Source organism: Collinsella aerofaciens (assembly GCF_040910325.1).
GTDB lineage: Bacteria > Actinomycetota > Coriobacteriia > Coriobacteriales > Coriobacteriaceae > Collinsella > Collinsella aerofaciens_BL.
Window position 1 is genome coordinate 116,814 of the sequence record NZ_JBDGAV010000001.1, and the last position, 57,671, is coordinate 174,484.

General features: G+C 60.7%; 45 protein-coding genes and 2 tRNA genes (1 of these 47 only partly in view). 37 read left to right on the plus strand and 10 right to left on the minus strand.

The window, feature by feature from the left end:
• From AB5Z25_RS00485 to AB5Z25_RS00515, 7 genes are all read left to right on the plus strand, one after another.
• Window positions 1–2,111: FAD-dependent oxidoreductase (locus AB5Z25_RS00485; RefSeq protein ID WP_368134514.1), on the plus strand; the 2,111-nt coding region annotated here is incomplete at its 5' end.
• A 96-nt stretch (window positions 2,112–2,207) separates the two neighbouring features.
• A complete protein-coding gene (locus AB5Z25_RS00490; protein WP_368134515.1) occupies window positions 2,208–2,636 on the plus strand; it encodes a hydrogenase maturation nickel metallochaperone HypA/HybF in 429 nt (142 codons plus the stop codon).
• 405 nt (window positions 2,637–3,041) lie between these two features.
• Window positions 3,042–4,031 carry a PTS sugar transporter subunit IIB gene (locus tag AB5Z25_RS00495; RefSeq protein WP_148332486.1) on the plus strand — a complete coding sequence of 330 codons (990 nt, stop codon included), beginning with the start codon at window positions 3,042–3,044 and terminating at the stop codon, window positions 4,029–4,031.
• An 18-nt stretch (window positions 4,032–4,049) separates the two neighbouring features.
• On the plus strand, window positions 4,050–4,868 hold the full coding sequence (locus AB5Z25_RS00500) for a PTS mannose/fructose/sorbose transporter subunit IIC (RefSeq protein WP_006235195.1): 819 nt from the start codon (window positions 4,050–4,052) through the stop codon (window positions 4,866–4,868).
• A gap of 16 nt (window positions 4,869–4,884) precedes the next feature.
• Window positions 4,885–5,805 carry a PTS system mannose/fructose/sorbose family transporter subunit IID gene (locus AB5Z25_RS00505; protein WP_055310058.1) on the plus strand — a complete coding sequence of 307 codons (921 nt, stop codon included), beginning with the start codon at window positions 4,885–4,887 and terminating at the stop codon, window positions 5,803–5,805.
• A 120-nt stretch (window positions 5,806–5,925) separates the two neighbouring features.
• Window positions 5,926–6,324 (plus strand): DUF956 family protein, encoded by a 399-nt coding sequence (locus AB5Z25_RS00510; RefSeq protein WP_006235193.1) that lies wholly within the window; start codon window positions 5,926–5,928, stop codon window positions 6,322–6,324.
• Between the two features lie 303 nt (window positions 6,325–6,627).
• Window positions 6,628–6,703: transfer RNA gene (locus AB5Z25_RS00515), tRNA-Arg, on the plus strand.
• Window positions 6,704–7,002: 299 nt separating this feature from the next.
• Here AB5Z25_RS00515 and pknB read toward each other — a convergent pair.
• The 7 genes from pknB to AB5Z25_RS00550 form a co-directional block, all read right to left on the minus strand.
• The gene (gene pknB, locus AB5Z25_RS00520; RefSeq protein WP_368134516.1) at window positions 7,003–8,964 is read right to left on the minus strand and encodes a Stk1 family PASTA domain-containing Ser/Thr kinase; all 1,962 of its coding nucleotides are present in this window, start codon (window positions 8,962–8,964) and stop codon (window positions 7,003–7,005) included.
• 132 nt (window positions 8,965–9,096) lie between these two features.
• Window positions 9,097–11,967, minus strand: a complete 2,871-nt coding sequence (locus AB5Z25_RS00525) for an FtsW/RodA/SpoVE family cell cycle protein (protein WP_368134517.1) — start codon at window positions 11,965–11,967, stop codon at window positions 9,097–9,099.
• A gap of 16 nt (window positions 11,968–11,983) precedes the next feature.
• Window positions 11,984–13,918, minus strand: coding sequence for a Stp1/IreP family PP2C-type Ser/Thr phosphatase (locus AB5Z25_RS00530; protein ID WP_368134518.1), 1,935 nt, complete (start codon window positions 13,916–13,918; stop codon window positions 11,984–11,986).
• Window positions 13,915–14,331 (minus strand): FHA domain-containing protein, encoded by a 417-nt coding sequence (locus AB5Z25_RS00535; RefSeq protein WP_006235180.1) that lies wholly within the window; start codon window positions 14,329–14,331, stop codon window positions 13,915–13,917. Before AB5Z25_RS00535 ends, AB5Z25_RS00530 begins: the two co-directional genes overlap by 4 nt.
• A 6-nt stretch (window positions 14,332–14,337) precedes the next feature.
• The gene (locus AB5Z25_RS00540; RefSeq protein WP_368134519.1) at window positions 14,338–15,351 is read right to left on the minus strand and encodes an FhaA domain-containing protein; all 1,014 of its coding nucleotides are present in this window, start codon (window positions 15,349–15,351) and stop codon (window positions 14,338–14,340) included.
• Window positions 15,348–17,201 (minus strand): serine/threonine-protein kinase, encoded by a 1,854-nt coding sequence (locus AB5Z25_RS00545; protein WP_368134520.1) that lies wholly within the window; start codon window positions 17,199–17,201, stop codon window positions 15,348–15,350. Before AB5Z25_RS00545 ends, AB5Z25_RS00540 begins: the two co-directional genes overlap by 4 nt.
• Before the next feature lie 144 nt (window positions 17,202–17,345).
• Window positions 17,346–18,062 (minus strand): hypothetical protein, encoded by a 717-nt coding sequence (locus AB5Z25_RS00550; RefSeq protein WP_022094225.1) that lies wholly within the window; start codon window positions 18,060–18,062, stop codon window positions 17,346–17,348.
• Between the two features lie 116 nt (window positions 18,063–18,178).
• Between AB5Z25_RS00550 and dnaX the strand changes: the two genes are divergently transcribed.
• On the plus strand, window positions 18,179–20,659 hold the full coding sequence (gene dnaX, locus AB5Z25_RS00555) for a DNA polymerase III subunit gamma/tau (protein ID WP_368134521.1): 2,481 nt from the start codon (window positions 18,179–18,181) through the stop codon (window positions 20,657–20,659).
• Between the two features lie 21 nt (window positions 20,660–20,680).
• Here dnaX and AB5Z25_RS00560 read toward each other — a convergent pair whose 3' ends face one another.
• The gene (locus AB5Z25_RS00560) at window positions 20,681–21,154 is read right to left on the minus strand and encodes a hypothetical protein (protein ID WP_006235175.1); all 474 of its coding nucleotides are present in this window, start codon (window positions 21,152–21,154) and stop codon (window positions 20,681–20,683) included.
• A gap of 339 nt (window positions 21,155–21,493) precedes the next feature.
• Between AB5Z25_RS00560 and AB5Z25_RS00565 the strand changes: the two genes are divergently transcribed.
• The 6 genes from AB5Z25_RS00565 (at window position 21,494) to nifJ (ending at window position 30,326) form a co-directional block, all read left to right on the plus strand.
• Window positions 21,494–21,814 (plus strand): YbaB/EbfC family nucleoid-associated protein, encoded by a 321-nt coding sequence (locus tag AB5Z25_RS00565; protein WP_006235174.1) that lies wholly within the window; start codon window positions 21,494–21,496, stop codon window positions 21,812–21,814.
• Window positions 21,815–21,827: 13 nt separating this feature from the next.
• Window positions 21,828–22,424: a recombination mediator RecR gene (gene recR / locus AB5Z25_RS00570; RefSeq protein WP_006235173.1), complete on the plus strand. Its 597-nt coding sequence runs from the start codon at window positions 21,828–21,830 to the stop codon at window positions 22,422–22,424.
• A gap of 245 nt (window positions 22,425–22,669) precedes the next feature.
• Window positions 22,670–23,503, plus strand: coding sequence for a hypothetical protein (locus AB5Z25_RS00575; protein ID WP_368134522.1), 834 nt, complete (start codon window positions 22,670–22,672; stop codon window positions 23,501–23,503).
• 48 nt (window positions 23,504–23,551) lie between these two features.
• Window positions 23,552–25,396: a serine/threonine protein kinase gene (locus tag AB5Z25_RS00580; protein ID WP_368134523.1), complete on the plus strand. Its 1,845-nt coding sequence runs from the start codon at window positions 23,552–23,554 to the stop codon at window positions 25,394–25,396.
• Window positions 25,397–25,399: 3 nt separating this feature from the next.
• Complete coding sequence (locus AB5Z25_RS00585; protein WP_022094220.1) at window positions 25,400–26,338, plus strand: FHA domain-containing protein; 939 nt, start codon at window positions 25,400–25,402, stop codon at window positions 26,336–26,338.
• 448 nt (window positions 26,339–26,786) lie between these two features.
• Window positions 26,787–30,326, plus strand: coding sequence for a pyruvate:ferredoxin (flavodoxin) oxidoreductase (gene nifJ / locus AB5Z25_RS00590; protein WP_138340895.1), 3,540 nt, complete (start codon window positions 26,787–26,789; stop codon window positions 30,324–30,326).
• A gap of 277 nt (window positions 30,327–30,603) precedes the next feature.
• On the opposite strand, the gene AB5Z25_RS00595 is transcribed toward nifJ, so the two are convergent.
• Window positions 30,604–31,965, minus strand: a complete 1,362-nt coding sequence (locus AB5Z25_RS00595) for an ATP-binding protein (protein WP_217750322.1) — start codon at window positions 31,963–31,965, stop codon at window positions 30,604–30,606.
• A 692-nt stretch (window positions 31,966–32,657) separates the two neighbouring features.
• Between AB5Z25_RS00595 and arcC the strand changes: the two genes are divergently transcribed.
• From arcC to AB5Z25_RS00625, 6 genes are all read left to right on the plus strand, one after another.
• A complete protein-coding gene (gene arcC, locus AB5Z25_RS00600) occupies window positions 32,658–33,620 on the plus strand; it encodes a carbamate kinase (protein WP_006235166.1) in 963 nt (320 codons plus the stop codon).
• Between the two features lie 355 nt (window positions 33,621–33,975).
• Complete coding sequence (locus AB5Z25_RS00605) at window positions 33,976–35,871, plus strand: BglG family transcription antiterminator (protein WP_368134524.1); 1,896 nt, start codon at window positions 33,976–33,978, stop codon at window positions 35,869–35,871.
• Between the two features lie 119 nt (window positions 35,872–35,990).
• Window positions 35,991–36,317: a PTS lactose/cellobiose transporter subunit IIA gene (locus tag AB5Z25_RS00610; protein WP_117757821.1), complete on the plus strand. Its 327-nt coding sequence runs from the start codon at window positions 35,991–35,993 to the stop codon at window positions 36,315–36,317.
• Window positions 36,318–36,363: 46 nt separating this feature from the next.
• Complete coding sequence (locus AB5Z25_RS00615; protein WP_117648560.1) at window positions 36,364–36,657, plus strand: PTS sugar transporter subunit IIB; 294 nt, start codon at window positions 36,364–36,366, stop codon at window positions 36,655–36,657.
• A gap of 9 nt (window positions 36,658–36,666) precedes the next feature.
• Window positions 36,667–38,016, plus strand: coding sequence for a PTS sugar transporter subunit IIC (locus AB5Z25_RS00620; RefSeq protein ID WP_195361524.1), 1,350 nt, complete (start codon window positions 36,667–36,669; stop codon window positions 38,014–38,016).
• A gap of 1 nt (window position 38,017) precedes the next feature.
• Complete coding sequence (locus AB5Z25_RS00625) at window positions 38,018–39,472, plus strand: family 1 glycosylhydrolase (RefSeq protein ID WP_117776360.1); 1,455 nt, start codon at window positions 38,018–38,020, stop codon at window positions 39,470–39,472.
• Window positions 39,473–39,925: 453 nt separating this feature from the next.
• Here AB5Z25_RS00625 and AB5Z25_RS00630 read toward each other — a convergent pair whose 3' ends face one another.
• Window positions 39,926–40,756, minus strand: a complete 831-nt coding sequence (locus AB5Z25_RS00630; protein WP_368134525.1) for a C39 family peptidase — start codon at window positions 40,754–40,756, stop codon at window positions 39,926–39,928.
• A gap of 564 nt (window positions 40,757–41,320) precedes the next feature.
• Between AB5Z25_RS00630 and AB5Z25_RS00635 the strand changes: the two genes are divergently transcribed.
• From AB5Z25_RS00635 to AB5Z25_RS00715, 17 genes are all read left to right on the plus strand, one after another.
• Entirely contained in the window at window positions 41,321–42,772 is a 1,452-nt protein-coding gene (locus AB5Z25_RS00635; protein ID WP_118080666.1) for an APC family permease, read from the plus strand.
• A gap of 132 nt (window positions 42,773–42,904) precedes the next feature.
• Window positions 42,905–44,182: a metal-dependent hydrolase family protein gene (locus AB5Z25_RS00640; protein WP_368134526.1), complete on the plus strand. Its 1,278-nt coding sequence runs from the start codon at window positions 42,905–42,907 to the stop codon at window positions 44,180–44,182.
• A gap of 117 nt (window positions 44,183–44,299) precedes the next feature.
• Window positions 44,300–45,685 carry a histidine kinase gene (locus AB5Z25_RS00645; RefSeq protein ID WP_368134527.1) on the plus strand — a complete coding sequence of 462 codons (1,386 nt, stop codon included), beginning with the start codon at window positions 44,300–44,302 and terminating at the stop codon, window positions 45,683–45,685.
• A 38-nt stretch (window positions 45,686–45,723) separates the two neighbouring features.
• Complete coding sequence (locus AB5Z25_RS00650; protein WP_368134528.1) at window positions 45,724–46,458, plus strand: LytR/AlgR family response regulator transcription factor; 735 nt, start codon at window positions 45,724–45,726, stop codon at window positions 46,456–46,458.
• A 91-nt stretch (window positions 46,459–46,549) separates the two neighbouring features.
• Window positions 46,550–47,494, plus strand: a complete 945-nt coding sequence (locus AB5Z25_RS00655; protein ID WP_368134529.1) for a zinc dependent phospholipase C family protein — start codon at window positions 46,550–46,552, stop codon at window positions 47,492–47,494.
• A 233-nt stretch (window positions 47,495–47,727) separates the two neighbouring features.
• On the plus strand, window positions 47,728–48,978 hold the full coding sequence (locus AB5Z25_RS00660; protein WP_368134530.1) for an MFS transporter: 1,251 nt from the start codon (window positions 47,728–47,730) through the stop codon (window positions 48,976–48,978).
• 182 nt (window positions 48,979–49,160) lie between these two features.
• Window positions 49,161–50,348, plus strand: a complete 1,188-nt coding sequence (locus AB5Z25_RS00665) for a glycosyltransferase (RefSeq protein WP_368134531.1) — start codon at window positions 49,161–49,163, stop codon at window positions 50,346–50,348.
• Entirely contained in the window at window positions 50,345–51,688 is a 1,344-nt protein-coding gene (locus AB5Z25_RS00670) for a histidine kinase (protein ID WP_368134532.1), read from the plus strand. Before AB5Z25_RS00665 ends, AB5Z25_RS00670 begins: the two co-directional genes overlap by 4 nt.
• Window positions 51,689–51,760: 72 nt before the next feature.
• Window positions 51,761–52,477 (plus strand): LytR/AlgR family response regulator transcription factor, encoded by a 717-nt coding sequence (locus AB5Z25_RS00675; RefSeq protein ID WP_368134533.1) that lies wholly within the window; start codon window positions 51,761–51,763, stop codon window positions 52,475–52,477.
• Between the two features lie 91 nt (window positions 52,478–52,568).
• On the plus strand, window positions 52,569–53,036 hold the full coding sequence (locus AB5Z25_RS00680) for a YfcE family phosphodiesterase (RefSeq protein ID WP_368134534.1): 468 nt from the start codon (window positions 52,569–52,571) through the stop codon (window positions 53,034–53,036).
• A 407-nt stretch (window positions 53,037–53,443) separates the two neighbouring features.
• Window positions 53,444–53,521, plus strand: a tRNA-Asp gene (locus AB5Z25_RS00685).
• Between the two features lie 343 nt (window positions 53,522–53,864).
• A complete protein-coding gene (locus AB5Z25_RS00690; RefSeq protein WP_368134535.1) occupies window positions 53,865–54,350 on the plus strand; it encodes an RrF2 family transcriptional regulator in 486 nt (161 codons plus the stop codon).
• A 21-nt stretch (window positions 54,351–54,371) separates the two neighbouring features.
• Window positions 54,372–55,277: an HhH-GPD family protein gene (locus tag AB5Z25_RS00695; protein WP_368134536.1), complete on the plus strand. Its 906-nt coding sequence runs from the start codon at window positions 54,372–54,374 to the stop codon at window positions 55,275–55,277.
• Between the two features lie 114 nt (window positions 55,278–55,391).
• Entirely contained in the window at window positions 55,392–55,931 is a 540-nt protein-coding gene (gene rbr, locus AB5Z25_RS00700; protein WP_215694836.1) for a rubrerythrin, read from the plus strand.
• A gap of 446 nt (window positions 55,932–56,377) precedes the next feature.
• Entirely contained in the window at window positions 56,378–56,800 is a 423-nt protein-coding gene (locus AB5Z25_RS00705; protein WP_349109775.1) for a hypothetical protein, read from the plus strand.
• A 160-nt stretch (window positions 56,801–56,960) separates the two neighbouring features.
• Window positions 56,961–57,455, plus strand: coding sequence for a DUF6036 family nucleotidyltransferase (locus tag AB5Z25_RS00710; protein WP_368134537.1), 495 nt, complete (start codon window positions 56,961–56,963; stop codon window positions 57,453–57,455).
• A protein-coding gene (locus AB5Z25_RS00715) for a hypothetical protein (RefSeq protein ID WP_368134538.1) crosses the window boundary here: on the plus strand, window positions 57,452–57,671 show its beginning. The gene runs 344 nt beyond the window's last position; only the first 220 of its 564 coding nucleotides appear in the window; its start codon is at window positions 57,452–57,454; the stop codon falls past the right edge of the window. The genes AB5Z25_RS00710 and AB5Z25_RS00715 overlap by 4 nt, the downstream gene beginning before the upstream one ends.

Below are 57,671 nucleotides of genomic sequence, written 5' to 3' on the forward strand. Positions count from 1 at the left end.
GCGCCGACGACCCCGCCGACTGGTGCATCGCCGTGGGCGATATGGCCGACTACGTGGTCGAGACCGACCGCGGCCACTATGTGACGCGCGAGGAGGTCTACGACATTTTGCGCCAGGCCGAGGACAACGGCTTTGTGCACCAGATCACCAATATCGACGGCGAGAACAAGATTTTTGCCATCTGCAACTGCAACGTCAACGTGTGTTATGCCCTGCGCACCTCGCAGCTGTTCAACACGCCTAACCTGTCGCGCTCGGCCTATGTCGCCAAGGTCGAGAAGGACAAGTGCGTGGCCTGCGGTCGCTGCGTCGAGGTGTGCCCGGCCGGCGCCGCCAAGCTCGGCCAGAAGCTCTGCAGCAAAAAGGCCGGCGGACGGGTGCCCGAGTATCCGCGCCAGGAGCTGCCCGATGCCACCAAGTGGGACCACACCAAGTGGTCGCCCAACTACCGCAACGATAACCGTATCGAGACGCACGAGTCCGGCACCGCGCCCTGCAAGACGGCTTGCCCCGCGCACGTTGCCGTTCAGGGCTATCTGAAGCTTGCGGCACAGGGGCGCTATGACGAGGCGCTGGCGCTCATCAAGCGCGAGAACCCGCTGCCCGCTATCTGCGGCCGCGTGTGCAACCGCCGCTGCGAGGATGCCTGCACCCGCGGCCGTGTGGACGCCGCCGTGGCTATCGACGAGGTCAAGAAGTTTATCGCCCAGCGCGATCTTGATGCCGCGACCCGCTATGTCCCGCCCGTGGTGACGCCGACACGCGCTGGCGGCTTCGATCAGAAGATCGCCATCATTGGTGCCGGCCCGGCCGGTCTGTCCTGCGCCTTCTATCTGGCCGAGAAGGGCTACAAGCCCGTCGTGTTCGAGAAGAACGAGCGCCCGGGCGGCATGCTCACCTACGGTATTCCCAGCTTTAAGCTGGAGAAGGACGTTATCGAGGCAGAGGTCGAGATCATTCGCCTGATGGGCGCCGAGTTCCGCTATGGCGTGGAGGTCGGTCGCGATGTGACGCTCGACGAGCTGCGCGCGCAGGGCTTTAAGGCCTTTTATGTTGCCATCGGCTGCCAGGGCGGCCGCCTCGCCGGTATTCCGGGCGAGGATGCCGAGGACGTGACCGTGGCCGTCGACTTTTTGCGCGAGGTCAACAGTGGCAAGATCGACGCGCTGCCCGGCCGCACCATCGTGGTGGGCGGCGGCAACGTGGCCATCGACGTCGCGCGCAACGCCTGCCGTCTGGGTTCCGAGCACGTTGAGATGTTCTGCCTGGAGAGCGAGGCCCAGATGCCCGCCAGCGAGGAGGAGCGTCGCGAGGCCGTTGAGGACGGCGCTCACATCAGCTGCGGCTGGGGCCCCAAGGAGGTTCACCTGGACGAGGCCGGTCGTGTGTGCGGTATCACCTTCAAGCGCTGCACGCGTGTCTTTGACGACGAGGGCCGGTTTGCGCCCGAGTACGACGAGAACGATCTGCGCCGTGTCGATGCCGACCGTGTCGTCATGTCGATTGGCCAGTCCATTGTGTGGGGCGACCTGCTGGCTGGCTCCAAGGTGGAGCTCGGCCGCGGCCAGGGTGCCCTTGCCGATCCCCAGACTTACCAGACCGCCGAACCCGACATCTTTGTGGGCGGCGACGTCTACACCGGCCCCAGCTTTGCCATCGACGCTATCGCCGCCGGTCACGAGGCCGCGGTGTCCATCCATCGCTTTGTGCAGCCGGGCTCCACGCTCACCATCGGCCGCAACCAGCGCCGCTACACCGCGCTCGACCGCGACGATGTCGTGATCGAGAGCTACGACAACGCGAGCCGCGAGGTTGCGCATGTGGACCGCGAACGCGAGAAGGCTGCACCGTTTAGCGAGTATGTTGAGACCTTTACCGAGGAGCAGGTGCGCGCCGAGACCGCCCGCTGCCTGGGCTGCGGCGCCTCGATCGTCGACCCCAACAAGTGCATCGGCTGCGGCCTGTGCACCACCAAGTGCGCGTTTGACGCTATCCATCTGTATCGCGACCGCCCCGAGTGCTCCACGATGGTCAAATACGAGCAAAAGCTTCCGAGCCTTGGCAAGTATGCTTTAAAGCGTGCAATCAAAATCAAGTTCGGTCGTAAATAGGTAACCATGGCGGGTAAGGGGACGGCGCAGGCTAGATTTTGCCGTCCCCTTGCTTTGAGTTTGCATCGCATCAACCGTTGTTGAAAGGTTTCTACCTTGCATGAATTGGGAATCGTTTACCACATCATTCGCGATGTCGAGAACGTGGCGCGCGCCAATGGCGTGAGTCGCGTTTCGAGCGTCACGCTGCTGCTGGGCGAGGTCTCGGGCGTCGTTCCCGACTTGCTGCTCGACGCTTGGCGCTGGGCAGCAGATAAAAAGCCTATCGCGCAGGGCGCGGAGCTTGTTGTGGAGCCCGTCGAGGCTGTGACGCATTGCGAGGCATGTGGCCGCGACTACGCGACGGTCGAGCACGGCAAGACCTGTCCCCATTGCGGTAGCGGCGAGACATACCTGCTGCAGGGCCAAGAGGTCATGATCAAACAGATCGAGACCCCCGAAGAGGATCCGGCAGACGCTGCTCCTGACGGCCTCTCCGACGCCCCCGATGCCGTCGACGCCGCCAACCCACTCCACATCGCCTAGGATTCCCTATAAGTTGCGGTGAAATAGTTCCTAAATCCAGCCTTCTGGCTCTTAAACAAGAACTATTCCACCGCAACTATTTTGAGTGGTTTCATAGACCATAAGTCACGAAAATAGTCAAGCCATGTCTGTTTAAACAAAATAGCGGCAGTACAAGCGCATTCGCGCTTGCCTAAAATCGATATTAATGAACAGCCTGCTTGTATCTGTAAAATGCATGGCTTGATGAGCGACGCCTTGTCGTGTAATGAGTCAAAAAGCAGTAACGTAATCAACTTGTAACAAACCTAGACGTTTAAACAAATAATCCAACCTTTTGCGGATTTAGCTATAATTCCACAAACCAAACAGCTATACTCCTTTCATGTCGTGTAGGAAATACGTAGACAAAAAGGAGGTTATGTGATGGTAAGTATTGTTCTTGCTAGCCACGGGGACTTGGCAGCTGGAATCAAGCAGACGGGCTCGATGGTCTTTGGCGATCAACCGTCTGTTGCCGTGGTCTCGCTCGAGCCGAGCATGGGCCCCGACGATTTCCGTGCCAAGGTCGAGGAAGCAGTCGCTTCCTTCGAGGACCAGGAGCAGGTGCTCTTCCTCGTTGATCTGTGGGGCGGCACGCCGTTCAACCAGATCAGCGGGCTCATCGAGGGCCACGATTCCTGGGCTATCGTCACCGGTGTCAACCTGCCTATGCTCATCGAGGCATATTCGCAGCGCTTTGACGCAAAGAACACTGCACATGCGATCGCAAAACATCTCGTGACTGAGGCTAAGGCTGGCGTGCGCGTCAAGCCCGAGTCTCTGGAGCCCGAGGAGAAGAAGCCGGCTGCGGCCGCCGCTGCTCCTGCAGGCGCCATCCCTCCGGGAACGGTCATCGGCGACGGGCACATCAAGATTGCCCATGTCCGTATCGACACCCGTCTGCTGCATGGTCAGGTGGCCACCACGTGGACCAAGCAGATCAACCCCAACCGCATCATCGTGGTTTCCGACGGCGTCGCTCACGACGAGCTCCGCAAGACCATGATCGAGCAGGCTGCCCCTCCGGGAGTCCATGCCAACGTCGTGCCTATCAAGAAGATGGCCGAGGTCGTCAAGGACACGCGTTTTGGTGACACCAAGGCCATGCTGCTCTTCGAGAACCCGCAGGATCTGCTCAAGGCCATCGAGGCCGGCGTCGACATCAAGGAAGTCAACATCGGTTCCATGGCTCACTCCAAGGGCAAGGTCGTCGTCACCAACGCCGTTGCTATGGGCGATGACGACGTCAAGACTCTCGAGGCCCTCAAGGCCAAGGGCGTCAAGTTCGAGGTCCGCAAGGTTCCTTCGGATTCCTCCGAGGATCTCGACGCCATGTTGAAGAAAGCTAAGGCCGAACTGGCCGCTCAAGCATAGTAAAGGAGGGTCCGATACATGTCTGCAATCACTATTCTGCTTGTTGCGATTGTCGCGTTGCTTGCCGGTATGGAAGGCATTCTGGATGAGTTCCAGTTCCATCAGCCGCTCGTGGCATGCACGCTTATCGGTCTCGTAACCGGTCACCTTCAGGAGGGCATCCTCCTGGGCGGTTCGCTCCAGATGATGGCCCTTGGCTGGGCTAACGTCGGCGCCGCTGTCGCGCCTGACGCCGCTCTGGCCTCGGTCGCTTCTTCGATCATCATGGTGCTCGCCCTCAACGGTGGCGCCACCGATTCGGCCAAGGCCGTTACCACCGCTATCGCCGTCGCCGTCCCGCTGTCGGTCGCTGGTCTGTTCCTGACCATGATCTGCCGTACCATTGCTACCGCTATCGCTCACGCCATGGACGGTTGCGCCGAGAAGGGCGACTTCTCCGGCATCGAGCGCTGGCAGTATGCTGCCATCCTCATGCAGGGCCTTCGTATCGCCATCCCGGCAGTGCTTCTGTGCGTCATCCCGGCCGAGGCCGTTACCAACGCGCTTAACGCTATGCCCGACTGGCTGTCCGGCGGCATGGCTGTCGGCGGCGGCATGGTCGCTTCCGTCGGTTACGCCATGGTCATCAACATGATGGCCACCAAGGAGACCTGGCCGTTCTTCGTCCTCGGCTTCGTCCTTGCTGCCATCCCTCAGCTCACGCTGATCGCCCTTGGTCTCATTGGCATCTCCCTTGCCCTCATCTACCTTGGCCTTAAGGATCTGGCCAAGCAGGGTGGCGGCATGGGCGGTGGCTCCGGCGACCCGCTCGGCGACATTCTGAACGATTACGAGTAGGAGGGGAGTGATACATATGGCAGAGAACAAGATTCAGCTCACCAAGGCTGACCGCAAGAAGGTTTGCTTCCGTCATCAGTTCCTTCAGGGCTCGTGGAACTACGAGCGTATGCAGAACGGCGGCTGGTGCTTCGCAATGATCCCTGCGATCAAGAAGCTCTACACCAGCAAGGATGACCAGATTGCCGCTCTTAAGCGCCACCTGGAGTTCTATAACACCCACCCCTATGTTTCCGCCCCCGTCATTGGCGTTACCCTCGCCCTCGAGGAGGAGCGCGCCAACGGTGCTCCGATCGATGATGTCGCCATCCAGGGCGTCAAGGTCGGTATGATGGGCCCGCTCGCCGGCGTCGGTGACCCCGTCTTCTGGTTCACCCTTCGCCCGATTCTGGGCGCTCTGGGCGCTTCCCTGGCCATGTCCGGCAGCATCGTCGGTCCGCTGCTGTTCTTCTTCGCGTGGAACATCATCCGTTACGCTTTCCTGTGGTACACGCAGGAGTTTGGCTACAAGGTCGGCTCCTCCATCGCCAAGGACCTCTCCGGTGGTCTGATGGGCAAGGTCACCGAGGGCGCTTCCATCCTGGGTATGTTCATCATCGGCGCCCTGGTCGAGCGCTGGGTGTCCATTTCCTTCACCCCGATCGTCTCCACGGTCAAGCAGTCTGCTGGCGCCTTTATCGACTGGGCTAGCCTGCCCTCCGGTTCCGAGGGTATCAAGGAAGCGCTGACGATGTACAACTCCGTCGGTGCTACCGCCCTTGATCAGATGAAGGTCACCACGCTTCAGGCCAACCTCGATCAGCTCATCCCCGGCCTTGCCGCCGTGTGCCTGACCCTGCTGGTCTGCAAGCTCCTCAAGAAGAAGGTCAGCCCGATCGTCATCATCCTGGCTCTCTTCGCCGTCGGCATCATCGGTCGCTTCTGCGGCTTCATGTAAGCACGCTTCGGCTTAAGACCGAGAGTTGCTAGGTAAGGGCTTTTGAGCCATTGAAACGGACCGCACCCGGTGGGTACACTGGATGCGGTCCGATTGTTTTTATTGGAGGGCGAGGCGCGTATGGCGCAATCTCAGAACAGCACGGTCGATCTGGCAACGCCGGCAACCTGCCTGATGGGGCTTACCAGCCACGGTAACGTGATGGTGGGCAATAAGGCGTTCGAGTATTACAACGAGCGCAATCCCGAGGATTATATTCAAATCCCGTGGGACGAGGTCGACTATATTGCCGCCGAGGTTTTACGCGGCACCAAGAAGATCACGCGTTTTGCCATCTTCACCAAGGACAACGGTCACTTTACGTTTTCGACGCGCGACGACAAAGAGACGCTTCGTGCTGTCCGCAAGTACGTCGACGAGGATAAGCTTGTGCGTTCGCCCGACTTTATCGATGTGACGGCCAAGGGCGCCAAGAGCATCCCCTCCGTTATCAAAAACCTCTTCCACAAAGGTAACTAGTCATTAAAGAGCGCCCCCCAAAGTGGGACGCAGTTTCCCATGGGGCTCGATTGGGAAAGTGCATCCCAGTTCGAGCGCCGATTCCGGGATGTAGTTTCCGGAACGGGGTCGTTTGGGAAACCGTGTCCCGTTTCGAGCCGAAATTCTGGGACACAGTTTCCAGCGAGGTCCCATTGGGAAAGTTTGACCCAGAATTTGCCTGGATAGTGGGACACACTTTCCGGAGGGCTGTTCCACCGCAACTTCGAAGAGTGGCTATACGCTGTATTACAACGGCGTAAATCTGCTACACTAGTACAACATGCCTCCGTAGCTCAGGGGATAGAGCACCGCTCTCCTAAAGCGGGTGTCGACGGTTCGAATCCGCCCGGGGGCACCAGAAGATTATGACGGCGTCGCGAGAGCGGCGCCGTTTCTGGTTTGTGGGGACCGCCGGCGGATTCGGACCGTCGACACCCGCGTCACCAATTTCCCGCGGGGGGAGTTTTCGAATCCGCCCGGGGGCACCAGAGGAATATCGAGCCCGGTACCGTTACGGTGCCGGGCTCTTTTGGTTTAAGGCATGCCGTAGTATTCGCTGCTTCAGATAAAGAAAGCGCCCGCTTGCTGGGGGAGCAAGCGGGCGCCTGTGAGCGAATATGTTTGCGGCGAAAGCCGCGATGAGCGGTGGGGTGGCGACTAGTTGGTCGTACCGGAATCGTCGCCCGTGCCCGAGCCCGAGCCCGAGCCCGAACCAGAAAGTGCGACCGTCAGCGTAATCGTGCTGTCGGTGGACTGCTTGCCAGTGGGGGAGACGCCCGTAACGGTGGCATCCTCGTTACCGCTTACGGGATTGCCGTTCTGGTCACAGAAGCCAATGTTATAGAAACCGGCGTTGTTGAGCGCGGTAACGGCGGCGGAGATGCTCTTGCCGTACAGGTTGCCCGGGATGGTGGCCTTGCCGGACTTCTTGGCAATGACGACGGTAATCGTGGCGCCGGGCTTCTGCTTGCCGCTGGGGTTCCAGCTGATCACGGTGCCCTCGGTAACCGAGTCGTTCTCCTGGTAGCTCACGTCGACGCCAAAGCCTGCCATATCGAGGGCGTTGCGCGCCTGGGCCTCGGTCATGTCGGTCAGGTCGGGGACGGACGTGGTATCCGGGCCGCTCGAGACCTTGTACGAGATGGTCGTGCCCTTCGCGACTTCCTTACCGGCTTCGGTGCCCTGCACAAAGACCTGGCCCTCATCGGCCTCGTTGGCCTGCTCGGAGGCGTTGCCCTTCAGGCCAACGCTTGCCAACGCGGCCTCGGCCTGGTCCTTGGTCAGGCCGACAAGCAGGGGAACCTCAACCTTCTCGGAGGGCTTGGGGCCCTTGGAGATTACCAGGTTCACCTTGGTGCCCTTGGTCTTCTTGGTGTTGCCGTTGGGCGTCTGCTCGGCGACCTTGCCCTCGTCGACATCGTCGTTGTAGCTTTGGTCGATGGTGCCGACCTCGAGGCCGGCTTCCTTGATCAGCTCGACGGCAGTCTGCTGGTCCTTGCCCAGCACATCGGGAACGGTGACCTGCTCGCCGCCAAAGAGTCCTGTGGCAAAGGCCACCACGATGCCGATGACGGCAACGGCTGCCACCACGGCGGCGATGATCTTGTTCTTGTTGGATTTGGGCTTTTCGACCTCGTAGGAGCCGGTGGAGCCCGAAACCGAGCTACGGGCGGTATTTTGGCCGCTCACGCCCGAGACGGGACGCACCATGGCGCGCGTCTGATCGGAAAGCTCGCGAGTCTTGGTGGCGCCCAACTCACCGGGGGCACCGATGATGCGCGTGGGCTCCGAGACGTTGACGGCACGGCCCGACAGGTAGCTGTTGAGCACCTGACGCAGCTCGTCGGCGGTCTGGAAGCGGTTTGCGGGGTCCTTCTCCATGCACTTGAGGATGATGCGCTCAAGGTCGGCGTCGACACCGGAGTTGATCTGGCTCGGCGGAATAGGCAGCTCGTTGACCTGCTTGAGTGCGACCGAGATAGCGTCGTCACCGTCAAAGGGGACGCGGCCGGTGGCGCACTCGTACATCACGACGCCCAGCGAGTAGATATCCGAGGTGGGGCCGAGGTCCTGACCGCGGGTCTGCTCGGGGCTGACGTAGTGGGCGGTTCCCAGCACGTTGTTGTCTTGCGTGAGGTGGCTGTTCTTGGCGCGCGCGATGCCAAAGTCCATCACCTTGATGTTGCCGTCGGGCAGCACCATGATGTTCTGCGGCTTAATGTCGCGGTGGATGATCTCGTGCTTGTGGGCGACCGAAAGCGCAGAGCTGATCTGCGAGCCGATCTGGGCGACCTTCTTGGGGTCGAGGGCGCCGTGGCTCTTGATGCCGCTCTTAAGGTCGGTGCCGCGCAGGTACTCCATGACGATGTAATAGGTGTCGCCGTCCTTGCCCCAATCGTAGACGCCCACGATATAGGGGGAGGAGAGACCGGCTGCTGCCTGGGCCTCCTGCTTAAAGCGTGCGGCGAAGGTTGCGTCGCCAGCATACTGCGGCAGCATGATCTTGACGGCTACCGTGCGGTCGAGAACCTGGTCCTGTGCACGGTAGACGGTCGCCATGCCGCCTGTTCCTACCTTATCCTTGAGGAGGTATCTTCCCCCGAGGACCCTCTGTTCCATTCCTGCTCCTAACATAACTATTCGCTCAACGATGTGTGTAGTACCTATGATGTGGCCGCTGGGGCCGTGTGGCGCGTTGCCGCTAACCCTTAGGCCGCGGCGCGCCTCGGGTGTCCGATTCGATCATGGGCATCACGCTCCCTGTGCGGCAAGCGCCGCGGTCAGGACGATACCGGCGATCTTGGCGGCCTCGACGTCATGCTTGTCGAAATCCTCCAAGGCCACCGAGATGGCGACCGTGGGTGAATCGTAAGGTGCAAAGCCAACGAACATCGAGTTGACGTTGGTGCCGCCGATCTCGGCCGAGCCGGTCTTGCCGGCGACCTTGACGCCGGGGATTTGGGCATCGGTGCCGGTGCCGGACTGGACGACGGCAAGCATGGCCTGCTTGACCTGGTCGGCCGTGGCGGAGCTGACGGCCTGACCAAGCGAGCGGGACTGCGTGGTCTTGACCACGGTTCCGTCCGGGGCGAGTACCTGGGCTACAAAGTACGGGTCCATGACCACGCCGCTGTTAGCGATGGCGGCGGCAATCACGGCGTTTTGCATGACGGTGGTCTGCGGGCCGGGCGTGTGGTCCATGCCGACAGGCTGGCCGGCGCCGGCCCAGGCGGTCTCCCACTCGGTCATGAGCGACGGGTCGGCCATGATGGAGGCCGCGGAGGTCAGGTCCTGGCCGAGCTTTTGGCCGTAGCCAAAGGCGTTGGCAAACTGCACGAGCGTGTTTGCGCCAACTTCGTTTGCCACCTGGCCAAAGACGACGTTGGAGGACACGGCAAAGGCCTGCTGCAGGCTGATGGTGCCGTAGCTCTCGTTGGCAGAGTTGGTGACCGGTGCGTTGCCGATATCCATGGAGCCGGGCGCCTGGTAGGTGCTGGTCAGGCTGGCGGTACCGGTCTCGAGTGCCGCGGAAAGCGTAACGACCTTAAACGTGGAGCCCGGCGTGTACAGCGCGTCCATGGCGCGATTGTACATGGAGCCGTCCTCGCCGCCGCCCGTCTGCAGCAGGGCATCGATGTTGGTGTTGTCGTAGGTGGGCGAGCTGGCACATGCGAGCACCGCGCCGGTACGCGGGTCGATGACCACTACAGCGCCCTTAAAGCCCTTGAGTGCCTGCTCGGCCGCCGTCTGGATACGCGAGTCGATGGTGAGCTTGGCGGTGTTGCCCGGCTGGGTCTGGCCCGCGAGCGACGCGATGGCGTTGTTCCAGCTGGAGTAGTCCTTAGAACCGGTGAGCGTGTCGTTCATGACGCTCTCGATGGCGGTGGTGCCATACTGCTGGCTCACGTAGCCAACCACGTGAGCTGCCAGGTTGCCGTTGGGGTAGGAGCGTACGTAGGTGCCGTCCTCCTGCTGCAGCGACTCGGCCAGCGTCACGCCGTCGGACGTGATGATGGAGCCGCGCTGGATGTACTTGGAGCGGGCGATGGTGTGGTTGTTGGTCGGCATGTCCTGATAGTCCTTGGCCTTAATGACCTGGACATAGGTGAGGTTGCCGATAAGGATGGCGAACAGCGCCGTAAAGGCGAGCACCGCGCGGGTTAGACGGTTGGCAAGAGCAACGCGGCCGAGCACACCGGATTCAGGCGTGTCGAGCAGGCGACGGCGCATGCGCGAGCCGACGGAATGGCTGCCGCTGCCGTAGGAAGACGAGGTGGCAAAGCGCGTGCCCGTCGGGGCGGCGGCAGATGCGACCTGATCATCGGTGATGGCGGCCATGGTGCCGGTGCCGGTAAGCTCGGCCTCGCGTCCGGTCGCCTCGTCACCGGCGCGCAGCAGGAGCGCGACGATGATAAAGCTCGCCAGCAGAGAGGAGCCGCCCTGGCTCATAAAGGGCAGGGTGACGCCGGTCAGCGGGATCAGGCGGGTTACGCCGCCAACGATCAAGAAGGCCTGGAAGCTGATGGCGGCCGTAAGGCCTGTGGCACTAAAGGCGGCGAGGTCGGATTTAGCGCGGGCAGCCGTGGTGAGGCCACGCACGGCAAAGAGCATAAACAGGATGAGCACGGCGCCGCCGCCCAAAAGGCCCATCTCCTCGCCGATAGCCGAGAAGATAAAGTCGGACTCGACGACAGGGATGTTGTTGGCCATGCCGTTGCCGATGCCAACACCGACCAGACCGCCATCGGCAAGCGAGAAGAGCGACTGGACGATCTGGTAGCCCTGGCCCTGGGCGTCCTTAAACGGATCGAGCCAAACCTGGAAACGCACCTGAACGTGAGACAGGAACTTGTAGGCGCCCACGGCTCCAACGGCTAAGAGCGCAAGGCCGATAACGACATACGAAAAGCGCCCCGTGGCAACGTAGAGCATCAGCAAGAAGATGGTGTAGAACAGCACGGCCGAACCCAGGTCGCGTTCGAAGACGACGACGAGCAGGCACACACCCCACACGGCAAACAGCGGCAGCAGCAGTCGCAGGCGAGGGATCTTAAAGCCCAGAATCTTGCGGTTGGAGATGGAGAGCAGCTCGCGGTTCTCGGCCAGGTAGCCGGCCAGGAACAGGACGATAAAGACCTTGGCGAACTCGCCGGGCTGGATGGTAAAGCCCGCGATGCGAATCCACAGCTTGGAGCCCGAGATCGTGGTGCCGATAAAGATAGGCAGCATCAGCAGAATGATGCCGATGATGCCAAAGGTGTACTTGTAGCGCATGACCACGTCGAGGTTTTTGACTAGTGCAAGCGTTCCCACCATGAGCGCCACCGAGACAAACAGGATGATGAGCTGTGAGATGGCGAGAGCGGGGGCGAGACGCGTCACGAACGTGATGCCGATGCCCGAAAGTATAAATACGATGGGCAGGATGGCGGGGTCGGCACCGGGCGCCAAGATGCGCACGGCAATGTGGGCCGCGGCAAAGGCGGCAAAGAGGCCGATCGGTACGGCGAGCGTCTCAAAGGAGATGGCAGCGCCCGCGGTGAGGACGTACATCGCATACAGCAGGATGACGGGGAACGCCGAGGCGATGAGCAAGAGCAGCTCGGTGTTGCGGCGACTCATAAGCGGCACTCCCTTTCTAATTCTTATCGGAGGCTTCGGCCTCGGCGGACTGTTCGGCGGTTTTCTCGGAATCTGATTCGGAGGCCGATCCCTGATTGGTGTTGTCGCGAATCGTTTGCGCGTCGATCACCTGGCGGGTCTGCTCCTCGTCGATCTGGTGGCGGTACTTGGATATCGTGTCCTGCGCATCGTCGACACTTGTTTGCGGAATGCCCGCCTTGAGGCGGTTTTGCGTGTCTTCGGGCAGGTCGGACAGCTTGATGCTGGTTTCGCTTTCGAGCCAGTGGAGCTTGAGTCCGAGTGGCTTCCCGGGCAGGCCGCGCCAGACGGCGACATTGCCCTGGTAGGTACCCAGGTAGTATGAGCCGGTGACACCCGTGTAGGCCCAGATGCCAGCTGCCAGCACAAAGACGAGGGCCAGGATGGCGGCGATAGTAACGTTGCGGCGACGCACGCGTTGCGCCTCGCGCATGACGCCATCGTCAACCAGGTCAACGACTACTACGGTCACGTTGTCGTGGCCGCCGGCGGCAAGCGCCGCGTCCACTAGGTTGTCGACGCAGATTTGCGCGGTTGAGGACTGCGTGGCGATGTTCTCGATATCGCTATCGGGAATCATGCTCGAGAGGCCGTCGGAGCACAGGATCAGGCGGTCGCCTTCCTCGATATGCAGAGTGAAGTGGTCGGCATACATGGCGGGGTCCGAGCCCAGTGCGCGGGTGATGACCGAACGGTTGGGGTGGACGCGAGCCTCGTCTGCCGTGATCTCGCCAGCGTCCACGAGCTCCTCCACGTAGGAGTGGTCGCGGGTCACGCGGATGAGCGTGCCCTCGTGGAGCAGGTAGGCGCGAGAGTCGCCCACGTGGGCGATGGCGAGCGTGTCGTTTTCGATATAGGCGCAGGTGGCTGTGCAGCCCATGCCGGGCTTGCCCAGGCCGTTCAGGGCCGCCTCGATTACGGCGGCGTTGGCTGCCTCGACGGCTGCGGCCAGGCGCGCTGCGTCGGCGGACTGCGGGGCCGTCTTGGCAATAGTCTCGACGGCGATGGAAGAGGCTACCTCGCCGGCGGCGTGACCGCCCATGCCGTCGCATACGCAAAAGAGCGGCGACTGCACCAGGTAGGAATCCTCATTGTGCGGGCGCACGCAGCCAACGTCGGAGCGGGCGCCCCACATGAGTTGCGTGGTGGTACCGGCATCATAGGTCGAGTCGGTCTCGATGCGCTCCTCGGTCAGGGGCTCAAAGCTCATGGTCGAGCCGGGGTCTTTGAGCTTGGCCTCAACGGCGGCAACGTCGATTTCGGCGGTGTCACCGGGAGAGACGGTGTCGGTCACGGCGTTTGATTCGGAATCGCCGGTGTCCGGGGAGCCGGGCTCCTCGGAAACGCGGGCGGTCGACTCGTCGTCTTGCGGGCTGACGTCTATAGGCTCGGGCGTCGCAAAGTGCGACGGCGCGGGCGTGTTTTGCGAATGGGTGGCGGGCTCGGCCGCGGTATCGGACTCGCTTGCGGGCGCAGGCTGCGGGGTCCTGGGTGCAGGGCCGTCCTCGGGGGATGGCCCTGCCTCGGGCGCCGGCGTAGACGCGGGCGCAACCTCGGATGCCGGGGCTATGGGAAACGCCGGCGCGGCGGGCTCGGGTGCCGCAAACACCGCAGCGCTCTCGTTGATTGCCGCGGCGACGGGCTCTGCAAAGTGGGCCGGCGCCGGGGTTGCTTCGGGCGCTGTGGGCTGTTCCGCAACATGTGCGCCGATGGGCGCCGCTGCGGCATCCTCTTCGTCCTCGTTATCGGCGAGATCCGAAATATCATGCGTTACATGCGAAAGAGGCAGGGAGAACACGGTGTCCTCGGGCTCCACGGGTTTGGAGCCCGCCGGAGCGGCGTGGGCCGGCACAGCTGTGGCGGCAGCCGGTGCCTCGGTCATAGTTGCGGACTTGTTCTCCTCGTCGATCATCGACGGTTCACCTTCATGACCACGTCGCCAATCTGGACTTCGTCGCCCTCACGCAGCGTCGCGGGCTCCACGAGCTGGCGGCCGTTGACGAGCGTGCCGTTAAGCGAGTTGAGGTCCTCGATGATGAGCGCCGGGCCCTGCAGCGAAAAGCGCGCATGCGAGGCCGAGACGAACGGTTCGTTGATGCAGATGTCCGAAGATGGCGAGCGACCGACGATGACGGGGCCGAGCATGTCTACGTGGATGCCGCGGATACCGCGCGGACCCTTGTCCACATCAATCGTCCAGATAGCCGAGTCGCGGCGCTGCCCGCGCACAAGTCCCACGCCGGTCTTCATGACGGCGAACAGGAAGATATAGAGCAGGGCGACCAGGACGATGCGGCCTGCAAAAAGGACGATATCGATGTTCATAAGCGACTATCTCCTAAATTCAAAGGTGCTCAGGCCAAACGTCAGCAGATCGCCGTTGCGCAGCGGGCAGCGCGTAATGCGGCGGTTGTTGACGAGCGTGCCGTTGGTGGAATTGAGGTCCTCGATCGACCAATCCGAGCCCGTAAAGGTGAGCTGGGCGTGGCGGCGCGACACGTTGGGGTCGCGCAGGGCAATGTCGGAAACTGAGCGCTCGCGACCGATGGTCACCTGTGCGGAGGTGATGCTATGGCTCTCGCCGCTCACGACGTCGACGAGCTGGGCGAGCGGGCGCTGCGGGGCGCGAGTGCTCGCCATGTTGGAGGCGATGCCGGCTGCGGCGCCTAGGCCCACGGCGGCACCGGTCGCGGCGGCTCCGCCCATGCCGGCAAGCGCGTCGCGCGAGACGGTCTGCGGCACCGGGATGGGTGCTGCGGCGGGGTCGGGGACGCTAGGCGCGAAGGGGTCTGCCACGGCAAGCGGGTCGGGAGCGGCGGCGCGAGGCGTCGGCTGCTGCTGGGGCATGGCGGCGGGGCGCTGCTGCTGCGGGGCAGCAAACTGCTGCTGGCCGGCGCGCGGGGCGCTGGCGGCACGGCTTGCCGCGGAGTTGTTCTGGCCCAGGCCGTTTTGATAGGCGCGCTCTTCTTCGTACAGGCGGCCGAGCGTGGGGGCATCGACGTTCTCGGCAAAGACCGAGAACTTGCCGGCGCGCAGCTGCGGATCGATCATAAAGCGCACGAGGGGCTCGCCGACAAAGACATAGCGGCGCTTTTCGGCCTGCGCCTTCACAAACTCGCGGACCTCGCGCGAAAGCTCGGGGTAGAACGGGGCGAGCATGGGATCGTCGTCGGCGGCGATAAGGATGGTATAGAGTGCCGGCGCCGTGTTGACGCCGTTGATCACCAGAGTCTGATCCTCCATGTCGCGAGCGGCCTGCTTGGCAAGCTTCTTAAAGGAGAACGGGGCACGGGTGGCACCGAAGATGCCGGCCACGTGGTCCTCGAAGATGTTCAGGAAGTTCACGAAAGATCACTCTCCGTATAGGTTCTTTGGTATCCGAGCAAATATAGGCATATCCCAACGATTATAGAGGATAGGGTTCCCGCAACCGCCGCCTTGGCGACGACCGCGGCTGCAAGGCTGGCAATTTCCATATGGTGTGCAAGACAGGACGCCGCTGCGCAGCCGATGCCGGTGACAGCGATGGCGGCGATTGCGGCAAGGTTTGAGCCCTGATTGGCACGCTTGGCATGGGCATTGAGCAGCGCAGATGACGCCGCGGCAGTTGCCGCGACCAGCACAAAGGCAGCCCAAAGGAGCGGGTCTCCCAGCGCTGCGGCAACGTTACCGAGCCCCAGTACGCCTCCGGCTGAAAGCGCGACCGTGGCCAGACGGGCAAAAAGCGCGCCCATGCCCGTTGCCGCGGCGGCGCTTGCCGGGCCGAGCCAAAATGACGCGACGCCGGCGGCGACCCCAGCTGCCAGGAAGGTATTGCCGGTCAGACAGCCAAGCGCGAGTGCACAGGTGAGCGTGGCGCTCGCGGCAGTCTCGGTGCGACCCCAGGCGATCCACCAACCGGACATGGCGGCGGCAAAGATCACCGCGACGGGCAGCATCGACAGGATGCCCTGTGCCTGCATGGTGGCGTTGGCCATGAGCACCAAAAAGCCCACAGCCGAGATGGCCGAGCCAATCTGGGGGGCCAGGCCAGCCGCCACTCCGATCGCGATGGCCGCAATGACCAGGCCGGGAAGCGCCGCGACCCCGGCCGTTTGCATCAGCAAAAAGCTAAAGGTGCCGCACGTTAGCGCCGAGATAGTGCGCATGGTGTAGTCGCGCGCATGGCTCCAGCGCGTGCCCGCCCAGCCGAGTGCGGGGTCGACCTCGATGGCGTCGTCCTCGTAGTGCGACGGCTCGATATCGTCGAGCTCCTGCTCGTCATCCGAAAGTTCGCCAACCATTTGCTCCAGGCTGCGACGGCCTTCGCGCACGCTGCCCAGACCGGCAAGGAGCTGGTCGCAAAATGTCTCGACGCTGCTGGGGCGGTCCTGCGGCATGGGGGAGAGCGCGCTCATGAGCGCGGCCTCGGCTCCCGGGGGAAAGTGTGGTATCAGCTCGCTGGGATAGGTGGCGCCGCCGATGATGCGGTCGAGCGAGTCGGCGGGCGTGGCCGCCATAAAGGGAGCGCTGCCGCACAGGCCCTCATAGATTACACAGGCGAGGGCAAAGACATCGGCGCGCTCATCGACCGTGCCGGTCTCGATATCGAGCTGCTCGGGCGGCATGTAGCCGATGGTGCCGCCGCGCGAGCCGCCAAAGCCACCGGCGGACGACAGCCGCGCCATGCCAAAGTCGGTGAGCTTTACATTGCCCGAGTGGTCGATGAGCACGTTGGCGGGCTTAATGTCCAGGTGGAGTACGCCATTACTATGGGCGAAGGTGAGCGCCTGGCCCAGGGCATCGGCAATGGCCGCGGTCTCGTCAAAGGTGAGCGAATGGCCGTCCACGCGATGCAAAAACTCGGCTAGCGACATGCCGTCGACATATTCCATGACCAGGTAGGCATAGGCGGTGTCGTGCGTAAAGTCGATAACCTGCACGATATTGGGATGTTGAAGCATGGCTGCGGTGTGCGCCTCGCGCAGGACATCCATGATGTCGCTGGCGGGCATGCCGGCACCGTTGATAAGGGGGATGCGCTTGATGGCGACGCGGCGGCGCAGGTGCGTGTCGCGGCAGATCTCGATGGAGCCAAAACCGCCGGTCGCAAGTGTCTCGAGCGGCTGGTACCGCTTGAGCAGCTCGCGAGAGCTGGTGCCCTCCAAAGGAACGTCCGGCGAGAACCGGGCGGTATGTTGCGAGAAAAGCGGCATGGCCAACCCTCGTGCGTTTAAAGTTCGTTTGCGAGCGGCGGGCGCGGGGCCGAGCCGTTCGCGGTGGCATAGATGCTGCTAGTGTAGCACGCTCGGGTGCATGGGGAGGATAGCGGGATGCGAGGCTGCCTGCCTGGCTTGGCCTTAGCGCTTCTTCTTGTTCTTCTTCTGCTTGCGCCGCTTGCCCTTGGTCTCCTGGGGCTTGTCGCCCTGCTTGGCCTCGGCGGCGGCCTTCTCGGCCTTCATTTTCTTCTTCTTGGTCTCGATGCGGAGTTTTTTGTTGATGCGGGCCTTGAGGAAGGGACCGAACTGCTCGGCATCGCCACGGACGAAGGTGTCCTTGGGGATCGTCACGCCCTGGTCGGCGAACATGGCCACAAAGATGCGCTCGCCGTCGAGTACGTGGTCGAGCTTGTCAAACGGGAAGAACTGCGACTTGCCGCTCTTGCCCCAAACCATCAGGCCGTCCTCGTTGGCGGCGACGCGGCGATAGCGGCCACCCATGGACTCGTCGGCCTCGACGGCGTCGATAAAGTCGCGGGCGAGCGTGTGGTGCAGGTTCTTGCTCCACCAGGCCAAAAAGGCGCCGAACACGATCAACACGACGCCGAACTTGATCCAGCTGCCGCCGGCCACCAGCATGCCGATGCCGATGAGCGCGGCAACTGCCGCGGCGACATACAGCGAGCCGCGACGCCTGGGCGAGGCGACCAGGCGGGCGAAGTCGGTGACCAGGTCGTTTTCGTACTGGTACTCGTTGAGGTACAGGATGCCGTCATCGGCTGCGGCCTGCTCCTCGAGCGCGACCTCGACCTGGTCGGCTGCTTCGGAGGGAACGAGGTTGCTCTCTGCGTCTGCCATGCTCTTTGGACTCCTATCGCGGCGGGCTCGCCGTACGGGTTATTATGGAATGCAGTATGCCGTGCGACCGCATGGCCGCCGCGGCAACAAGACTCAGTATACCCGGGGGAGCACCCATGGAATCGTTGTACCGAAAGTATCGCCCGCTCACCTTCGACTCCGTGGTGGGCCAGCAGCATATCGTCTCGACGCTCGAGCACGCCATCACCGAGGGGCGCCTGTCCCACGCCTACCTGTTCTGCGGACCGCGCGGCACGGGCAAGACCACCATGGCGCGCATTCTGGCCAAGGCGCTGCTGTGCCGCAATGCCGAGGCGGCGCGCGCCGAGGGTGCAAGCGGCTGCATGCCCGACGGTACTTGCGAGGAGTGCGAGCTCATTGCCGAGGGTAACCACCCCGATGTCTACGAGCTCGATGCCGCAAGCCGTACCGGCGTGGACAACGTGCGCGAGGAGATCATCAACTCCGTCAACTTTGCCCCAGTGCGCGGCAAGTACAAGATTTATATCATCGACGAGGTCCACATGCTCACGACGGCGGCGTTCAACGCGCTGCTCAAGACGCTTGAGGAGCCGCCGGCACACGTGATCTTTGTGCTGTGCACCACCGACCCGCAAAAGATTCTGGAGACCATTCTCTCACGCTGCCAGCGCTTCGATTTCCACCGCATCGGCAACGAGGATATCGAGCATCGCCTGTCTTACGTGTGCGAGCAGGAGGGCTTCGATTACGACGACGAGGCACTCGCCATTGTGGCGCGCCATGCCAAGGGCGGTATGCGCGACGCGTTGTCCACGCTGGAGCAGCTGAGCGTCTTTGGCAACGGTTCTGTGCATGCGGACGACGCCCGCTCGCTTTTGGGCGAGGTTTCGGACCAGATTCTGGGCGAGTTTTCCCGCGCCATTGCCGATCGCGATGTTGCCGAGCTCTATGGACTGATCCGTGCGCAGGTCGAGGAAGGAAACGACCTGCTGGAGCTGACGCGCGACCTGGTGGCGCATGTGCGTGACGTGTACGTTGCCTGCGTTGCCGGTGCCCGTGCCGAGCTGTTTGAGGGCGGCTCCGAGCAGGCCGAGGCGCTTGCTGCCGAGGCCGCTGCCTTTGGCGAGCATCCTGCCGACCGCCTGGCCCGTGTGCTGACAGTGCTCGACGATGCCGCGCTGGAGATGAGGGGCGCGAGCGACGTGCGCCTGGTGCTCGAGATTGCCTGCACGCGTCTGGCACGTCCCGAGGCTGATTTAACGATTGAGGCATTGGCCGAGCGCGTGGCACGTCTGGAGGCCATGGTTGCCAACGGCGCCGTGCCGGCGAGCGTGGCCGCTGCTCAGGCCGCCGCGCCTGCAGCATCCGTACCCGCTGCTGCCCAACAGCCGACGCTCATTTCGGGCGCCCGTGCTGCCGCTCCGGCGGCATCCGCTGCCCCCGCTGCTACGTCCGCGCATCAGGGTGGCATGCCTTGGGACCGCGGCGCTGCTGTTCCGGCTGCCCAGCCTGCTCCCCGTTCTGCGTCCGTGTCAGCTTCCAAGTCTGCAGCGCCTGCACCTCAGCCTGCGCCGACGTCGACGCCTCAGCCCGTTGCTGCCCCCGCGCCTGCCACCGCTCCGGCACCTAAGCCCCAGTCCAACAATGCCGCCCAGGTTGCCGCCGCCGGTGCTGCCGAGACGCCCGCGGTCGAGGATGCCGGAGAGCTGCAGCGCAAATGGGCCGAGGTCGTCGAGCGTGTCAAGGCGCGTCAGGCTTCCTACGCAGGGCTTTTGCTCAACGCCCGCGCCACGGCCGACGACGGCTCCAAGCTCACCGTCTCGTTCCCCGCGGGCTCGACCTTTGCCATCAAGATGCTCGGTCGCGCCGATACGCAATCGGTGGTCCTGCCGACGGTCTGCGCAGTCTTCGGTCGTCGTACCGTCGACTATGTCTTGGATGGGGGTGGCACGCCGGCTCCTCAACATGAGGAGCATTCTCCATCTGCACGGGCTGCGGCATCTGCGGACCCGCAACCCGTGTCCTCGGCGGCCCCTGCATCCTCGAGCGCCAGCGCGCCGCAGCGGCAAGCGACACCGGTAGCGGCGTCGACCCCGTCGGCGCCTAAGCCCGCGGCGCCCAAACCGGCTGCTCCGACACCCGTGTCCAAGCCCGCCTCGCCCGCGCCCAAGTCGTCTGACCTAGGCAAAGCCCCCTGGCTACGCTCCGACAACCCCGCCGGCGCTCCTGCCACGGGTAAGCTCCCGACCGAGCCCGCACCCCGTGCGCCCGAGCGCTCGGCTGCCCCCAAGGCTCAGTCTGTCGCGCAGTCCGCGCCGTGGGAATCCGAGCAGGTGCCCTACGACGACGCCATGGTCGGCGGCTTTGCCGGCGATGCGAGCGGGGACGATCTTCCTCCGTTCGACGTGCCGGGTGCGGCGTCCGCGCCCAAGTCCGCTGCAGCTGCCCCCAAAGAGGGGGACGCCCCCGCTGCCCCTTGGGAGTCCAACCCCGGCGCCGGCAGCCCCTTCGGCCATCAGGGCGCAGCCCCGAGCATCCCGCAGACCGAGGACGAGGCCAAAGCCCTCATCCGCAACGTCTTCGGCCAGGCCACCATCTTCAAACCGGTGGAGTAGCTGCGCAGGCGGGTATACTGCTCAAGAAGAGGACCCCTTGTCCGGGCGCATCTGTATTTCGGACATGTGTAGTGTGGTGCCGCGTATGTCGCATTTGAGCAGACAGGTGCGTGACGGTCGGCCTAGGATGCTGAGGTCGATACGATACGTCGCATGGCTGTCCGTGTACTCGACTTGCTCGGCGTTAATGGTTGCTCCGATTGCCAAATAAACGCCTAGCTCGGCATCGACAATCTTGAAGTCCTTTATCTTGACCTTGAACTCTTGATAGAGGGACGGGCTGTTGTAGTAGACGGTTCGGGTTCCGTCGGTGCACTCATCGGTCGTCTCCCATTTGACGACGGGCTGGTCCGAGCTGGCTATCAGCAGTTCTGCTCCAAAGGCTATAGCATGGGTGATGACAACCAGCAATGCCCAGCCGACAAAGAGATAGAGAACCACATATGCAACGGGGTGTTTTGAGCGGATGTTTTGGAGCGCGTTGGGGGCATTCATGGGGCACCTCCAAATTACTATCTATGGCAATCAAATTATACCCTGCCGCCATGTGTGCCGCCTCGAGCAGCGGTTCGGCATTTAGCTATTTAGTGGCGCACATGAAATGCCGGATTCGGCTCTACTAGATTGAGTGTGCGATATTATGCAACCTTGCATAATTCGACCTTGCATAATCTTTGAGTGCGGTTTGTATTGGAGGACATGTATATCGACTGAGGTAACACGTCCGCCCCGCTCTCTCGCCGCGCGCCGTGGTACGATTTTTGAGTTTGAAAGTCCCGCCGTGCTCCGGCTGCCCTTGCAGCTCGGCGTGCGGCCGCACGTAAAGGAGCCATCATGGCCGGTATGAACATGCAGCAGATGATGAAGCAGGCTCGCAAGATGCAGGAGCAGCTTGCCGCCGCGCAGGAGAACCTCAAGTCCCAGACCGTCGACGCCTCTGCCGGCGGCGGCATGGTCAAGGTGACCGTTAACGGCGAGATGGAGCTCGTCAACCTCACCATCGATCCCGATGCGCTCGATCCCGAGGACGTCGATATGCTGCAGGATATGATCATGGCTGCCGTCAACGAGGCCGTCCGCGGCGTCAACGAGCTCGCCAACAAGCAGATGGGCGCCATCACCGGCGGCCTCAACATCCCGGGCATGCCGTTCTAAGACACACATATAAATGAGTGCAAATCACAGTCTGCAAAAACTGCTCGATGAACTGGGCCGTCTGCCGGGCATTGGTCCCAAGTCGGCCCAGCGCATCGCCTATTACCTGCTCGAGGCCGATGCCGAGGAGGCCCGCCGCCTGGCCGAGGCCATCCTGGAGGTCAAGCAGGAGGTCCACTTTTGCAGCCGCTGCTTTAACTACGCCACGGCCGACGAGTGCTCCATCTGCCAGGACCCGATGCGCGATACCACTCGCATTTGCGTTGTGGGCGAGCCGCGCGACGTCCAGGCGATCGAGCGCACGGGCAGCTACCACGGTCTCTACCACGTATTGGGCGGCGTGATCAGTCCCATGGACAAGATTGGTCCCGAGCAGTTGCACATCCGCGAGCTGCTGGCGCGTCTGGGCCACGAGGATATCCATGAGGTCATCATTGCCACCAACCCCAACATCGAGGGCGAGACCACGGCGAGCTACCTGGCCCGCACTATCAAGCCGTTGGGCGTCGAGGTGTCGCGTCTGGCAAGCGGCCTTCCCGTGGGCGGCGACCTGGAGTATGCCGACGAGCTTACGCTTGGCCGCGCCATCGAGGCCCGTCGCGCGATTTAGGTGGCGAGCCTGCTCCTGCCGTATGTTTTCCTCGCGACGCACGGGGTAGCCATAATTTCCCTGTGCGACTGTAAGTTTGTTGTGCAACAAAGATGCTTTGTATCCGCTTATCGCATGGATGCTTCCACTCGCATCCTTAATTTGCTCATTCGTTGCGCAACCTTTTGGGTTCGCTGATACACTCAAATATGGATTCGAATGAATGCGCCGCTCCCGAGCGGCGTGTTTTTGTTGGAGGAGAACGCATGCGGCCCGGTGGCACTCAGACAAAGCGCGGCGCCGCGGTGCGCATGCGATGCCGACTGGGCTTGGCTCCGCGGGCGTACGCACTGCTATCGTGCTCGTTGGTGCTGGTCATAGCTGGCGTTTCTGCCTATGGCATGACCGTGCCGTCCATGATACAGGCGCATGCCGCACGCGAACCGCGCGTGGGGCATGAGGTCAAAAGTGATCTGGGCACCACGACTGGATATGCTTGGGCAAGTGTGGTCGGGCATATTGTGTTTGGCACCGACGATGCGGACGGCGCCGAGGTCCCGGACAACGAAGTCACGCTTGCCAATGGCAAAACCATCGTGCTCACCAACACCAAGATCATCGATCGGTTGTCCAACAATAGCGTGGCGGCAACGGTGAATAAGGTCGAGCAGCAGAAGGGGCAGGACGCCCAGCAGACAGGCAAGCCCGGTAGCTCGGATTCATCGAGTTCGGGCGGCGGCTCTGGGTCGGGTTCCTCTACCGGAGGGTCTGGAAACGGCGGCTCGACGGGCGGCAACACTGACAACGATGCAAACTCCGGTGGCCTTTCCGCTGCTGAAGAAGAGAGCATTCACAGTTGGCTTGTGACCAAGTACAACATGCTCGACGGCTATGTTTCTCGTGCCAATGACGTGGTCTCGACCTATAACTCTACGGGAGATCCCAGACCGTGCGACAGCCTGGTCGGGGAGATGTTTGTTATTCGAGCTGAGTTCGGTCGTCAGACATTCTCGCCCCGGTCAAAGTGGTATCAGCAGTATGCCAATCTGTGGGGCTGTTACACCAACACTATGTCAATGGGTCGGCCATTACGGCGATGATGACGTCGCGCTCGGTAACTTCAACAATAACGTGGCGGCGCTTGCCCTATGATGACCGATCTTGCATCCACCACACCACAATCGCTCGGTCGCGATCCCATGGTCGGCCTGCGCCTGGCGCGTGTCGACGGGTTTGAGCCGGCCATTGCGCTCGGTCAGGACGAACTGCCTGCCTATCTGCGTCGTTTTACGATGCTGTTTGCCGACGATGCCACCATGCGCCGTGGCGGTATCGGCCGCGTGACGCGTGCCGTCAACGCCCAAGGCGAGGCCGTGGCACTCAAGCAGCTCATCTTGCCGACGCGCGATGAGTTTGACGACGATGCCGCTCACGAGGCGCTGGTCGCCAAGTTCAAGGCGGCGTTTCGCGAGGAATACGAATGCCATCGCGCCCTTTCGGGCCTTAAGGGCTTTCCCCGCCTCTATGGCTGGGGCGAGGTCGACGGTGTGCCTGCAATTGTCATGGAATGGGTCGAGGGCGAGACGCTTGCCCGCTTGCGTTCGCGACTCGCCGTGGACGATGCCGGACGCCTGTCGCCGCTTGTGGCGGCGCGTCTGGGTCGCGACCTGTTCGATCTGCTCTGCCGTATGAGCCTGGTGGGGGAGGGCTTTGTCCATCGCGATATCTCGCCCGCTAATATTATGGTGCGCACGGCGCGTCTACCGCTTGACCGGCAGCTTGCCGAGGGCACCTTTGACCTGTGCCTGATCGACTTTGGCTCGTCGCTGGCGCTTGAGCCTGCGTCGGCCGTGGCCGGTACCGGCGGCAAGGCATCCTTTACCGAGCGCTATGCCACGCTGCGTCGCGCGACGGTTGCCTATGCCCCGCCCGAGATGCTCACCGACGATATTCCCGATCTGCGCGCTTTGCGTATGTCGCCGGCGATCGACGTCTATGCCGCGGCAAGCACGGTTTACGAGCTCATTGCCGGCGTCGCGCCATACGAAGCCGCGCCGAGCACTTCGGGCACCTCGGGTTCGCGCAAAAAGACGCGCGACATCGCGAGCCCCTACCGTCTCAAGATGGACACACGGCCCGACTATCCCATTGGTGCCCATGCGCCCGGTTGTGATTTGACTCAGCTGCTTCGTCGTGAGCCCGATGTGGCGCTCGCCGCGGCCGAGCAGGCCCAGCAGCTAGGGCTTGAGCCGGATTCCGAAGAGCTACGCGATGCGCTGGCGTTTGTCGATGCCCAGCTGTTCGACGTGGTGATGGCCTGTCTGTCCAGCCATCAAAAAGATCGTCCCGAGCCGGCGGCGGTCGAGGCGGCGCTCTCAGCGTTTTGTGACCACTATGCGCAAAATGTCGGCCGTTCGCTCCGCGGCGAGCCGCTCACGCCGTGCCCCATGGATGCGTCTGGCCGCGCGGTTCGTCGCGCGCTGATGGTCGGCGCGACGGTCGTCTGTGGCGTGGTTTGGGCTGTGATCGTGGTTTCGGCCGCGCTGCTGGCGTCGGGCGCTCGCGTGACGGCGACTTTGGGATCGCTCGTGTGGTCTGGGTCGCTACCGGGTATTATTGCCGCACTGGCGTTGGCGCTGCCAGGCATAGCCGGCGTTGCCGCGGGGGCGCTTGCGCGCGATCGGCGCTCGGGCTTCCTGCAGGGTGTGCTTGCGCTTTCTGCCTGCGAGGTTCCGGTGCTGGTTGTGGCTGCATGTAGCGTATTTTCCCAACGCGCCGTGATGGGCGGCCTTGTTGCCGCTCTGGTTGCAACCTATACGCTTACGTGGTTTTTGCTTGCGATGGGCTTTGCCTTTGAACTTCCCGTTTCGGCACCGCGACGCACAAAAGCCCAGATGGCGACTCCGCTTGCCGGTGGAGCCGCAGCTGCCCGTACTTTTGGCGGACCTGTCGAAGTATCGTCCGATTCTATTTCTACGACCAAGGAGGCCTAGGTCATGGCATCTCAAGTTGAGCTCACCCCATGCGGGGCCATGTTTGACATCTTTAAGCGCGCAGCGCATCTGAGCCATATCGAGCTGTGCGGCTTGGTGCTTTCGTCCCGTCCGCTCGCCGACGGCCGCAGCCCGCAGAGCCGAGCCGCCGATCGCTCTTGGGTTTCCCGCTTTATCGTTCGCGCGCCGGTCGGCACGCTTCAGCAGCGCTACTTTGCCGAATACGGTACCTCGGCTGCGCGTATTATGTCGCAACTGGCCCTGCGCCAGCGCAATCCCATGGACTCCACGGCTGTGATCAATATGGTGTGCGGTCCTGCAGGTGAACCGATGGTACGCGCGCTCGAAGAGTGCCACCAGGACACGAATCTCTATCGCAACGCGCTCGATCGCCTGTCCCAGGCGGCGGAACTCATGCCCGCCGAGCGCGCCGAGGCCGTGCTGGTGCTGTTTGTCGCCGTCGGTTGTTCGGCGGATGTGCGGTCCTCGGTGAACTATGCCATCGACTACGCGCACGCGACCTGTGGCGGAGGCACCTCCACGCCGCGTTCGCTTGGCATGTCGATGACCGCGGGCGAACGCGAACCCGCCCCGGCGCACCCCTTGGGCTTGCTGCGCGTACAAAACAGTTTTGTCGTGAGCGCCCCGCGCTGGATTCAGCCGAGTGAGCAGGGTGTTGAGATTGGCGCGCTGGCCACTGGCGAGGGCGATATTACCGACGTCGGCGACGATGTCTCGGCCCGCCATGCCCATATCTGGTGCGATGCTCAAAATATCTGGCACGTCGAGGACTTGTCGTCCACCAACGGAACCGTGGTGGTAAACGGGGCCACGCGCGTCTGCATTCAGGTCGAGCCCGGCCGTTCCGCCCAACTCAATCCCGGCGACGAGCTCAAGCTCGGCGAATCCACTACCTACGCCATCCTCTTCGGTGCTCTCTAGCCGGCAGATAGGGACGTTCCTTTTCTGCCGGCTGGGGACACTCCTTGGCGCGCCAGAGCCGGTCGCCTGGGGATGGAGGGGCCATTTTGGCCCTTGGCGGTCACCCGAGGTAAACCTTTACCGCCCGCCTATATTTGCCGAAATTACACTTGACGGCGGGGTACAATAAACCCGCATGCGGATTTCCGTTGCGGGCGCTTCCCATCGCCGGGGCGTGCCCGGGAGCATCCGGCATGCGGCCTTTGCGGCGCTCGGTCATGTGCAAGACGGGCGGTCGGGCCTGTAGGGCGCATCAGCTGCCCCTCGCCTCGGCATGTCTTCTCTCCACGCCATGTACCTGCTGCTGAGCCTGCCTGCCAGATGATTGGAAGCAACAGCGTAAATCCCATCACGCCAACATCCCGGCGATCGCCGGGGCCTGTATACCTATATGAGAGGAGAGGGGTATATGGCGCGTAAGTTTAAGTCTATGGACGGCAACGAGGCGGCCGCATATGTTTCGTATGCGTACACCGAGGTAGCGGGAATCTATCCCATTACGCCGTCCAGCCCGATGGCCGACCATGTCGACCAGTGGGCGGCCCAGGGTCGCAAGAATATCTTCGGCACCCCGGTCAAGGTCGTCGAGATGGAGTCCGAGGCAGGTGCAGCCGGTACCGTTCACGGTTCGCTGGGCGCCGGTGCTCTGACCACCACCTACACGGCTTCTCAGGGTCTGCTCCTGATGATCCCGAACATGTACAAGATCGCGGGCGAGCAGCTCCCGGGCGTCTTCCACGTCTCCGCGCGTTGCGTCGCTTCCCACGCCCTGAACATCTTCGGTGATCACTCCGACGTCATGGCCTGCCGCCAGACCGGCTTCGCCATGCTCGCCGAGGGCAACGTCCAGGAGGTCATGGACCTCTCGCCGGTGGCTCACCTTGCCGCCATCGAGGGTAAGACCCCGTTCCTTAACTTCTTCGACGGCTTCCGCACCAGCCACGAGATCCAGAAGGTCGCCATGTGGGACTACAAGGATCTGGCCGAGATGTGCGACATGGACGCCGTCCAGGCTTTCCGCGACCACGCGCTCAACCCTGAGCACCCGCACACCCGCGGCAGCCACGAGAACGGCGATATCTTCTTCCAGAACCGTGAGGCCTGCAACAAGGTCTACGACGAGCTTCCCGCCGTCGTCGAGGGCTACATGAAGAAGATCAACGAGAAGCTCGGCACCGATTACGGCCTGTTCAACTACTACGGCGCTCCCGATGCCGACCGCGTCGTCGTGTGCATGGGCTCCTTCTGCGACGTGCTCGAGGAAGTCATCGACTACCTCAACGCCCACGGCGAGAAGGTCGGCCTGGTCAAGGTCCGTCTGTTCCGTCCGTTCTCCATCAAGCACTTCGTCGACGTTCTCCCCGAGACCGTCCAGAAGATCGCCGTCATGGACCGTACCAAGGAGCCGGGTTCCATCGGCGAGCCGCTCTACCAGGACGTCGTCTCCGCTCTCTACGAGGCCGGCAAGACGGGCATCAAGGTCGTCGGCGGCCGTTATGGCCTGGGCAGCAAGGACACGCCTCCCGCGTCCGCGTTCGCTGTCTTCGAGGAGCTCAAGAAGGACGAGCCCAAGCGCGAGTTCACCATCGGCATTGTCGATGACGTGACCAACCTGAGCCTGCCCGAGGCCGAGGATGCGCCCAACACCGCAGCCCCCGGCACCATCGAGTGCAAGTTCTGGGGTCTGGGTGGCGACGGTACCGTCGGCGCCAACAAGAACTCGATCAAGATCATCGGCGACCACACCGACAAGTACGTCCAGGCCTACTTCCAGTACGACTCCAAGAAGACCGGCGGCGTCACCGTCTCGCACCTGCGCTTTGGTGATTCCCCGATTCGCTCGCCGTACTACGTGACCAAGGCCGACTTTGTCGCCTGCCATAACCCCAGCTACATCGTTAAGGGCTTCAAGATGGTCCGCGACGTCAAGCCGGGCGGCACCTTCCTGGTCAACTGCCAGTGGAGCGACGAGGAGTTCGCCGAGCACATGCCCGCCGTGGCCAAGCGCTACATCGCGAACAACAACGTCAACGTCTACCTGATCGACGCTATCGACCTGGCCGCTAAGGTCGGCATGGGCAAGCGCACCAACACGGTGCTCCAGTCCGCCTTCTTCGCGCTGGCCAAGGTCCTGCCCGCCGAGGACGCCCTGCAGTACATGAAGGACGCGGCTACCAAGTCCTACATGAAGAAGGGCCAGGCTATCGTCGACGCCAACCACAAGGCCATCGATGCCGGCGCTACCGCCTTCCGTAAGTTCGAGGTTCCGGCCGACTGGGCAACTGCCGAGGATGCCGCCCCCGTCGAGCTCTCCGAGGAGACCAAGTCCGCCATCGCCCAGCAGGTCAAGAACCTGCTCGAGCCCATCGATCGCATGGACGGCGACAGCCTGCCCGTTTCCGCCTTCGTCGATTGCGCCGACGGCCAGTTTGAGCTGGGCGCCTCCGCATACGAGAAGCGCGGCGTCGCCGTGGTCGTTCCCCACTGGGACGAGACCAAGTGCATCCAGTGCAACCAGTGCGCCTACGTGTGCCCGCATGCCACCATCCGTCCGTTCGCGATGACCGAGGACGAGGCTGCCGCCGCGCCCGAGGCTACCCGCACGCTCGACGCCATGGGCCCCAAGGCCAAGGGCATGAAGTTCACCATGGCTGTGTCCCCGCTCGACTGCATGGGTTGCACCAACTGCGTCAAGGTCTGCCCCAAGGGCGCCCTCGAGATGGTTCCCACCGAGCAGGAGATGGACCAGCAGCCCGTTTGGGACTACATGGTCGAGAACGTCTCCGAGAAGAAGGAGCTCATCGCGGCCAACGTCAAGGGCAGCCAGTTTAAGCAGCCCTACCTGGAGTTCTCGGGCTCCTGCGCCGGCTGTGCCGAGACCGCCTATGCACGTCTGGTGACCCAGGTCGCCGGCGACCGCATGTTCATCTCCAACGCCACCGGCTGCTCCTCCATTTGGGGCAACCCCGCTGCCACCGCTCCTTACTGCAAGGACAAGGACGGTCACGGCCCGGCGTGGAACAACTCCCTGTTCGAGGACAATGCCGAGCACGGTCTGGGCATGGCCGTCGGTTACGAGGCCGTCCAGAAGAAGCTGATCGCCGCTACCCAGGACATCATCGCTGCCGATGGTCCGTCCGATGAGCTCAAGGCCGCCGGCCAGGCTTGGATCGACTCCGTCAACGACGCCGAGGCCTCCAAGACCGCTGCTGCTGCCTACGTTGCCGAGCTCGAGAAGTGCGGCTGCGACGCTTCCAAGGCGATCCTCGCCGACAAGGCTTACCTCACCAAGAAGTCCTTCTGGATCTTTGGCGGCGACGGCTGGGCCTACGACATCGGCTTCGGTGGCCTGGACCACGTCCTGGCTTCCGGCCACAACGTCAACGTCTTCGTCTTCGACACCGAGGTCTACTCCAACACTGGTGGTCAGGCCTCCAAGGCCTCGAACCTGGGCCAGGTCGCTCAGTTCGCCGCTGCCGGTAAGGTGACCAAGAAGAAGTCCCTGGCCGAGATCGCCATGAGCTACGGCTACGTCTACGTGGCGCAGGTCGCCATGGGCGCCAACCCGGCTCAGACCCTCAAGGCCATTCACGAGGCCGAGGCCTACGACGGCCCGTCCCTCATCATCGGCTACAGCCCCTGCGAGATGCACTCCATCAAGAAGGGTGGCATGCAGAACTGCCAGGCCGAGATGAAGAAGGCTGTCGAGTGCGGTTACTGGAACCTCTTCCGCTTCAACCCCGAGGCTGCTGCCGGCAAGAAGTTCTCGCTCGATTCCAAGGAGCCCGCGGGCGGTTATCAGGAGTTCCTGATGAACGAGGCCCGTTACGCTTCGCTGACGCGTTCCTTCCCCGAGCGCGCCGAGGAGCTCTTCAAGGAGAACGAGCAGGCCGCCATGGACCGCTACCAGCACCTGCTGAAGCTCAAGACGGTGTACAACGAGGCCTAAGTCTCCCACCGCAGGATCTGAGGGCTGACCTTCGCGGACGTCCTCGGACATGAAGGAACCCCCGCTGCGCACTACGTGCGGCGGGGGTTCCTTCGTCCTGCGGAATGTCCGCGAAGGTCAGCCCTCAGATCCTGCTACGACTACGTCCTCGGATTGTGGGGCTGCATGAGGGACGTGGTTGTGGGGGCCTTTTGTCCCCGTCGCTGTTTCGCGGCGCGGCCGCGAAACCACGCGTTACTTTGGTTATGGAGGGGGCTTGGTTGTTGGTTCAGATGATCTAGAGAGATATGGGTGCAAATGAGAAATCGTTGTTGGGGTCGTCCTTTTCCATAAACTCATCGAGGCAGAATGTCATATAGATTGGAACGTACAGGATCTTGCCCTCTTCGCTAAGGTTTTCGTGGCTCAGCACAACGGCCTCGGGAATCTTGTACTCGCCCACACTCATCAGGCGATCGAGGGCCGCATGTGCTCGAACTTTCTTGCCCGATTTGACTTCGATTGGGACAACATGTCCTCGGGCGCCTTCGATTACAAAGTCGACTTCACCGACCTCACGTGTTTGGTAGTACCACGTATCTGCTCCGAGGGCAACAAGCTCCTGCGCGACCACGTTTTCATAGAGACCGCCGAGGTTGGGGGTTTTCATATCTAGATATACAGCGCGTGCCGTGCTACCGGGATATCGCGATGCGAGCATTCCTGTATCGGACTCGTATAGTTTGAAGGCGGCTGCCTTCTCTGTCCTCTTAAGAGGACTCCGGGCCTCCGTCACCTGGGGGACCATCAATCCAACGCCTGCGTTCACCAGCCATAGGAAATCCTGCTCGTATTTTTGAAGACGAGCTCCCTCGCCTAGAGACGAGACGATAAAGCGATGGGACTCCGCCTCAAGCTGAACGGGAATTTGCTCGAAAATGGAGCGAACGTTAAACGCTCGAGTCGATGCATATTTAGAGATATCGCTTTTGTACTGATCGACTAGCTGAATTTGAAGCACACGCGTTCTCACGAGCGAATAGCCCGAATCGATATAGTTCTGAACGACCTCTGGCATGCCGCCGCAAACGATATAGGCTCTAAAGTTTTTGAGCATCGCCTCATGAATATAGTTTTCGACGGGACGTCTCTCGACAAGGCAGCTGCGAATGTCTGCAAGCACATTCTCGCTGATGCTGTTTGCCCAACAGAACTCTTCAAAATCCATCGGTCGCATAACAATGTGCTCGACATACCCCACCGGAAAAGAAGAGATCCCCTTAAACTCAGTCCCAAGCATAGACCCCGAGAAGACATAGCTAAAGCGTCCGTCCTCGACCAGCGCCTTCATAAGTGTAACGATCTGCGGATACTCCTGAATCTCATCGACGAAGATAAGCGTGTCTCCTTCAACAAGCGGTGCATCCGCAAGAAGGGCCACACGGTTGATGAAGTCAATGGAGTTCTTAGCGCCAACAAGTACGTCTCTTGCCTCGGCATCGAGTAGCAGATTGACCTCATAATACGAAGCGTAGTTGCTCTTTCCAAACGCGCGAATTGCATAGCTCTTGCCAATCTGACGCGCGCCAGTAACAAGCAACGCTTTATTGGATTTGTTCTTCCAGCTCAAAAGCCTGTCAGTGACCTTACGGCGTAGCATTAAAACCCCTCAATGACAAAAATTGGCAAATAGATTTGACCCTAATCATACAAAAATTGGCAGATAGATTTGACCCAAATCATACAAAAATTGGCAAATAGCAAAGCTCGCTTAGGCCTCAAAGCCAGCGAGCCAGCACGGTACTTTGCGAAAAGGCTGGCAGCGCCGTTGTTGAGGGTGGCCAGGTTGGCAGTGGCGCCGTTAGCGTTCTCGGCTGCTTGGGCGCGCAGGAGCGAAAGGGCGTCGGCAGCGTTCATGCAGAAGCCGACGGTAAAGTTCCATACTGCGAACTCGCAGTCGCTTGCCGCGGGGTGAAGCGCGATCGGCTATCCCTTATGTTGGATGAAAAGCCCCATGTTTTTGCAGGGATGCATACTCGTCAAATTAATGTATAGAATCGCGTATAGTGCGAGTAAGATATTGCGCTGTCCGTTTTGTGTTTAGCAAAGATATAGTTTGCATAATCTGGTCTAATCCCTGCTCTATTTAAATAAAGTTGCACGTAAATGGCGTAGATATACCTGAACTGGGCTTCTTTACGCTGAGCGGGTAAAATCGACCGTTCGCCGCTTAGGTATTTCCAAAATGAATAAAATGAGCGATAAAGAGAATATAAACCTTAATAAACTCGCGTATCGCACGGACGCGGGTTATTAATGGGTTGTAGGCCTTTTACAGAAAGGATTCCAGCAATGTCTAAGCCTCTTGGCAAGCCCGATCGTATTGTCGTCGCCCTTGGCGGCAACGCCCTCGGCAACAACCCCGTCGAGCAGATCGAGGCCGTGAGCAACACCGCCCACGCTCTCCTCGGTCTCATCGAGCAGGGCAATGAGATCATCATCACCCACGGCAACGGCCCGCAGGTCGGCATGATCCAGAACGCCTTCGCCGCCGCCCACGATGCCATCGGTACCCCCGAGATGCCGCTGCCCGAGTGCGGCGCCATGTCCCAGGGCTACATTGGTTATCACCTGCAGCAGGGCATCGGCCGCGAGATGCACAAGCGCTATAAGCGTTGGCACGCCGCCACCGTCGTCACCCAGATCGAGTGCGATCCGGATGATCCCGCGTTCAAGAACCCGACCAAGCCGATCGGCCCCTTCTACACCGAGGAGCAGGCCAAGGAGTTCATGGCCGAGGATCCCTCCAAGGTCTTCGTCGAGGATTCCGGCCGCGGCTGGCGTCGCGTCGTCGCTTCCCCCGATCCCAAGAAGATCGTCGAGGCTGACTCCATCCTCAACCTGCTCGACAACGAGTTCATCGTCATCGCCTGCGGTGGCGGCGGCATCCCCGTCGTCCGCGACTACGAGAACAAGGGCTGCTACAAGGGCGTTCCCGCCGTCATCGACAAGGACCTGGGCGGCGAGCTGCTGGCCGAGGACTGCGACGCCGACGTTCTGTTCCTGCTGACCGCCGTTGAGCATGTCGCCATCAACTTTGGCAAGCCCAACCAGGAGGAGCTCGAGGACCTCACCGCCGACGAGGCCGAGCGCCTGGCCGACGAGGGCCAGTTCGGCAAGGGTTCCATGGAGCCCAAGGTCCGCGCTGCCATCAAGTTCGCCCGTTCCCGCAAGGGCCGCACCTGCATCATCGGCGCTCTGGACAAGGCCGCCGAGACCATGGCTGGCCTCTCCGGTACCCGCATCCACGAGTAGTCTCTACTCTGTTGCCTCTCTCGTGGGCGCCAGGCAAAGCGCCCACAAACTAGCCTCTCTTCATGAGCCCCGCAGTCCGCTCCGACTGCGGGGCTTTTGCTATTCACCTAGTCATTGGGGACGTTCTTAAATGACTAGTCAAACAAGAGCGTCCCCAATGACCACTCATTTAAGTCTGTCCCCAATGACTGCGGAAAGCGCATCTCACGCCGGCACATGGCTTTCGGGTCCTTTCTCCGTGCTCCCTATAAGTTCGGCTGGACTCCCCGCAACCTGTTCCGAGTTGGCGGAACGAGCGCGACGTGGAGTGTCATTCTTTACCGCGTTAGACTAGACGCAGGGAAAGGAGGAGGACATGGATGCTCGCGTCAAGCAGCTTGTAAATATGATCGAGGACGCTCAGCCTGTCGCTGTCGCGGTACTTGCCAAGCGTCTCGAGGTAAGCGAGCGCGCCGTGAGAAACTATATCCATCGCGCAAACGACAACCTTGCAGGGGTTGCACGCATCGTTGGCAGCAAGGGGCAGTATCGTATCGATGTTGCACGTGCAGATGAGCTTGCTCGCTTGCTAGACGGTGCGGCTCAGGCCCATCCGGGCATTCCTGATACGCGCGACGGCCGTGTGTCCTTCCTTCTTAACGACCTCCTCATGCGGTCCCAGTGGGTGACGATTGAGGAGTATGCGGATTTACTCTACGTTTCGGCGCGAACTCTGTCCAATGACATGCGTCTGGTAGAGCAGAAACTCGCCCAATTTGACTTAACGCTCGAAAAGCGCCCACGCTACGGAATCCGCGTTGCGGGCGGGGAGTCGCAACGGCGCCTGTGCCTGGCCTCGCTGGTGAGGCCCGTGTTGCCCGACACCGACGATGCAAAGCTCGCCGAGCGCCTGCGGGCCATCGCCGCATGTGTGGACGATGCCCTGACGGCCTCGCCCGTCACGGTGAGCTCGCTGGCATCCCGCAATCTCATCATGCATCTTTACATTGCTCTTGGCCGCATCGAGCAGGGCTGCTATGTCCCAGCTGCAGAATCGGACGTTCAAAAACTGGAGGGAACGCGCGAATACGCCGCGGCTTTCCAGATTGCCGCAAACATCAAGGATGCCCTGGGCGTGAGCATGCCCCGAGAAGAGGTTGCCTTTATCGCAATCCATTTGCTCGGCAGGGGCACGGGCGTGCCCGAGAAGGGCTCTGCCGTTATCTCGGACGAGATGTGGGAGATTGCTTCCGAGATGGTACGTGCGGTCAACGATGAGTTTAGGTTTGACTTTAGCGGCGATCTTGAACTTCGCATGAACCTTGCTCGGCATATCGGCCCTCTGGGCTATCGCCTTGAATATCACATGCATATGGATAACCCCATGCTGCCCGATATCAAGACGAGGTTTCCGTTGGCCTATTCGATGGCAGCTGGCACCTCGCAGGTACTCGAGCGTCATTTTGGCAGCCAGCCCTCTGATGAAGAGCTCGGCTACATCGCCATGGCATTTGCCCTGGCCCTCGAGCAGCAAGCCGACCAGCCGCGTCGCAAACGCAGCCTGATCGTGTGCGCCTCGGGAGCGGGAAGCGCCCGTATGCTCGAGCACCAGTACCGCAAGCAGTTTGGCATGTATATCGATTCGATTGAGACATGCGATGTCGCCCGCGTGGGAACGTTCGATTTTTCGCATATCGACTACGTGTTCACAACGGTGCCGCTCAACGTCAAGTTGCCCGTGCCCGTCCGCGAGGCCGATTTCTTCTTGGAGACGAGCGATGTCAACGCTATCCGCAAGGTGCTGAGCGACGACACTGCGCAATCGGACTCCGTGAGCTCTTTCTTTAGCCGTGCCCTGTTCTTCAACCGCGTTGAGGCGTCGTCGAAGCAGGCCGTTCTCCGATATCTCTCCGAGCGCGCCGTCGAGAGCGGCCGTGTCGATGCCCAGTTTGCCCAAGAGGTCGCCGAGCGCGAGAGCGCGAGCGCCACCTCGTTTGGCAATGGGGTAGCCATGCCCCATGGGATGCATCCCTTGAGCGCCGAGGCCTTTGTTACCGTGGGCCTGCTCGAACATCCCATTCTTTGGGACGAATACGGCCATGAGGTCGATATCGTCTTTATGGTGTCGTTTGCCCGGTCGGGCGGCGATGAGGCGCGGATCTTGAGCTCACTGCTCGCCGAGATCTTTATGGACCGCCAGGGGGTCGAGCGCCTACGCGAGCGCCGGTCCTGGCATGAGCTGATGGCGCTTGTGCAAGCGCATACGGCTTAAGACTTCTTTTGTCGATGACCCTGTCAGTCTACCTGCAATAAACCTCGAGGATTGCGGGCGGGAGATAGGCGTTTCGAATATTCAAGTACAAACCAAACATCACGGGAGAGGAGACCGTTATGGACGATCAGGGAACCGAGATGGTTTCGTTTCAGCTGGTCGCTGCAGCGGGAGAGGCACGCAGCCTTGCCTTCGAAGCCCTTGAAAAGGCAAAGGCGGGGGATTTTGACGCCGCCGCCAAACTCATGAAGCAGTCAAAGGATGCGGGAATCAAGGCTCACCACATCCAAACGCAGCTGCTTTCGACTGAGGCAGCGGGCGAGCACCTGTCGGTGGATGTGTTGCTGGTCCATGCTCAGGACCACCTCATGTGCTCCATGCTTGCTCAGGAGCTCGTGCAGGAGCTGATCTGCCTGTATGAGCGCACTGCAACCAAGAACGCCTAGCGGCGTGCGGTGACTATCCAACCAATCAATGCGAAGGGAATCCCTTATGAAGATCCTTCTTGTTTGCGCAGCTGGTCTGTCTACAAGCATTCTGATGAAGAAACTCGAGAAATATGCGGAGCAAAACGGCATCGAGCTCGATATCGATGCGGTGGGTATCGGCGAGTATCAGGAGACGTGCGCCAATTATGACGTGCTGCTCTTGGGGCCGCAGGTGTCCTACCAGCTCAACACCGTCAAGCAGGGGAGCGGTAAGCCGACCGCGGTCATCCCCGCACAGGACTACGGCATGGGCAACGCCGCCAACGTGCTGGCACTCGCCCAGTCGCTGTTGGGTTAGGAGGCAACCATGGAGAAGTTCATGACCCTGCTTCAGGAAAAACTGACCCCTATCGCCAATTTCTGCGGCACCGAGCGCCACTTTGCCTCCATGCAAAAGGGCTTTATGAGCGCGATCAGCTTCATCTTGGTATCTGCCGTCTTTATGATCCTCGCCAACCCGCCGGTCACGGCCGACCTGGTGGCGCAGGGCGGGTTCTGGTCCGTCTTTGGCCCTTGGCTCGATTTTGCCACGGCCAATAAGCTCACGCTGCTCATTCCCTTCAACATGACGATGGGCATACTGTCGGTGATCGTGACGTTCGCAATCGCCTATAACCTGGCGGGCACCTACAAGATGCCCAAGCTTAACGCCGGTATGACCTCGCTGGTGATGTTCCTGATCGCCGCGGCGCCGTCGTCCTACTACCAGCTTGCTGACGAGTCCGTGCTCCAGGCGGTCCCCTGCACCTATCTGGGTGCGCAGGGCCTGTTTACCGCCATCATCGTTGCCTTGGTCTCCGTCGAGGTCACGCGCTTCTGCCAGACCAAGGGCATCACCATCAAGATGCCCGATGGCGTGCCGCCGTTTTTGTCCGAAACCTTTGGCGCCATCGTACCTATGCTCGCCAACATCCTCATCTTCTTTGGCGGCAACCTGCTGATCCAGATGATCGATCCCGCGCTGTCCATCCCCTCGGTTATCGAGAAGCTGCTCGCTGCCCCGCTTTCCGTCGCAGTTGACTCTGTGCCCGGCGCACTGCTTATCTGCTTCATGACGCTGCTGTTTTGGTGCTTTGGCGTCCACGGCAACATGATCGTAATGCCCATCACCGCCCCGGTCACGCTTGCCGCCTTTGCCGCCAACGCCTCGCTCTATGCTGCCGGGCAGCCGCTTGAGTTCCACCCGGCGCTCATGTCGTTGGCCATCAACCTCATCGGCGGCACGGGTAATACGTTCTCTTTTGTGGCGCTCTGCGCGTTTAGGGCAAAGTCGCAGCAGCTCAAGGCATTTGGCAGGGCATCGATCGTGCCGAGCTTCTTCCGTATCTCCGAGCCCGCGATCTTCGGCGCGCCCATCATCTTCAACCCGATCCTCATGATTCCGTTTGTGCTAGGCGGCATGATCTCGGCCCTGCTGTATTGGGGTGCGGTCTCACTGGGTCTTGTCTCTAACTTCTACATCTTGGTGAGCGGCACGTTCCCCATCTTCGTTCAGGGCTTTGTCCAGTGCCTCGACCCGCGCATCTGGGTGTTTACGATCGTTTTGATCGTGGTCATGGCTGTGGTCTGGTACCCGTTCTTTAAGGTGTACGATAACCAGCTCCTGGCTCAGGAGCAGGAGAACGCCGCGGCAGCTTCTGCCGAGGATGCTGAGTAGCATGAGTTACTTTGACAGAACGTCTGCCGCCGGTATGCCCGAGGGCTTTTTGTGGGGTGGTGCCCTCGCCGCCAACCAGGCCGAAGGGGGCTGGAACGAGGGCGGCCGCGGCATGTCGCACTCCGACCTGATCCCACAGGGTTCCGACCGCTGGGATGTAATGTTTGGCAGGCAAAAGCCCGTGGACGATCCGGACAGGCTGTATCCATGCCGCTGGGGCAACGACTTCTTCCATCATTGGCACGAGGATGTCGAGCTCTTTGCCGAGATGGGCTTTAAGTGCCTGCGTCTTTCAATTTGCTGGAGCCGTATTTTTCCCACAGGGATGGAGACCGAGCCCAACGGCGAGGGCTTGGAGTTTTACCGTCAGGTATTCGAGGCGCTGCGCGAGCATGGAATCGAGCCGCTTGTGACGCTGTCGCACTACGACTATCCGTTGGCTCTGGTCGAGCGCTATGGTGGCTGGCAAAGCCGAGAGATGATCGAGCGGTATGCGCACTACGTCGAGACCGTCGGACGCGCGTACCAGGGCCTCGTGCGTTATTGGCTTACGTTCAACGAGATCAACAGCGTGGCGCTGTCCTATCTCAACGCGGGTGTCACGCTCGAGGATGAGCGTGACCGTGCAGCCGTGACCGCGGCGTTCTCGCACCATATGTTTATGGCGAGCGCTCGCGCTGTCGAGATTCTGCACAAGATCGATCCCGCAAACAAGGTGGGTTGCATGGTCGCTGCCGGTGCGACCTATCCGTACCGTTGTGCGCCCGAGGACGTATGGCTTGCGTATGAGGAGGACCGCGGCCGCTACTTCTACACAGACGTGATGGCTGCGGGCGCCTATCCTGCTTGGAAGCTGCGTGCACTCGAGAAAGAGGGTGTTCACGTGCCCTTTGAGCCGGGCGATACGGAGTATCTGGCAGAGCATACGGTCGACTTCATCTCGTTCTCGTACTATTGCTCGCGCTTGGTGTGCGCCGATGATCAGGTGATCGCCGAGAAGGCGGAGGGCAACGTGTTCCCGACGTTGCGCAATCCGTACCTCAAGGATAAAGAGACTGCCTGGAAGTGGCAGATCGATGCGCTGGGTTTGCGCGTGACGCTTGCCGGCTACCACGATCGTTACCATCTTCCGCTCTTTATCGCCGAGAACGGTGTGGGCGGACTCGATGCGCTGGAAGACGGCAAAGTCCACGATGCGTATCATATTGATTACCTGCGAAGGCATATTCTTGCGCTGCGCGATGCAATTGTCGAGGACGGTGTTGACCTGATGGGATACACGCCGTGGGGCTGTATCGATTTGGTGTCGGCCTCGACGGGGCAGATGAAGAAGCGCTATGGCTTTGTTTATGTTGATGCCGATGATACGGGCAAAGGCACGTTCGATCGCTACCGAAAGGACAGCTTCTGCTGGTACCAAAAGGTCATTGCATCAAATGGCGAGGACTTGAGTTAACTCTTGCAGGTCTGTTGCCCCCGCGGTCCGCTTCGGCCGCAGGGGCTTTTGTTATTGAGGCGGCTGTTCATGAGGAGCATTGCAGGCTGCGGAAACCCGGCACTTGGGGACGTTCCTTTCCTGCCGGCAGCTTGGGACAGTCCTTAAAGGCCGCATCGATCAACTGCGGAAAGCACATCCCAGAATGAGCGTCCAACATGGGGTGCGGTTTCCCTTGAGGCCCTCAATCGGAAAATGCATCCCGGATTTTTGTCGAAAAGCGGTCCCTAGTTTCCCAAACGGGCCGCTAACGGAAAGCGCATCCCGCTATTGGGCCCCAAAGCAGGATGCGCTTTCCGTGCTGGCAGTTCCAAGCAGTTCGGGATGGCCCTTTTCGTTTGCTCTCGGCCGGCGTCCGTAAGACTGTCCCCGACGACCACTCATTTAAGTCTGTCCCCAATGAGTGCCCAATGACTAGTAGTAGGCCCACATGGCTTCGACTTCGTTGAGGACCTCTACGACGCCCCAGCGTCGGGCGCTGCGGCTGGCCGAGTTGGGATCGAAGACTTCAATCTGGTCGGCGTCGTCAATACCGTAAAGTACAATGTAGTGGCCCACGTTGGTAAAGGTGCCCGGCCGAACGGCGGCGATGACGGGCGCTCCCGAACGCAGCGCCTGAGTCATCGAGTCGCGATCGTTATGAAGCTCCGTTCCGTTAAGTCCCAACTGCCACGCACCGCTCGTCATAAACGACCATTCGGTTGCACCGGTGGGGGCGTAATTGCCTGCCTCGGAAAGCGCGCACATATCGACGGGAGTCATATCGGTGCGTCCCGTCTTAAAGATATAGACCATGGTGAGGCACGTAGGCCCGCAAGCATTTTGGCGGATGGTACCGCCGGCGTAAGGCAGCTCCGACCATGCAGGGTCGATCTGATAGATATGGGGCATCGTGCCGGCTTGCCATTGCGAGCGCGGGGTCGAAAAGGCGAAAGAATAACCGGGCGCGACGGGGGCCTTGAGCAGCTTGTCCTCGGCGGTGGGCTCGAGACCGGCCGAGCCGTGGGACATACAGGAGCTCATAAGCACAAAGACCAGACAGGTAAGGATAGAGCACAGTGCGAGGCGAAGTCGACGAGCCGGCAGGGCGGGGGCATTCACGTGCGATGTCGAGCGGTAAGGCTTGCGGTCGCGTCCGCCTTGGGGATGCGAAAAGAAGCGGTTGATATGGATGCCGGGCTGACGTGCGCCGTTGCGGCGTAGTTGCGGAACCTCGGCCTGACGCTGTCGAGTGCGCGCGCCCAAGCGGCTATCTTGCTGCGCGCTTGTGCCCGTGCTCGGACGGCCACTCTGCCGCGTTCTACTTGCCTGCTGCCGAGACGAAGGCCTGGGTTGTTCTTGAGGACGTTGTGGATTGCTGCTCGTGGCACTTCTGGGCGTCGGCGTGGTACGGCCAGCAAGGCGAACGCTTTGTCGCCGTTGATCACCGTCGTTGTATCCGTATGCCATTCGTACCGCCTTGTCTCATGTATAACCTGTCTATCCTACAAAAAAGATGTGCAACAAATGGGTCTGCGCGTCAAAAGCTCGGTAAACGGTACGAAAGGCGCAAAACACACGGCCTCAAAAACATCTCTCTATGCGTCCGATGAACGTACGCCCGTCGGACGGGCGGCAACAATGAACGGCAAACCGTGCCGTTCGTCCCAAAAACGGCGCCGCTCATATGCGAGTTCGGCCTTCGGTCGAGCCATGGGCGGCCATGCTGCGCCAAGGCCGTATCTTAAAGCCACGAAATAAAAGAGCGCGGCAAAACAGACCGCGCAAGGGGTGACGTCAAGGGGCGTCAAAAAGGAAAGGAGGGGAACAATGGCGGACAAGAACGCAGAAGTTGCAGTCGAGGATAACGGCGGTATGAAGAAAACGCTTTCGCTCTGGAACTTCTTCACCATCGGTTTCGGTGCCATCATCGGCACCGGTTGGGTTCTGCAGGTCGGCGACTGGATGGTCGTGGGCGGCGGTCCCGTTCCCGCTATGATCGCATTCCTCTTGGGTGCAATCTTCCTCGTGCCCGTCGGAGCTGTTTTCGGTGAGCTCACGGCTGCTATCCCCATCTCGGGCGGCATCGTCGAGTATGTCGACCGTAGCTTTGGCCGTACGCTGAGCTACATCACCGGATGGCTTTTGGCCCTGGGCAACGGTATCCTGTGCCCGTGGGAGGCCATCGCCATTTCGACCCTCGTGTCTGAGATGTTCGGCAGCCTGCCCGGTCTTGAGTGGCTGCGCGCCGTCAAGCTCTACACCATCCTGGGCGCCGACGTTTACCTGTTCCCGACGCTGATCGCGCTCGGCTTTGCAGTCTACGTCATCTTCCTCAACTTCCGCGGCGCCAGCTCGGCCGCCAAGCTCCAGGCCTTCCTGACCAAGGCCCTGCTCTGCGGCATGCTGCTCGCCATGGGCGTCTCGCTGTTCACCGGCTCGCCGGACAACGCCATGCCCGTGTTCTCCCAGGTCGCCGGTGCTGGCGGCGGCAAGGCCGCTACCGAGAGCACCAGCCTGTTCGCCGGCATCGTGTCAGTCCTGGTTCTGACTCCGTTTTTCTACGCCGGTTTCGACACCATTCCTCAGCAGGCTGAGGAAGCAGCCGAGGGCCTCAACTGGAACAAGTTCGGCAAGATCATCTCCCTGGCCCTGCTGGCCGCCGGCGGCTTCTACATGGTCTGCATCTACTCGTTCGGCACCATCCTCGACTGGCATGAGTTTGTTAAGAGCCCGGTTCCCGCGCTTGCCTGCCTCAAGGGCATCAACATGCTCCTGTACCTGGCCATGCTCGTCATCGCCACGCTTGGACCCATGGGTCCGATGAACTCCTTCTACGGCGCCACGAGCCGCATCATGCTCGCCATGGGCCGCAAGGGCCAGCTGCCCGAGAAGTTCGCCGAGGTCGACCCCAAGTCCGGCGCTCCCAAGCTCGCCTGCGTCGTTCTGGGCGTCATCACCGTCATCGGTCCGTTCCTGGGCAAGAACATGCTCATTCCTCTGACCAACGTGTCGGCTCTCGCCTTCATCTTCTCCTGCGGCATGGTCGCCCTCGCCTGCCTGCGCATGCGCTTCACCGAGCCCGACCTGCCTCGTCCCTACGAGGTACCCGGCGGCAAGTTTGGCATCGGCCTCGCTATCGCTGCCTGCGCCATCATCATCGGCCTGCTCGTGATTCCGTTCTCTCCCGCCTCCCTCAACATGGTGGAGTGGAGCATCGTGATCGGCTGGTTGGCTATTGGCCTGGCCCTCATGGCTTTCACCAATTCCCGCAAAAAGTAACGCCTAGCCGGGGCGGATCGGGTGCGCGGGGCCCTCTCTCCCGCGCACCGAACCCGGCACCACTTGGGTAGCTTTGTGAGGCCTTAACCCAACACGGCCTCGCCCACATATATGGATCCATAAGGAGGAACCATGTCCACTAAGTATGCAATCGTTGGCGGCAAGCTCATCGACGGTACCGGTGCCGAGCCGGTTGAGAACTCCCTCGTTCTCGTCGACGACAACGGCAAAATCGAGTACGCCGGCACTATGCAGGACCTTCCCGAGGGCGTTGAGGTTATCGACGCTGCCGGCAAGACCGTCCTTCCCGGCCTGATCGACACTCACCTGCACTTCTCGGGCAACCTGACCGACGATGACACCGATTGGGTCATGCAGCCGCTCCTCGAGAAGCAGGCCGTCGCCGTCAAGCAGGCCTACGACTGCCTCACTCACGGCCTCACCACCGTCTGCGAGATCGGCCGCTTTGGTATCCAGATCCGTGACTGCATCGACAAGGGCGTCTTTAAGGGCCCGCGCGTTCTGGCCACCGGCCTCGGCTTCTGCCGCGTTGCCGGCCACGGTGACTCCCACCACTGCACCCAGGAGCTCAACAAGGAATCCCATCCCTGGGGCGACCAGGTCGACGGTCCTTGGGATCTGCGCAAGGCCGTCCGTCGTCGCCTGCGCGAGAACCCCGATGCCATCAAGATCTGGGCTACCGGTGGCGGCATCTGGCGCTGGGACTCCGGTCGCGATCAGCACTATTGCTCCGAGGAGATCCAGGCCGTGGTCGAAGAGGCCAAGATGGTCGGCATCCCCGTGTGGAGCCACTGCTACAACAATCACGCCGCTGCCTACGATTCCGTTCGCTTTGGCTGCGAGCAGCTGATTCACGGCTTCGATATCGATGAGCGCACCATGGACCTCATGACCGAGCAGGGCACCTTCTTCACCCCGACGATTGCCTTCCTGCCCACCTGGTACGCCACCTATCCGCCCGTCTACGTCCCCGAGCTGCACGACAAGTACGAGGGCACCCTGGTCGAGAAGGAGCTGCAGCGCAACTACGACTGCCTGCGCGAGGCCAAGAAGCGCGGCGTCGTCATGACGATCGGCTCCGACTCCTTCTCCTTCGTCACCCCGTACGGCACCTGCTCCATCGAGGAGATGTACGAGTTCGTCGACAAGATCGGCTTCACCCCGGTCGAGACCATCACCTGCGCTACCCTCAACGGTGCCAAGATGTGCCACATCGAGGACGAGACCGGTTCCATCGAGGCCGGCAAGTGCGCCGACCTGCTGGTCGTCAACGGTGACGTCGCTGCCGATATCCACGTGCTCAACACCGACAACATGGATGTCATCATGAAGGACGGCTGGATCGTCGAGGCTGGCACCTTTGGCGAGGCCAACAAATACAGCGCCTAAGATACCGTTTGTCGATGACTGGATGTAAAACACAGTTTTTGATTGCATAATGCAATGGAGAGGGTCGCTTGCGGCCCTCTTTATTGCTATGGGTGCTACGGACAAAAGGGGATGACGGTGGATTTAAACAGGCTGATTCTGGGCAAGAGCTACAACTCTACCAAGGTCTTTCGTACGGCCCAGCATGTGGTCCAGGCCATCCTGCTTGGTGTTGTCGTTCCGGCGCTTATCCTGCTGCTTATCTGGGATTTAACCGATAACCCCAATCCCGTTCCGGGCGTTGTCGTTATTGCCGGCCTGGTCATGCTGTGCTTCTTTTTCTCGTATGTCTTTGTGGTCCCCGACGACCTCACATCGAGCGCAACCGACCGTACGCTTGCCATCGCATCAAAAATATTCGCCTACACGTCGCGCGGCCTTACGCCCGAAGCGGCCCTGGGCGCCTCTAAAATCATCCTGTCCGAGACCATCGCCTCTGCCATCTGCTTTACCGATGGCAAACAGGTGTTGGCAAGCTGGGGCGAGGACTCGGCAAAGTGCCCTGCCGGCACCCCGGTCGTGCTCAAGACTACGCTCAGTGTGATTGAGACGGGCGAGCAGAGCGTGTTTTCGCGTGACACATCCCATGAGACGGGCGGCTATTTTCCCCGCCTGCGCGCCGGCATTGTCGCGCCGCTTACCGTGCGCGGACATTGCGTGGGTACGCTCGAGCTGTACTATCCCCGCCTGAGCAGCATCGATATGCGCCAGACGGCCCTTGCCTCGGGCTTTGCCGATCTCATTTCCACGCAGCTCGCCAGCTTTGAGCTCGAGCGCCAGGACGAGCTTACGGCCCGCGTGGAGCTGCGCGCCTTGCAATCGCAGGTCGACCCGCATTTTCTATTCAATACCATTAGCACGATCGTGTCGCTCGTTCGAACCGAGCCCGACAAGGCGCGATCGCTGCTGATCGACTTTTCCAACTACTATCGTCAGACGCTTTCTGATTCCGATACGCTCACCACGCTCGAGCACGAGGTGGAACAGGGCACTCGTTATATCAATCTTATGCAGGCCCGGTATGGCGACGGCCGTCTGCGCGTTTCGGTCGACATCGACTTTGAGGTGCGCGACAGCCTGGTACCGCCGTTTATCTTGCAGCCGCTGCTCGAAAACTGCATCAAGCATGCGCAGCGCGAGATCGAGCCGCTTTCTATTCGTGTTAGGGCTTTTGAGACCGATGACGGCTTGGAGATCATCGTCGAAGATGACGGCATCGGGATGAGCGAAGAAGTCTGCGCGCATCTGTTTGAGCAGCATCGCCGAGAGGAACCCGAGAGCATTACCGCCGACGGCTCCGTCAAGCGAGGTTGCGGCCTGGCGCTCTTCAACGTGCTTCAGCGCATCCATTTCTTTTACGGAGAAGATTCCGGCATGCGCGTGAAGTCCCAGGAGGGCGTGGGAACGCAGGTCATCGTTGAGTTGAACGGCGAGCCACATGAGCCGGCGCCGTTGACGGTGTAGCACGCGGTTGGATTGAGAGATAAAGAGGGGAAGCACATATGTCCGAAGGCTGGAACACCTTGGTGGTTGATGACGAGCCTCCCATTAGGGCTGAGCTACGTTATCTGTTGGAAAAGGATACGCGTGTGGGTCAGATTGCCGAGGCGGGCAATGTCACCGAAGCCGTGGAGTCGATTCTGTCGAACAAGCCCGACGTGCTGTTTTTAGACATTACCATGCCCGGTCGCTCGGGAATTGAGCTTGCCGAGACGCTGCAGAACCTAAAGACGCCGCCGGTCGTGGTGTTTGTGACGGCATTTGCCGAGTATGCGGCCGATGCCTATAACCTCGATGCTGTCGATTACGTCGTCAAGCCGGTCGAGGATGCCCGCTTGTCAAAGGCGCTCGACAAGATCGAGACTGCCCTGGGCGCTCGCCGTGTCGTCCATGCTCCGCGCCAGCCTTTGCGCCTGACGGTGGATCGCGGGGGCAAAAGGGTGTTCATTCCCGTGGCGGATGTCTGCTACTTTGAGGCGCGCGCCGATTTTTGCAACGCCGTCTGTGCCGATGGAACGTATCTGATCAATGAGTCGATTTCCTCGCTCGAGCGCCGCTTGGCCTCCGAGGGCTTTATCCGCGTCCACCGCAGCTATCTGGTCAATTTGGAAGACGTGCACAATGTCGAGATCGGCTCCACGGGCCTGATGGAGCTCAGGCTCGACCGTGTGAGCTCGACGGTGCCCGTGTCCCGTCGTCGCGCTGCCGAGGTCAAATCGCACTTGGGGCTAACGTAAGGGTCGGTGTGCCATCGTTTGCCGTTACAGGTTTGGCATGACTGTGCGGTGGGCATAATGGATTGCATCGAATGAAATCGAAAGGATTATTATGCCCGCGCTCATTACGCATCATCTGTTTGGCGAGGAAAGCATCGACCGTCTTCCGCAGGGCGTTATCACGTCCGACGAGGAGCGCATCGCCTTTATCCTGGGAAACCAAGGTCCCGACCCATTCTTCTTTCACATGCTCACGCCGCGCATTTCCGACTGTATGTCGCTTGCTCAGGTCATGCATCGCTCGCGCATGTCGCGCCAGTTCTCGTGCCTGCGCGACGGCGTGTCGCACCTGCAGCCGCGCGATGCCAATCTGGGTCGCGCCTTTGCGCTGGGCCTGCTGTCGCACTATGTGCTCGATCGCAATGCCCACCCCTTTGTCTACGAGCAGCAGTTTGGCATTGTCGAGTCCGATCCCGAGCTCGAGGCTTCGGGCAGTCAAGTTCATGCCGTGCTCGAAAGCGACCTGGACGTGCTGATGCTGCAGCTCAAGCGCGATGGGGCTACGGTCGAGGATTATCCGCCGGCGGGCGAGATCGTCACTACCGACCGCATCAATCGCGTTGCCGGTGTGCTGATGAGCTATGTTGCCGGACGCGTGTACGGCATCGATATCCCGGCGGGAGAGTACGGCGGCGCCGTAGCCGACATGCAGCTGCTCTACCGCACTATCGAACCCGCCGGTTCGGCCAAGACGCGCGCGATTGCCCTGCTCGAGGGCTTGGTGCACGATTATTCGCTGCTCGACGGCCTTGCGCACCGCGTGACGACCGAGCTGCCCGAGCGTACCGGAAATCTGGGCCACTTGGCATGGAAGAGCCCCTTTACCGATGAAGTCTCGACCGAGAGCTTCCCCGAGGTCTTTGACCGCGCACTGCTCGATTACGAGCTCACCGTCGCCCGCTTTATCGAGACCGGCGATATGGAAGCCGTGACCAACCACGTCAATTACAGCGGTCGCGTGCTCGGCGCCGACGAAGAGTTCGACCGCGAGGAGTAGCAAGCTGCCTCGCCCATACTCTCCAATAAGTTGCGGTGGAATAGTTCCTGAATGAAGCCCCCGGAGGGCTAAGCGGGAACTATTTCACCGCAACTGCGTTGATGGGATGGCGTTTCGCCCTGCGTGTCCGTATGACCGCTCCTGTCCCTTTGCCGAATCCTTACCGGCGCTTCTGGACAATTGGGGTACGATGAACTAACTGCATATCGGGCGAATACGAAGGGGCCCTGTCCATGAAATACACCAAGCTCGAGCGTAACTGGGTTATGTACGATGTGGGCAACTCGGCCCTCGTGCTGCTCAATACCTCGGTGGTGCCCATCTACTTTAACGCCATCAATACCGGTGCTTCTTCGGCAGACCTGGTGGTCGCTTGGGGCAACGCGCAGACGATCGCCTCGCTGGTCATTGCCATGCTCATGCCCATTCTGGGCGCGCTTGCCGATTATGCCGGCAACAAGATCAAGTTCTTCTTGGGCTTCTTCCTCACGGGCCTGGTTCTTTGTCTGGCGCAGGCTATCCCCATGTCCGCCATGGCATTTTTGACCGTGTACGTGCTGTGTACCATCGGCCTTAACTCTTCTATGACGTTCTACGACGCCATGCTGCCCGACATTACCACCGACGAGCGCATGGACGCCGTGTCCAGCTCGGGCTATGCCTGGGGCTACATCGGTTCCACCGTGCCGTTCATCATCTGCTTGGCGCTTATCATGGGTGGCCCCGCTCTTGGCGTCCCCACCATGCTGGCAACGCGTCTGTCGTTTGTCATCACCGGTGCCTGGTGGCTCATCTTTACCCTGCCGCTCATTCGCACCTATAAGCAAAAGTACGGTCGCGAGCGCGGTCCCGAGGACACCATCGGCCACATTGTGGGCGGCGTGTTCTCCGAGGTCGGACACACCATGCGTGAGATCGCCCACAACAAGCCCGTGCTGGTCTACATGATCGCGTTCTTCTTCTACATCGATGGTGTCCATACGGTCATCTCCATGGCAACCAGCTACGGATCGGCTTTGGGCATCGATTCGACCCAGCTGGTGCTGGCACTGCTCGTTACGCAGTTCGTTGCTTTCCCGTCCGCCATTATCTATGGCAAGCTCGCCGGTCGCGTGGGCACGCTCAACATGATCATGGTGGCCGTCGCCGCCTACATGGGCATCGTGCTCTTTGCCGCGTTTTTCTTAAAGACTGCCTTTGAGTTCTGGGTGCTCGCCATTTTGGTCGGCTTGTTCCAGGGTGGCGTTCAGGCGCTCAGCCGCAGCTATTTTGGCCGCATCATCCCCAAGGAAAAGTCCAACGAGTACTACGGCTTCTTTGATATCTTTGGCCGCTACGCAAGCGTGATGGGCACCTTCCTGGTGTCGGTCGTCACCTCGCTGACCGGCAACCCGTCGCTGGGTGTCCTTTCCATCGGCGTGCTGCTGGTGCTTGGCTTTGCGCTGCTGGTCCGTCTGTCCCGTACGGCTCAGGCGGCGGCGTAAGGCAACCGGGCTCAGTACGGCAATTGTGCCTATCCGCAGCACTCTTTTGGAAGTAGCCGCATAAATCATTCTGACTTCCGAACAATGTTTAGCCCAAGTGGGTATGATGGAATCAGCTAGGTCGCGGGGCGTCGCCTGTGTTTGGCGGCGCCCCGTTTTTGTGTTGCAAGGAGGGTAAAGGTATGAACGCCACGGTTGTGATCCCAACATATTGGGCGGGCGATGATACCCAAGCAAACGCTCCCGGCACCTACGATCACTCGACGTCGCTCAATGCCGCCAACCCGGAACTCAATCGCTGCCTGACTTCGCTCGAACAGGTACGCGACATTCCGCGCATCATTCTCTTGGTGGTCTGTCCGGTTTCTGCCACGGCCGACGTATCCCATCGCGTGCACGAAATCGTTAATGCGCATCCCACACTTAAGGTCACCATCGTTACCAATACCCAGGCTTCGCGTGTTGCCGACCGCGTGGCGCAGATTGCGCCCAAAGGCTCGGGCGAGTGCGTGAGCCTGCGCGGCTACGGTGCCATCCGCAACATGGGTCTTGCCTGCGCGGCGGTGCTGGGGCACGACGCGGTTGTGTTTTTGGATGACGACGAGACTGTTATCGATGCCGACTTTATGAAGCGTGCGACCTATGCACTGGGCCAACAGACGCGTCAGGGCCTGCCGATTTTAGTCAAGAGCGGATACTTTTACGATCGCGACGGGTCGCCGCTGGCTCCCACGGACAAAGCGGGCATTTGCCATCGCTGGTGGACCAAGCGTATCGAGTTCAATCGCTGGATGAAAAAGGCGCTCTCGGGCACCCGCATCTCGCGCTCCAATTACGTGTGCGGCGGCCTGATGGCCCTCCACGCCCGCGCCTTTACGCGCGTGGCCTTCGACCCGTTTATCACCCGCGGCGAGGATTTGGACTATCTCTTTAACATGCGCATGTTTGGCTACGACGTGTGGTTCGATAACGAGTGGACCGTGCGCCACCTGCCGCCCGAGTCCGAGAAGCGCTCGCCGCGCTTTATGCAGGACGTGTACCGTTGGTACTACGAGCGGGCCAAGCTGACGTTCGCTGCGCACCAAAAGGAGCTCATTCCGGTTACGGCCGCATCGCTCATGCCCTATCCGGGTCCGTGGATCTCGCGCGAGCTCGACGACCGCGTGCGCAAGACCGCCATGGTCCGCAGCATGTTTACCCGCGAGCACGAGGGGTATCTGCGCATCTGGCGTCATGGTATTGACGAGGCCAAGACCTATGCCCGCCAAAACGCCGCAAGCTACCTGCGTTTTCAGAGTTTCTGGCCCAAGATCATGGACGAACTTTGGCGCGACGCACAACTGATTAGCATCCTGGAGGGGGCTGAATGATCGACCGCCGCGCCCAGCGCGATAATTCAATTTCAATCTTTCGCATCATCGCCGTTGTCTGCGCCGTTTGCGTGTTGGCGTACTTTATCTTTGCCCTGGCAACTGGCATTGAGCCGATTGCCACGGTGATCGCCTGTGCGTTGCTGTGCATCTTCCTGTGCATCTTTATCTATTTGACGCTCAATCCCGATTCGGTGCGCTCCCAGTACACCGAGGAGACGCTCTCGGTTGCCTCGGCCATGCTCGAGGACATTAAGGGCGGCCTGACGCAGGAATCGGCGCTTTTGGTGTGCCGGCGTATCCTGCCCGAGACACGTGCCATGACCGTTGCCATCACCGATGAGAGCAACGTGCTGGCCTGCGCGGGTGAGTTCGAGGAAAAGCTGCTGCCCGATTCGCCCATCCATACGCTTGCCACGCGCTACGTCATTGAGCACGGCATCGTGCAGTCGTTCAACCGCGTGGTGGATGTCGTGGGTTCGGATGGCTCGCACAACCATGTTCCCGCCGGCATCATCGCGCCCATCAAGGTAGGCGACCGCACCGTCGGCACGCTCAAGTTCTACTACAAGACCCCGCGCGCCGTCGACCGTACCCAGTATGCGCTCGCCTCGGGCTTTGCCGAGATCCTGTCCACGCAGCTCGCCATCCACGAGCTCGAGGTGCAAAAGGAACTGACGGCACGTGCCGAGGTGCGTGCCCTGCAGGCGCAGATCAATCCGCACTTTCTGTTCAACACGCTCAACACCATCGCGTCGTTTACGCGTACCGACCCGCTGCGCGCCCGTGAGCTACTGCGCGAGTTCTCCTCGTTCTATCGCGCCACGCTCGACAACTCGGGGTCGCTTATCCCGGTCTCGCGCGAGGTTGCCCAGACCAAGCGCTACCTGACGTTTGAGAAGGCGCGCTTTGGCGAGGACCACGTACTGGCGACCTTCGATGTCTCCGAGGATGTCGAGGACACGTTGGTCCCGGCCTTTGTAATCCAGCCCATCGTCGAGAACGCCGTGCGGCATGGCATGGGCGATGACGACGCCCTGCGGATCGATGTGACCGTCCATCAAGACGGCGACGACGCAATCCTGATTGCCGTGGCCGACAACGGCGTGGGTATGGACGAGGGCACCGCCGCCAGGCTGTTTGATGAGCGCTCCGCCCGCCCCGATGCCAGTTCCCCGCAAGGCGGCGGCGCCGGCGTGGCCATGCACAATATTTCTGAGCGCATCCATCGCTTTTATGGACCGCACTCTTATACGCGCGTCGAATCGGCGCCGGGCAAGGGCACCAAAGTGCTCCTGCATCTTGATTTGTCAGAGAGCATCTTTGATATTCAAGAGTAAAATAAAAGGCTATGGGCTCAACGCCAAGCGGCGGATGCCCAGCGTAGTTTGTTGACGAAAGGTTTAATCCCTATGCTGCGTGCGATGATTGTGGATGACGAGGCCCCGGCCCGTTCGGAACTTCGCTTCTTGCTCGAGCAGACGGGCAAGATCGGCACGATCACTGAGGCGTCGAGCGTCCGCTCCGCCATTGAGATGTTGATGGAAAGCCGCGTCGATGTCATATTTCTCGATATCTCGATGCCCGGCGCTTCTGGTCTGCAGCTTGCCGAGGCGCTGCATAAGCTTAAGAATCCGCCGGCGATTGTGTTTGTGACCGCGTATAGCGATCATGCCGTCGAGGCGTTCGACGTAGATGCCGTCGATTACCTAATGAAGCCGGTTGAGGAGGCGCGCCTGGATCGCGCGATCGAGAAGGTCATGCAGCACGCCAAGCCCGTCACGGACAGCAAAGCCACCATCGAGCGCATTCCGGTGGAAAAGGGCGGCCGTAAGGTCCTCATCCCCGTGGATGACATTCGCTTCATCATGGCCAAGGACGATTACTCCTGTATCTATACCGTCGATGATCGTTTTCTATCGACGACTTCGCTGGCGCAGTTCGAGGCCAAGCTTTGCGACTTTGGCTTCTTTCGCGTTCATCGCCGCTATATCGTCAACTTGGCGTGCGTCACGGATGTCGAGACGGTGCCCTCGGGCGCTATCCAACTGGGCATTACGGGCGTCGACGAACGGGTGCCGGTCTCGCGCCGCCGCGTTGTGCCGCTCAAGAAGGCCTTGAGCCTCTAGTACACTGGCCCCGCAGCCCTGTAGACCAATTGTCTGCGGAGCCGTGGGGCTTTTTGTATATACGTCGAATCGGTTTTGCAGAAGGGATCCCATGAACAGTGCAAGCGCCAAGCGCATCGACATCATCTCGGACACCCACGGCTATCTTTCGCCCGCGCTTCTGGACGAGCTCAAGGGCGCAGATCTGATCATCCACGCCGGAGACCTCACTTCAGAGATGGATTACGAGCATCTATGCACCATCGCCCCCGTGCGAGCGGTCCTAGGAAACAACGACTACTACCGCGACTACGGCCCGGATGTAGACCGTCTGGCTATCTTCACCTACGAAGGCCTCAAATTCGCCGTAGCCCATTACCGCGAAGACCTTCCGGTGGGATCCGTAGACGTAGCCATCAACGGTCACACCCACGTAACCAAAGAAGCCCAAGTAGGCCGCTGCCTGGTCCTCAACCCCGGCAGCGCCAGCTACCCCCGAGGCAGCCGAGGCCCCACCATGGCCAGAATACTCGTCAAGGACGGCAAGATCCTGAGCACCAATTTTATTGACTTGGAGTAGGTGCAACAAAAACGGGGGATGCAGACCGCATCTCCCGTTTTTCTTTCAGCAAAAGGCCGAAGTTCAACAACAACCATCAGGCAACCCCGCCGAGGAGCACGGGGATCCCGAGCCGCGAAGCGGCGAGCAACAAAGTCTTCGAACAAAGTGACGGCAGGGAGGGTCTCCGGGGCTGGGGGCGGGGGTTAAGTTTGTCGCGAGTTCCGCACGCAAAGGAAAGCACTTAATGTGCTTTCCGTCTTGCGCAGGACTGTAGAGCAGCAAACTTAACCCCAGCCCCCAGCCCCGGAGACCCTCCCGGATGGCCCCAAAAATTTTTTCAAAAAAGTTGTTGCGCGCCGGACAGACTTCTGTGTATACTAATCCCCGCAGCGCACGCGAGCGGAAACAAACGCGAACGACTGCCTGGGGAGTTAGCTCAGTTTGGTTAGAGCGCCGGCCTGTCACGTCGGAGGTCGCGGGTTCGAGCCCCGTACTTCCCGCCAACGCAATTAAAGCCACGTCTTCGGACGTGGCTTTTTGCGTTTGATAGGACCTTGATCCCATCGGCCCCTTTCGCCCAAAACCAAATCCTTCCAATTCCCGGACAAGCTCCGTTTGAGACATGTGTTTAAACAAGGCGTTTGTTGCACAACACCAGTTCAACGAAGCAGGGGGTTAGGTTATACTAAATTGCACTATGGGCCGTTTTTGATGCAAGAGGCTTCAAACACGGCATTCAGTGGGCACCCGTTTTGCTATTTGGGCGTCCATACGGTCATTGGTGTCTCGACGTAAGCTCGGCTCCGGAGCTCGTTCGAGCTGTTCCTATTCCTTGAAAGGGGAAAAATGGACATATCGAGGAAGACTGATTACGCCCTTCGCATGCTCGCGATGCTTGCCGAGGACCCGGAGCGTCTGCTTTCTGTTCGCACCGCCGCCGAAGAGGTCAATGTCCCGTATTCGTTTGCCCGTTCGATTCAGCATGGTTTGGTTCAGGCCGGTATTGTGGAGAGCCTGCGCGGCGTCCATGGCGGCATGCGTCTTAAAGTCAGTCCCGACGATGTCACCATCCGCCAGGTCGTTGAGGCCGTTCAGGGCCCCATGGTCATGAACGATTGCACCGCGCCCGAAGGCGACTGTGCACGCATGGGTACGTGCTGCTATCATCCCCTGTGGGCCGGAGCCCAGGCGCTGATGCGCGACTACCTCGATTCCGTTTCGCTGGGCGATATCGTCGCTCACCGCCAGTTTCCGGCCGTCGATTCCAAGTTCGCCGACCGCGATGCGTTTCCCGAGTACGCCACCTGTGCGTGCGCTTGCCGGGAGGAATAGCGCCGCATAAGGAGCATAGCTATGATTCAGGACCCCTTTCGTTCGATGATTCGTTCGGAAGGGGTCCTGCGTTATCGCGACCTTCCGTGGCGCCGCACGCGCGACCCGTACATTATTTGGCTTTCCGAGGTTATGCTGCAGCAAACGCAGGTGCCGCGTGTGGAGACGCGTATGCCCGCGTGGCTCGACCGCTTTCCGACCGTGCAGGCACTCGCTCAGGCCGCCCCTTCCGATGTCTTGGATGCGTGGCAGGGGATGGGCTACAATCGCCGCGCCCTGGCGCTTCATAGAGCCGCTCAGTGCGTTATGGAAGACTGGGGTGGGGAGTTTCCACGTGAGACGCGCGACCTGGTCGCCCTGCCCGGTATTGGCCCGGCGACGGCGCAGGGCATCCGGTCGTTTGCGTTCGATCTACCGGGTGTGTATCTGGAGACCAACGTGCGCACGGTCTTTCTGCATCATTTCTTTCCCGATGTGCCGGCCGTTCCCGATCGCGAGCTGGTGCCGCTGATCCAAGCCGCCTGTCCGGCGGTTCCCGGTGCGACGGCGGATGAGATCGCTCCCTTTGCCGTGCCTCAAGACGATGCCGACACGCCGCGCGCGTGGTATTACGCGTTGCTGGATTACGGCGCGTATCTTAAAAAGACGCTGCCCAATCCGTCCAGGCGCTCGGCGAGCTATAGCCGTCAGTCCAAGTTTGAGGGCTCGCGTCGCCAAAAGCGCGCTCATATTGTGCGCATGCTGCTGGCGGCGCGCGATGGGCGGCCGGCGGGCATCACACTCGCCGAGGCCGTGGCGGGCGTCAACGAAATGGAGGCGGCAGCGGGCCGCGAGCCGGTCGAGCACGAGCTGGTTGCAAGCATTCTCGCCGATCTTGAGCGCGAGGGCTTTTGCCGCGTGGAGGGTGACCGCTGGCTAAGCGTGTAGCCCACCCGAATCTGAAAAACAGGATTGTAAGGTTTAGATTTTCGACATGAGGGCATCCTAAAGACAAGGTCGCTCGAAGCCTACGGGCGGCATGTGTTGAAGGGAAGTACACCTATGGATTTTGAGAATTCTCAAACCAAGAAGAACCTCGAGACCGCTTTTGCCGGTGAGTCCCAGGCGCATACCAAGTATCGCTACTATGCATCCAAGGCCAAGAAGGATGGCTACGTTCAGATCTCGAATATCTTTGCCGAGACGGCGGGCAACGAGTCCGAGCACGCCAAGCTGTGGTTTAAGTATCTGCACGACGGCGCCGTTCCCGACACCCTGGACAACTTGCGTGATGCCGCTGCGGGCGAGAACTACGAGTGGACCACGATGTACGACGAGTTTGCCAAGACCGCCGAGGAGGAGGGCTTTACCGAGATCGCCGCAAAGTTCCGTGGCGTCGGCGCTGTCGAGAAGGCTCACGAGGAGCGCTACAACAAGCTCGTCGAGCGCATTGAGTCGGGCGAGGTGTTTGAGCGCGAGGGCGTGAAGGTATGGAAGTGCCTGAACTGCGGGCACCTGCATGTTGGTGCCGAGGCGCCCGAGGTGTGCCCGGTGTGCAACCACCCGAAGGCGTACTTTGAGGAGCAGGTGGTGAACTACTAGCGCTTGGCGCTGGCTGCGGGGCGCGGGGCGGGAGGCCGGATTGCCTTCCCTCCCCGCTCACGGCTCCGCAGGGTCGCGTTGAGGGAAGGCAATCCGGCCTCCCGCCCCGCGCCCCGGCGTTGGGTCGTCGCGTGCTCGTTACTGAAAAGCTGATTAGAAGTTTGTGTGCCGCCCCTTTGGGGCGGCACTTTTTGTGTGGGGTCCCGGTCTTCACAATTTCCGTCAAGCTTTTGGTCAGCTTTTGGTTAGTTGGCGGGTTGGTGGAAGGGCAAAAGATCATTCGATAAAAAAGCTCAAAGAAAGTGCTGGTAGGGGAGTTGTTGAGGTTTTCGACAACTTTTGTCAGCAAGAATCTTCATAGTTATTGCCGCAGATTTCGTTGCCGTGGCCGCGATGGTGCGGGATGCTGGGCGCAAGCGTCGAATGCTCCGATTGAGGAGGCCAGCATGGACCTGTTTCTTGAGACCCCGCAGCAACAAGCCGAGCGCATGTTGCGCCAACAGCAACGACTCATGGAGATGCAAATGCAAGGGGCGGCCGTTCAACCTCCTGCACAAAACGCCGCACCTGCGGTATCGTCTGTGGGCGAGGTAGACCCAGGAGCATATTCCGTACAACAAGATTCATATGCGCAGGAGCTTGCGTTCGACAAGCGCCGCACGCGTCACCGCCGCGTGGGCCAGCGCCTGCGCACGTTAGCGATGATTGTGCTGATCCCGTTGGGACTCGCGGCAATCTTCTTGGCCTCATATGCCTTCACGTGCATTCTCAACGGTGCCTCGCCCAGCGAAGTGCTCCAACATCTGTCGGCCCTCGGCCAGCGCCTAGGCGATGTCATAACAACTATCCGCGCCGGCTGGGAGAGTTAGCGTTTGTCAAATTAGGACTTCTAGGGTGTAGGGATTATCGCCACGAGTAGAATTCTTGCATCCTGTGGGTCCTGTCGTGCAACTGAATAGTATTATTAAAGATAAATAATAATAGGATTTGCTATGTATAAGCAGGATTTAGAGCAGACTCTTTTGGGCATTGACGAAGGAGGCGGAGCTGGAAATAGGTCCAAGAGACGACAGGCCGAGCGTTGTATTGGTGGGAGGAAGCGCCTTCATGCTAAACGATGTGACGAATCGGTCGGTTACACATGACATTGATGTGTTTGAGGCAGACAGGTGCCTCCGCGAGATCATAGCTCGATACCCCGAGGTAAATGGTATGGCGGTGGCGTATTGTAATCAGATGCCATTCAATTACGAAGATCGTTTGATTCCCTTGGATATTGGCGCGCGTTTTATCAGGTACTTTACGCCATCCTTGGAGGACCTGGCGGTAATGAAGCTCTATGCCTACCGTCCGAACGACATCGTCGATCTTCATAGTCAGGCATTCGTCGACCGACTTGATTGGGGGCTGCTCGAACGGCTTATATTCGACGACGGAGAAGCGCTGGCGTCGTCGCCTTCGGAGCGAAGCTATCAAGAGATGGTCTGTGCATACAGGCAATACAAAAAGGAGGTGCTCGGTTGAATCTGACCTTTGAGGGATTCTTAAAAGGCTATTGCCGAGAGCTATCCGGACAGCAGTCGCTGAGTTTTAGAAAACTGGTTGAGCGGGCGACGACGGTTGCACCGCGCGTGGCGGAGCCTCTGTTTTTGCTCGCTTTGGCGCAGGGAAAAGCTGAATACGTTCTGGGTTTATCCGAGGGCTCGTGGATGGAAGAGGATTACCGAGGCGTTTTGTCCT

Excerpts from the sequence above, each read along its gene's own strand:
- AB5Z25_RS00495 (WP_148332486.1), top strand. The coding sequence starts at position 3,042 with ATGGTAAGTATTGTTCTTGCTAGCCACGGGGACTTGGCAGCTGGAATC.
- AB5Z25_RS00500 (WP_006235195.1), top strand. The coding sequence starts at position 4,050 with ATGTCTGCAATCACTATTCTGCTTGTTGCGATTGTCGCGTTGCTTGCC.
- AB5Z25_RS00505 (WP_055310058.1), top strand. The coding sequence starts at position 4,885 with ATGGCAGAGAACAAGATTCAGCTCACCAAGGCTGACCGCAAGAAGGTT.
- AB5Z25_RS00510 (WP_006235193.1), top strand. The coding sequence starts at position 5,926 with ATGGCGCAATCTCAGAACAGCACGGTCGATCTGGCAACGCCGGCAACC.
- pknB (WP_368134516.1), bottom strand. The coding sequence starts at position 8,964 with ATGGAACAGAGGGTCCTCGGGGGAAGATACCTCCTCAAGGATAAGGTA.
- AB5Z25_RS00525 (WP_368134517.1), bottom strand. The coding sequence starts at position 11,967 with ATGAGTCGCCGCAACACCGAGCTGCTCTTGCTCATCGCCTCGGCGTTC.
- AB5Z25_RS00530 (WP_368134518.1), bottom strand. The coding sequence starts at position 13,918 with ATGATCGACGAGGAGAACAAGTCCGCAACTATGACCGAGGCACCGGCT.
- AB5Z25_RS00535 (WP_006235180.1), bottom strand. The coding sequence starts at position 14,331 with ATGAACATCGATATCGTCCTTTTTGCAGGCCGCATCGTCCTGGTCGCC.
- AB5Z25_RS00545 (WP_368134520.1), bottom strand. The coding sequence starts at position 17,201 with ATGCCGCTTTTCTCGCAACATACCGCCCGGTTCTCGCCGGACGTTCCT.
- AB5Z25_RS00550 (WP_022094225.1), bottom strand. The coding sequence starts at position 18,062 with ATGGCAGACGCAGAGAGCAACCTCGTTCCCTCCGAAGCAGCCGACCAG.
- dnaX (WP_368134521.1), top strand. The coding sequence starts at position 18,179 with ATGGAATCGTTGTACCGAAAGTATCGCCCGCTCACCTTCGACTCCGTG.
- AB5Z25_RS00560 (WP_006235175.1), bottom strand. The coding sequence starts at position 21,154 with ATGAATGCCCCCAACGCGCTCCAAAACATCCGCTCAAAACACCCCGTT.
- AB5Z25_RS00565 (WP_006235174.1), top strand. The coding sequence starts at position 21,494 with ATGGCCGGTATGAACATGCAGCAGATGATGAAGCAGGCTCGCAAGATG.
- recR (WP_006235173.1), top strand. The coding sequence starts at position 21,828 with ATGAGTGCAAATCACAGTCTGCAAAAACTGCTCGATGAACTGGGCCGT.
- AB5Z25_RS00575 (WP_368134522.1), top strand. The coding sequence starts at position 22,670 with ATGCGGCCCGGTGGCACTCAGACAAAGCGCGGCGCCGCGGTGCGCATG.
- AB5Z25_RS00580 (WP_368134523.1), top strand. The coding sequence starts at position 23,552 with ATGATGACCGATCTTGCATCCACCACACCACAATCGCTCGGTCGCGAT.
- AB5Z25_RS00585 (WP_022094220.1), top strand. The coding sequence starts at position 25,400 with ATGGCATCTCAAGTTGAGCTCACCCCATGCGGGGCCATGTTTGACATC.
- nifJ (WP_138340895.1), top strand. The coding sequence starts at position 26,787 with ATGGCGCGTAAGTTTAAGTCTATGGACGGCAACGAGGCGGCCGCATAT.
- AB5Z25_RS00595 (WP_217750322.1), bottom strand. The coding sequence starts at position 31,965 with ATGCTACGCCGTAAGGTCACTGACAGGCTTTTGAGCTGGAAGAACAAA.
- arcC (WP_006235166.1), top strand. The coding sequence starts at position 32,658 with ATGTCTAAGCCTCTTGGCAAGCCCGATCGTATTGTCGTCGCCCTTGGC.
- AB5Z25_RS00605 (WP_368134524.1), top strand. The coding sequence starts at position 33,976 with ATGGATGCTCGCGTCAAGCAGCTTGTAAATATGATCGAGGACGCTCAG.
- AB5Z25_RS00610 (WP_117757821.1), top strand. The coding sequence starts at position 35,991 with ATGGACGATCAGGGAACCGAGATGGTTTCGTTTCAGCTGGTCGCTGCA.
- AB5Z25_RS00615 (WP_117648560.1), top strand. The coding sequence starts at position 36,364 with ATGAAGATCCTTCTTGTTTGCGCAGCTGGTCTGTCTACAAGCATTCTG.
- AB5Z25_RS00620 (WP_195361524.1), top strand. The coding sequence starts at position 36,667 with ATGGAGAAGTTCATGACCCTGCTTCAGGAAAAACTGACCCCTATCGCC.
- AB5Z25_RS00625 (WP_117776360.1), top strand. The coding sequence starts at position 38,018 with ATGAGTTACTTTGACAGAACGTCTGCCGCCGGTATGCCCGAGGGCTTT.
- AB5Z25_RS00635 (WP_118080666.1), top strand. The coding sequence starts at position 41,321 with ATGGCGGACAAGAACGCAGAAGTTGCAGTCGAGGATAACGGCGGTATG.
- AB5Z25_RS00640 (WP_368134526.1), top strand. The coding sequence starts at position 42,905 with ATGTCCACTAAGTATGCAATCGTTGGCGGCAAGCTCATCGACGGTACC.
- AB5Z25_RS00650 (WP_368134528.1), top strand. The coding sequence starts at position 45,724 with ATGTCCGAAGGCTGGAACACCTTGGTGGTTGATGACGAGCCTCCCATT.
- AB5Z25_RS00655 (WP_368134529.1), top strand. The coding sequence starts at position 46,550 with ATGCCCGCGCTCATTACGCATCATCTGTTTGGCGAGGAAAGCATCGAC.
- AB5Z25_RS00660 (WP_368134530.1), top strand. The coding sequence starts at position 47,728 with ATGAAATACACCAAGCTCGAGCGTAACTGGGTTATGTACGATGTGGGC.
- AB5Z25_RS00665 (WP_368134531.1), top strand. The coding sequence starts at position 49,161 with ATGAACGCCACGGTTGTGATCCCAACATATTGGGCGGGCGATGATACC.
- AB5Z25_RS00670 (WP_368134532.1), top strand. The coding sequence starts at position 50,345 with ATGATCGACCGCCGCGCCCAGCGCGATAATTCAATTTCAATCTTTCGC.
- AB5Z25_RS00675 (WP_368134533.1), top strand. The coding sequence starts at position 51,761 with ATGCTGCGTGCGATGATTGTGGATGACGAGGCCCCGGCCCGTTCGGAA.
- AB5Z25_RS00680 (WP_368134534.1), top strand. The coding sequence starts at position 52,569 with ATGAACAGTGCAAGCGCCAAGCGCATCGACATCATCTCGGACACCCAC.
- AB5Z25_RS00690 (WP_368134535.1), top strand. The coding sequence starts at position 53,865 with ATGGACATATCGAGGAAGACTGATTACGCCCTTCGCATGCTCGCGATG.
- AB5Z25_RS00695 (WP_368134536.1), top strand. The coding sequence starts at position 54,372 with ATGATTCAGGACCCCTTTCGTTCGATGATTCGTTCGGAAGGGGTCCTG.
- rbr (WP_215694836.1), top strand. The coding sequence starts at position 55,392 with ATGGATTTTGAGAATTCTCAAACCAAGAAGAACCTCGAGACCGCTTTT.
- AB5Z25_RS00705 (WP_349109775.1), top strand. The coding sequence starts at position 56,378 with ATGGACCTGTTTCTTGAGACCCCGCAGCAACAAGCCGAGCGCATGTTG.